General features: G+C 66.3%; 45 protein-coding genes (1 of these 45 running past the window's edge). 20 read left to right on the top strand and 25 right to left on the bottom strand.

From position 1 onward, the window contains the following. Nucleotides 1–477: 477 nt before the first annotated feature. A complete protein-coding gene (locus QW863_RS34360; RefSeq protein ID WP_315716527.1) occupies nucleotides 478–912 on the top strand; it encodes a DUF2147 domain-containing protein in 435 nt (144 codons plus the stop codon). A gap of 6 nt (nucleotides 913–918) precedes the next feature. Here the strand turns inward: QW863_RS34360 and QW863_RS34365 are convergent, their stop codons facing one another. Then, nucleotides 919–2,067 carry a DUF3095 domain-containing protein gene (locus QW863_RS34365; RefSeq protein ID WP_315769953.1) on the bottom strand — a complete coding sequence of 383 codons (1,149 nt, stop codon included), beginning with the start codon at nucleotides 2,065–2,067 and terminating at the stop codon, nucleotides 919–921. Nucleotides 2,068–2,219: 152 nt separating this feature from the next. Between QW863_RS34365 and QW863_RS34370 the strand changes: the two genes are divergently transcribed. Continuing rightward, on the top strand, nucleotides 2,220–3,020 hold the full coding sequence (locus QW863_RS34370) for an RMD1 family protein (RefSeq protein ID WP_409977997.1): 801 nt from the start codon (nucleotides 2,220–2,222) through the stop codon (nucleotides 3,018–3,020). Between the two features lie 213 nt (nucleotides 3,021–3,233). Here the strand turns inward: QW863_RS34370 and QW863_RS34375 are convergent, their stop codons facing one another. Continuing rightward, on the bottom strand, nucleotides 3,234–3,950 hold the full coding sequence (locus QW863_RS34375) for an MgtC/SapB family protein (RefSeq protein ID WP_315716525.1): 717 nt from the start codon (nucleotides 3,948–3,950) through the stop codon (nucleotides 3,234–3,236). Nucleotides 3,951–4,106: 156 nt separating this feature from the next. Between QW863_RS34375 and QW863_RS34380 the strand changes: the two genes are divergently transcribed. After that, nucleotides 4,107–4,514 (top strand): hypothetical protein, encoded by a 408-nt coding sequence (locus tag QW863_RS34380; RefSeq protein WP_315716524.1) that lies wholly within the window; start codon nucleotides 4,107–4,109, stop codon nucleotides 4,512–4,514. A 10-nt stretch (nucleotides 4,515–4,524) separates the two neighbouring features. Here QW863_RS34380 and QW863_RS34385 read toward each other — a convergent pair whose 3' ends face one another. The 5 genes from QW863_RS34385 to QW863_RS34405 form a co-directional block, all read right to left on the bottom strand. Continuing rightward, nucleotides 4,525–6,819: a heavy metal translocating P-type ATPase gene (locus QW863_RS34385; protein WP_315716523.1), complete on the bottom strand. Its 2,295-nt coding sequence runs from the start codon at nucleotides 6,817–6,819 to the stop codon at nucleotides 4,525–4,527. 99 nt (nucleotides 6,820–6,918) lie between these two features. Next, nucleotides 6,919–7,650: an SDR family NAD(P)-dependent oxidoreductase gene (locus tag QW863_RS34390; protein ID WP_315716522.1), complete on the bottom strand. Its 732-nt coding sequence runs from the start codon at nucleotides 7,648–7,650 to the stop codon at nucleotides 6,919–6,921. After that, complete coding sequence (locus QW863_RS34395; protein ID WP_315716521.1) at nucleotides 7,643–9,031, bottom strand: AMP-binding protein; 1,389 nt, start codon at nucleotides 9,029–9,031, stop codon at nucleotides 7,643–7,645. Before QW863_RS34395 ends, QW863_RS34390 begins: the two co-directional genes overlap by 8 nt. Beyond that, nucleotides 9,018–9,263, bottom strand: a complete 246-nt coding sequence (locus tag QW863_RS34400; protein ID WP_315716519.1) for an acyl carrier protein — start codon at nucleotides 9,261–9,263, stop codon at nucleotides 9,018–9,020. The genes QW863_RS34395 and QW863_RS34400 overlap by 14 nt, the downstream gene beginning before the upstream one ends. A gap of 127 nt (nucleotides 9,264–9,390) precedes the next feature. Further along, a complete protein-coding gene (locus QW863_RS34405) occupies nucleotides 9,391–11,196 on the bottom strand; it encodes a long-chain-acyl-CoA synthetase (RefSeq protein WP_315716518.1) in 1,806 nt (601 codons plus the stop codon). Between the two features lie 176 nt (nucleotides 11,197–11,372). Between QW863_RS34405 and QW863_RS34410 the strand changes: the two genes are divergently transcribed. After that, complete coding sequence (locus tag QW863_RS34410; protein ID WP_315716517.1) at nucleotides 11,373–12,359, top strand: tripartite tricarboxylate transporter substrate binding protein; 987 nt, start codon at nucleotides 11,373–11,375, stop codon at nucleotides 12,357–12,359. 26 nt (nucleotides 12,360–12,385) lie between these two features. Here the strand turns inward: QW863_RS34410 and htpG are convergent, their stop codons facing one another. Further along, nucleotides 12,386–14,257 (bottom strand): molecular chaperone HtpG, encoded by a 1,872-nt coding sequence (gene htpG, locus QW863_RS34415; protein ID WP_315716516.1) that lies wholly within the window; start codon nucleotides 14,255–14,257, stop codon nucleotides 12,386–12,388. Between the two features lie 68 nt (nucleotides 14,258–14,325). Continuing rightward, nucleotides 14,326–14,844 (bottom strand): MarR family winged helix-turn-helix transcriptional regulator, encoded by a 519-nt coding sequence (locus QW863_RS34420; protein WP_315716515.1) that lies wholly within the window; start codon nucleotides 14,842–14,844, stop codon nucleotides 14,326–14,328. A gap of 139 nt (nucleotides 14,845–14,983) precedes the next feature. Here QW863_RS34420 and QW863_RS34425 point away from each other — a divergent pair, with 139 nt between their 5' ends. The 7 genes from QW863_RS34425 to QW863_RS34455 all read left to right on the top strand — a co-directional run bounded on the left by QW863_RS34425 (nucleotide 14,984) and on the right by QW863_RS34455 (nucleotide 20,731). Further along, nucleotides 14,984–15,526 (top strand): VOC family protein, encoded by a 543-nt coding sequence (locus tag QW863_RS34425; RefSeq protein ID WP_315716514.1) that lies wholly within the window; start codon nucleotides 14,984–14,986, stop codon nucleotides 15,524–15,526. A gap of 51 nt (nucleotides 15,527–15,577) precedes the next feature. Beyond that, complete coding sequence (locus QW863_RS34430) at nucleotides 15,578–17,215, top strand: FAD-dependent oxidoreductase (protein ID WP_315716513.1); 1,638 nt, start codon at nucleotides 15,578–15,580, stop codon at nucleotides 17,213–17,215. After that, nucleotides 17,212–17,406, top strand: a complete 195-nt coding sequence (locus QW863_RS34435; protein WP_315716512.1) for a DUF2783 domain-containing protein — start codon at nucleotides 17,212–17,214, stop codon at nucleotides 17,404–17,406. Before QW863_RS34430 ends, QW863_RS34435 begins: the two co-directional genes overlap by 4 nt. Nucleotides 17,407–17,653: 247 nt before the next feature. Continuing rightward, nucleotides 17,654–18,304, top strand: a complete 651-nt coding sequence (locus QW863_RS34440) for an Mpo1-like protein (protein ID WP_315716511.1) — start codon at nucleotides 17,654–17,656, stop codon at nucleotides 18,302–18,304. A 126-nt stretch (nucleotides 18,305–18,430) separates the two neighbouring features. Further along, entirely contained in the window at nucleotides 18,431–18,841 is a 411-nt protein-coding gene (locus QW863_RS34445) for a hypothetical protein (RefSeq protein WP_315716509.1), read from the top strand. Nucleotides 18,842–19,592: 751 nt separating this feature from the next. After that, on the top strand, nucleotides 19,593–20,021 hold the full coding sequence (locus tag QW863_RS34450) for a VOC family protein (protein ID WP_315716508.1): 429 nt from the start codon (nucleotides 19,593–19,595) through the stop codon (nucleotides 20,019–20,021). A gap of 56 nt (nucleotides 20,022–20,077) precedes the next feature. Next, nucleotides 20,078–20,731: an HAD-IA family hydrolase gene (locus tag QW863_RS34455; protein ID WP_315716507.1), complete on the top strand. Its 654-nt coding sequence runs from the start codon at nucleotides 20,078–20,080 to the stop codon at nucleotides 20,729–20,731. A gap of 25 nt (nucleotides 20,732–20,756) precedes the next feature. Here QW863_RS34455 and QW863_RS34460 read toward each other — a convergent pair whose 3' ends face one another. From QW863_RS34460 to QW863_RS34475, 4 genes are all read right to left on the bottom strand, one after another. Then, nucleotides 20,757–21,239: a hypothetical protein gene (locus tag QW863_RS34460; protein ID WP_315716506.1), complete on the bottom strand. Its 483-nt coding sequence runs from the start codon at nucleotides 21,237–21,239 to the stop codon at nucleotides 20,757–20,759. Nucleotides 21,240–21,391: 152 nt separating this feature from the next. Beyond that, complete coding sequence (locus QW863_RS34465) at nucleotides 21,392–21,880, bottom strand: DUF427 domain-containing protein (RefSeq protein ID WP_315716505.1); 489 nt, start codon at nucleotides 21,878–21,880, stop codon at nucleotides 21,392–21,394. Nucleotides 21,881–22,000: 120 nt separating this feature from the next. After that, nucleotides 22,001–23,701 carry a hypothetical protein gene (locus tag QW863_RS34470; RefSeq protein WP_315716504.1) on the bottom strand — a complete coding sequence of 567 codons (1,701 nt, stop codon included), beginning with the start codon at nucleotides 23,699–23,701 and terminating at the stop codon, nucleotides 22,001–22,003. Nucleotides 23,702–23,828: 127 nt separating this feature from the next. Then, the gene (locus tag QW863_RS34475) at nucleotides 23,829–24,632 is read right to left on the bottom strand and encodes an MBL fold metallo-hydrolase (RefSeq protein WP_315716503.1); all 804 of its coding nucleotides are present in this window, start codon (nucleotides 24,630–24,632) and stop codon (nucleotides 23,829–23,831) included. A 119-nt stretch (nucleotides 24,633–24,751) separates the two neighbouring features. Between QW863_RS34475 and QW863_RS34480 the strand changes: the two genes are divergently transcribed. The 6 genes from QW863_RS34480 (at nucleotide 24,752) to QW863_RS34505 (ending at nucleotide 33,207) form a co-directional block, all read left to right on the top strand. Beyond that, entirely contained in the window at nucleotides 24,752–25,870 is a 1,119-nt protein-coding gene (locus tag QW863_RS34480; protein ID WP_315716502.1) for a ring-opening amidohydrolase, read from the top strand. Nucleotides 25,871–26,434: 564 nt separating this feature from the next. Then, nucleotides 26,435–28,966, top strand: a complete 2,532-nt coding sequence (locus QW863_RS34485) for a TonB-dependent receptor (RefSeq protein ID WP_315716501.1) — start codon at nucleotides 26,435–26,437, stop codon at nucleotides 28,964–28,966. Between the two features lie 40 nt (nucleotides 28,967–29,006). Further along, nucleotides 29,007–29,696, top strand: a complete 690-nt coding sequence (locus QW863_RS34490) for a Fe2+-dependent dioxygenase (RefSeq protein ID WP_315716500.1) — start codon at nucleotides 29,007–29,009, stop codon at nucleotides 29,694–29,696. A gap of 1,234 nt (nucleotides 29,697–30,930) precedes the next feature. Further along, on the top strand, nucleotides 30,931–31,938 hold the full coding sequence (gene exbB / locus QW863_RS34495; RefSeq protein ID WP_409977998.1) for a tonB-system energizer ExbB: 1,008 nt from the start codon (nucleotides 30,931–30,933) through the stop codon (nucleotides 31,936–31,938). Between the two features lie 4 nt (nucleotides 31,939–31,942). After that, nucleotides 31,943–32,392, top strand: a complete 450-nt coding sequence (gene exbD / locus QW863_RS34500; protein WP_315716497.1) for a TonB system transport protein ExbD — start codon at nucleotides 31,943–31,945, stop codon at nucleotides 32,390–32,392. A gap of 26 nt (nucleotides 32,393–32,418) precedes the next feature. After that, the gene (locus tag QW863_RS34505; RefSeq protein WP_315716496.1) at nucleotides 32,419–33,207 is read left to right on the top strand and encodes a TonB family protein; all 789 of its coding nucleotides are present in this window, start codon (nucleotides 32,419–32,421) and stop codon (nucleotides 33,205–33,207) included. A 351-nt stretch (nucleotides 33,208–33,558) separates the two neighbouring features. On the opposite strand, the gene QW863_RS34510 is transcribed toward QW863_RS34505, so the two are convergent. The 8 genes from QW863_RS34510 to QW863_RS34545 all read right to left on the bottom strand — a co-directional run bounded on the left by QW863_RS34510 (nucleotide 33,559) and on the right by QW863_RS34545 (nucleotide 45,915). After that, nucleotides 33,559–35,415 carry an outer membrane beta-barrel protein gene (locus QW863_RS34510; protein ID WP_315716495.1) on the bottom strand — a complete coding sequence of 619 codons (1,857 nt, stop codon included), beginning with the start codon at nucleotides 35,413–35,415 and terminating at the stop codon, nucleotides 33,559–33,561. Between the two features lie 88 nt (nucleotides 35,416–35,503). Continuing rightward, on the bottom strand, nucleotides 35,504–35,845 hold the full coding sequence (locus QW863_RS34515) for a cupredoxin domain-containing protein (RefSeq protein WP_315716494.1): 342 nt from the start codon (nucleotides 35,843–35,845) through the stop codon (nucleotides 35,504–35,506). A gap of 615 nt (nucleotides 35,846–36,460) precedes the next feature. After that, complete coding sequence (locus tag QW863_RS34520; protein WP_315716493.1) at nucleotides 36,461–37,240, bottom strand: cytochrome b/b6 domain-containing protein; 780 nt, start codon at nucleotides 37,238–37,240, stop codon at nucleotides 36,461–36,463. 10 nt (nucleotides 37,241–37,250) lie between these two features. Continuing rightward, entirely contained in the window at nucleotides 37,251–37,529 is a 279-nt protein-coding gene (locus QW863_RS34525; RefSeq protein ID WP_315716492.1) for a PepSY domain-containing protein, read from the bottom strand. Between the two features lie 439 nt (nucleotides 37,530–37,968). After that, entirely contained in the window at nucleotides 37,969–38,232 is a 264-nt protein-coding gene (locus QW863_RS34530) for a hypothetical protein (protein WP_315716491.1), read from the bottom strand. Nucleotides 38,233–38,503: 271 nt separating this feature from the next. Further along, nucleotides 38,504–39,112: a DUF4399 domain-containing protein gene (locus QW863_RS34535; RefSeq protein ID WP_315716490.1), complete on the bottom strand. Its 609-nt coding sequence runs from the start codon at nucleotides 39,110–39,112 to the stop codon at nucleotides 38,504–38,506. 9 nt (nucleotides 39,113–39,121) lie between these two features. Further along, the gene (locus QW863_RS34540) at nucleotides 39,122–40,591 is read right to left on the bottom strand and encodes a formylglycine-generating enzyme family protein (protein WP_315716489.1); all 1,470 of its coding nucleotides are present in this window, start codon (nucleotides 40,589–40,591) and stop codon (nucleotides 39,122–39,124) included. Between the two features lie 32 nt (nucleotides 40,592–40,623). Continuing rightward, nucleotides 40,624–45,915: an AAA family ATPase gene (locus tag QW863_RS34545; protein WP_315716488.1), complete on the bottom strand. Its 5,292-nt coding sequence runs from the start codon at nucleotides 45,913–45,915 to the stop codon at nucleotides 40,624–40,626. A gap of 755 nt (nucleotides 45,916–46,670) precedes the next feature. Between QW863_RS34545 and QW863_RS34550 the strand changes: the two genes are divergently transcribed. Further along, the gene (locus QW863_RS34550; protein WP_315716487.1) at nucleotides 46,671–47,678 is read left to right on the top strand and encodes an efflux RND transporter periplasmic adaptor subunit; all 1,008 of its coding nucleotides are present in this window, start codon (nucleotides 46,671–46,673) and stop codon (nucleotides 47,676–47,678) included. Further along, a complete protein-coding gene (locus QW863_RS34555) occupies nucleotides 47,671–50,823 on the top strand; it encodes an efflux RND transporter permease subunit (protein WP_315716486.1) in 3,153 nt (1,050 codons plus the stop codon). Before QW863_RS34550 ends, QW863_RS34555 begins: the two co-directional genes overlap by 8 nt. Before the next feature lie 332 nt (nucleotides 50,824–51,155). On the opposite strand, the gene QW863_RS34560 is transcribed toward QW863_RS34555, so the two are convergent. Both QW863_RS34560 and QW863_RS34565 read right to left on the bottom strand, forming a co-directional pair. Next, on the bottom strand, nucleotides 51,156–52,214 hold the full coding sequence (locus QW863_RS34560) for a PIN domain-containing protein (protein WP_315716485.1): 1,059 nt from the start codon (nucleotides 52,212–52,214) through the stop codon (nucleotides 51,156–51,158). A gap of 19 nt (nucleotides 52,215–52,233) precedes the next feature. Continuing rightward, nucleotides 52,234–52,485: a hypothetical protein gene (locus QW863_RS34565; RefSeq protein WP_315716483.1), complete on the bottom strand. Its 252-nt coding sequence runs from the start codon at nucleotides 52,483–52,485 to the stop codon at nucleotides 52,234–52,236. A gap of 123 nt (nucleotides 52,486–52,608) precedes the next feature. Here QW863_RS34565 and QW863_RS34570 point away from each other — a divergent pair, with 123 nt between their 5' ends. Beyond that, nucleotides 52,609–53,451 carry a hypothetical protein gene (locus tag QW863_RS34570; protein ID WP_315716481.1) on the top strand — a complete coding sequence of 281 codons (843 nt, stop codon included), beginning with the start codon at nucleotides 52,609–52,611 and terminating at the stop codon, nucleotides 53,449–53,451. An 840-nt stretch (nucleotides 53,452–54,291) separates the two neighbouring features. On the opposite strand, the gene QW863_RS34575 is transcribed toward QW863_RS34570, so the two are convergent. After that, the gene (locus QW863_RS34575) at nucleotides 54,292–55,539 is read right to left on the bottom strand and encodes an amidohydrolase family protein (protein ID WP_315716480.1); all 1,248 of its coding nucleotides are present in this window, start codon (nucleotides 55,537–55,539) and stop codon (nucleotides 54,292–54,294) included. 120 nt (nucleotides 55,540–55,659) lie between these two features. Beyond that, nucleotides 55,660–57,671, bottom strand: the 3' portion of a protein-coding gene (gene putA / locus QW863_RS34580; RefSeq protein WP_315716479.1) for a trifunctional transcriptional regulator/proline dehydrogenase/L-glutamate gamma-semialdehyde dehydrogenase. Its footprint extends 1,642 nt past the window's final position; the window shows 2,012 of its 3,654 coding nt (coding positions 1,643–3,654); the start codon falls outside the window, past its right edge; the stop codon is at nucleotides 55,660–55,662.

Genomic DNA, 57,671 nt, shown 5'->3' on the forward strand with positions numbered 1-57,671 from the left:
ATCGCCAGCTGACAGGCCCGGCTCCAGCCGGCGAACGCGGTGGGCCGCCAGCTACACCACGCTTGGGGACACGATCCGCCGCGAGACTGCAAAGCCATGTCCATCGCTGTTTGAACCGTGAAACCGCCTCACCCGCCGTCGTCGTCCCGGACAAGCCGTGACGCGCGCCAGCGCGGCATGGCGCCGATCCAGGACCCATACGCGGCGGCGACGCGAGATGCGAAAAGCCAATCGCCGGCGCGTTTCGAACCGCTCCCTGGGGGTATGGATCCCGGTTCAAGGGCCGGGACGACAGCCGAGTTTGTTGCCGCAATCAAAACCATTTCCCGGCACATGCATGAGACAACCGAACAAGGAATTGAGACGGCTCGGCAGCCATGCACCTGATCGTGATGATCCCGCTTTGGACAACCGCTCCTCTGCGATTGCAACTGCGCCGTTTGCTGTTATGGAAACGCGGCTTCAACGGGGGGTAAGATGATTTGGAAATTGCGTTTGGCTGGTCTTGCGCTGGCGACCGTCGTGATGGCGCAGCCCGCTTTGGCCGCCGATGATCCGACCGGCACCTGGCTGACCCAGGCGGGCGACGCCAGGATCAAGGTCGCCAAATGCGGCGCCAATCTCTGCGGCACCGTCGTGTGGCTGAAGGAGCCGATGGACACCGACACCGGCAAGCCGGCCGTCGACAACAAGAATCCCAATCGCGCGCTGGCCAACCGCCCGATCATCGGCCTGCAATTGTTCGAAGGCGTTCACTCGGAGGGGCCGAACAAATGGTCCGGCAAGATCTACAACGCCGATGACGGCCAGAGCTACACCAGCCACATCTCCGTCTCCGGCCCGGATACGCTGAAGGTGGAAGGCTGCGTCGGATCGCTGTGCGGCGGCGAGACCTGGACCCGCGCGCGCTGATCACTCTCAGGCGACCGCGGCCTTCAGCGCGGTCGCAGCCGATGCATAGCCGCCTCGCGCGCCGTCGATGAAGTGGACGTGATCCGGCCGGATCGCGGACGGCGTGAAGCAGGTCATCATCGCGGCATCTTGCCGATGCAGCCCGTAGCGGACGATGGCACGCGAAGCCGCCGCGCCGAGCCGGCGCTCCAGCTCCTGCGCGAGCTCGTCGGTGCAGTCGAGGATCATGCGCAACGCATCGTCATATTTGCGGAAGTCGGAATTCTCGACCACCTGCTGCTTGTAGAGATCCGGCACGAAGCCGCCGATGCTGATGTTGAACCGCATCACGGCATAGACGAACAGCGTACGTCCGAGCACGCGGGCCCAGCGCGACAACAGCGGTCCGCGCGCGGCGCGGACCTCGTAGCCAAATCCCTGCGGCGGCCATCGCAACGCCGGCGCGCCGGCCGGCACCGGCCGCCCGGCATCGGGGCTGCGCTCGGTGAGGGTGATGATCTCCTCGATCACCTTGCGATAGGCCTGCGCATCCGCGCCGGGAGCCGGCAGCACCAGCACCGACAGGATGACCCCGCGCGCCGCCGGAATCTCCTCGAAGCGGCACGAGAGTCCGGACAGATCGGGCTGCGCACCGGACGGCGCCGGGGGAATCGCGAACTCGCCCCGCTTCATCGCGGCCTCGGCCCAGCCCACTCCGCCGCCCGCGAACATCGCATAGGACAGATTGGCCGACGGACCGTAGCGCGCCACGCGGACATCGAGCCCCTGCGCGCGGATCGCCGTCACGGGCACCAGCGCGACGCGCATCGCGAGAGCGAGATCCTCCCTGACCCAGGTCGCGGTGGCGGCAAGGGCTTCGCGCGCGGCCGCTTCGTCATCCGGGCTGACGGCGAAGCTGGCGCCGTCACCGCCGAACACGAACGGGAATTCGCGCCCCTCCAAGGCATTGGTGACCGCGGCGATGACCGCCGCCCCGGCCATGTTGACCGCCTTGTAGCGCCTGTCGGCGATCGCCTTGGTCGACTCGACGATGTCGGCCGTGCCGATCAGCCAGTCGTCCGGCACCGGCTGGTAGAGCTGCGGCTCCATCAGGCGCGCGAAGCCGCGAAACACCGGGATCGAGGCATAGTAGTCCGCAGCACTGGTCTTCGACATCGAGAGGCATCCATCCGGGGTGCGCGTCCAATGAGGAGCTACGTTCCTTCCTGTCAAGCGGGTTCAGGCAGCGATATTCGGCAACGGACGTGTCGCCAGGCTTGCGCCGCGTTATCGTTCTGTCGGGCTCGACGTGCTAGCCTTTCACCATCATGGCCGACTCCTCCCCCGTTCCACAACTCGCCGCCCGCGCGCTCCAGATCGCGGACCGCATCAATACCGCCGGCTTCGAAGGCCAGGTGCTGTCGGCGACGCCGCTTGCGGTCCGCATCGGCGAGACGGGAGTCGCCGTGGTCTTCCGCTACGGCGTCGTCGTCTTCATCGGCCTGTCGGTGGCCGAGGAGATCAACTTCCTCGACCGGCTGAGCGCGCGGCTGTTCGGCCCGATCGCGCCCCACGAGGAAGAGACGGCCAAGGTCCAGGTCGCGCGCGAATCCGACGAGCCGATCCCGGTCGGCGGCCCGGTCCTGGTCAAGGAATTGTCGCTGGAGCGACTGCTCATCGTCGCCGATGCGCTGGCGAAGAGCGTCGTGCTCGGCCGCAGCGAGCGCGAGATCGCCAACGTGTTCGACACCATCGAGCCGTTCGCGCGCGAGCTGGCGATGCTGGGACGAACATCGAAGAGCCGGGTGGCGATGCTCAAGCTGCTCGGCGAGGCGCTGCTGGTGCAGCACCGCGTCTCCGGCCGCGTGGCCGTCGGCGAAAAGCCGGACGTGTTGTGGGACCGGCCAGATCTGGAGCGGCTCTATGCGCGGCTCGAGGACGAGTATGAGCTGAAAGAGCGCGAGGACACCCTCAACCGCAAGCTCGCGGTGATCGCCGAGACGGCGACCACGCTCGCCGACATCATCGACACCAAGCGCTCGCTGCGGCTCGAGGTCATCGTCGTCATCCTGATCGCCTGCGAGATCGTGCTCGGCTTCTATGAGATCTTCGCCCGCGGCGGGCACTGACGATGGAGCTGCCGCACGCCTGACGACTGACGGCGCTGCATTCAGCGATGGTTCAGGCGCGACATGGAACTTTCGCATGGGCGCGATGAGCGATGCAGGGGATATCGAACCATGACGTGGGTGGGGAGCTTGCCACGGCCGCCGGCGGCCGGCAGCCACGAGGTGTGGCGAGCGCCCCGCCGCCGGTGCGGCGATGCTGGTCCGGCAATGCCGTCACACCAGCGCCCTGACGTTCCAGGTCGCATGACGGACCCCGGCGAGCTTCGCCAGCTCGGACACGACGCGGTCGAGATCGACCGTATCGACCGCGAGCGGCACCAGCGTCGCGACGATCTCGACGATGTCCTCGGAGCGATAGACGACCTCGGTCTCCCGCACCGGGTATTTGGCCGCCTCCAGCCGCTCGTCGAGCGCCTCGCGCAGCTCGGCGGCGCGCAGCCCGTCGGTGGTCAGGACGATCTCGTAGTGCGCCTCCGACGTCTGCGCATTGAGCGGGATGCGATCGATCGCGTTGACCAGCGGCCGCAGCAGCGTGTTGCCGGCCAGCACGAACACGGTCAGCGCCACCGATTGCGCGATCAGGTCGGCGCCGGCGCAGGCGCCGACCGCGGCGGACGCCCACAGCGTCGCCGCGGTGTTGAGCCCGCGGACGTTCATGCCCTCCTTCATGATCGTGCCGGCGCCGAGGAAGCCGATGCCCGACACCACATAGGCGATGATCCGCACCGCGCCGTCGGCGCCGGTCAGGCGGTTGCCGAGATCGACGAAGGCGGCCGCGCCGACGGCGACCAGCACGTTGGTGCGCAGGCCGGCGCTGCGCTGCCGGTATTGCCGCTCGGCGCCGATCAGCGTGGCCAGCACGAAAGCTGCGAACAGGCTGACGAGCGTATCGAGGAAATCATAGACTTGGAAAGTGTGGAGGAATCGCATGGGCTTGCTGACTGTCTGCAGTATTAAGCTCCGTGGCCTGCCTGGCAGCAGCGACACGCATGGCATCCGGCGGCGGAACCGCCGCGAGAGGCTGCTTTCTTAGGACGTCCTTGATCGAAATCAAATCCCAGTCCCTCCCGCATACTTTAGGCTGATATGATCAACAGGCAGATGACGTCCGGCAAACACATGACGCCATTCTCCGACGTCCGCAGGGATCACAGCCCGGCCGTCCGGCTGGGACATGATGCGGTGAGTGCGGTGAAGCTGTCCCAGGAGCTCACCGCCGAGATCGACGCCTGGGCGGAGGCTCACCAGATGACACGCTCCGACGCCATCGGCCAGTTGCTCACGATCGGCCTGCATGCATCGCGGCCGGCAGCAGCCGGGCAGCCCACGTCGCGGGATCCCGTCGCCATCGAGCAGAATGCGATCCGGCTGATCGATCGGATGCTCGATCCGAGTCTGTCGGCCGAGGAGCGCCAGCGGCGGATTCGCCGCCTGATCGAAGGTCCTGCGGAATTCGCCAATGAACGGATCGACCTGCCGCGGCATCCGGGCTGACGCGAACGGTTCAGGCGGCCGAGCGCGCCACCACGGCCTCATAGATGTCGTCCTCCTGCGCCGTGTGCATGCGCACTAGCGTCTCGATCGCCTCGATCACCCGTTGCGCATCGCGGATCAGATAGCGGTCCACATGCTCGGACGGCAGATCCTCGACCAGCCGGCCGAGCAGCCGCGCCAGATGCAGGATCTCGCGATGCGCCCGGCTCATCGCCGACAGGCCATGGCTCTCCTGCAGGAGCCGCGCGAGCTTCGGATAGACCGATCCTTCGTCGTCGCGCTCATGCGCCACGACCTTGTCCTGCACCAAGCCGTTTGCCTCCATGATCAGCGCCACGGCGCCGTCCGGCGAGGCTTCGTCGAGCGCATCGACGATCGAGCGCAGGCGGTCGAGGCCGCGCAGCAGCGCCTGGTGATCATGCCTGAGCCCTCGGCCGTCTTCGGCCGTGATCCGGCCGGCCTTGCTGCGTCCAGCCGGGAACAGAGCGCGGAGCGCGTTCAGGATGACGGCAACGTCGATGGCCTCCTGGACCAGGGCCGCAGGTACCGGCTGCAGCAGCCCGAAGGCGGCGGCCCCCATCGCGACGAACGACAGGCCCATGCCGGCGAAGATGCTCTCCAGGGCGACGCGTCGGGCGCGCTGCGCGATCACGATCGCCTCGCCGACCCGATCGAGCCGATCGGCCAGAATGACCACGTCGGCGGCTTCCGACGAGGCGCTGGCGCCGCGGGCGCCGAGCGCGATGCCGACATCGGCGCAGGCCAGCGCCGGGGCGTCGTTGATGCCGTCGCCGACCATGATGGTGGGATGCAGCCGCTGCTCGCTCCTGACCGCCTCCACCTTGTCGGAGGGGACACGGTCCGCCAGCACGGCGTCGAGATCGAGCGCCGCGCCGATCGCCTGCGCGGCCGCGGCGCGGTCCCCGGTCACCATGACCATGCGCGCGATGCCGGCCTCGCGCAGCCAGCGGATCGCCCGCGGCGTGTCCGCGCGCAGCTCGTCCGCCAGCAGCAGCGCCCCGATCGGGCGCCCCTCGATCGCAACGAAAACGATCAGGGCCGAACGCCATGACGCCCGGCGGATCGCGCGCGAAGCCCAAGCCGGCGGCGTGCGGCTGCCGAGCACAAGGTCGCGCGAGCCGGCCATCACAGGGCGGCCATCGATCAGCCCTTCGAGGCCCGAGCCCATCGTCTCCCTGACCTGTTCGGGCACCTTCAGCTTCAGCCCGCGGGCCTGGCCGGCCTGAACGATCGCGTGCGCCACCACGTGGTGCGAGGCCTGCTCGAGCGATGCGCAGAGCAGCAGCACCGCATCGGCGTCCTCGCCCGGTGCCGCGTCGACCGAGAGCAGCCGCGCGCCGCCGACGGTCAGCGTGCCCGTCTTGTCGAACAGCACGGTATGGGCACGCGCGAGCGCCTCGAGCTTGCCGCCGCCTTTGACCAGAATGCCGCTTCGGGCCGCCTGCGCCACGCCCGCAATGAAAGCGACGGGTGCGGCGAGAATCAGCGGGCACGGCGTTGCCGCCACCAGCACGGCAAGACTCCGGATCAGATCGCCCGAGGCCAAATAGGCGGCCCCCGCAATAGCGAGGCTTACGGGCAGGAAGATCAGCGCGTAGCGGTCGGCAAGCCGCACGAACGGCGCTTTCGCGGTCTGGGCCGTCGTCACCAGCTTGACGATGCCGGCATAGGTGCTTTCGCCCGCGGTCGCCGTGACCGCCATTTCGAACGTGTCGCCGGCGTTCACCGATCCCGACAGGATCGCCATCCCGCGCGTCTTCATCACCGGGATGGGCTCGCCCGTGAGCGCCGACTCGTCGACGACGGCGATGGTTGTTTCGACCATGCCGTCGACCGGGACGATCTCGCCGGCGCGGACCATCAGGCGATCACCGACCGCGACGCTGGCGATCGGAACGTTGTCGATCTCATCGCCACGACGGCGATGCGCCTCGCGCGGCGCGCGATCGACCAACGCGCGCAGATCGTGCTCGGCGCGGGCGACGGCAATGTCCTCCAGCACGTTGCCGCCGGAATACATCAGCGCCACGACAGCGCCGGCCAGCGGCTCGCCGAGGATGATCGCCGCGCTCATCGACACCAGCGCGATCGCGTCGACGCCGATGCGGCCGGCCAGGAAATCGCGGACGATCGAGACGATCAGCCCCAGGATGACAGGAACGGTCGAGGCCGTGAACGCGATCCCGGCAAGATCGGGGCGACCGAGCACATGCGCGAGGCCGCCCGCGGCGAGGCCCGCGATTGCGATCACGACGAGGGTCCACCGCAGAATGCGCTCGAACATGGATACCGGTTCCGGATTGCGCCGGCACTATCGCTGCTGCCGCCCGTCGGACGCTTGAGCGAAATCAACGGCGAGAGCGACCGATCGCCGCAAATGGCCTCAGGCGGTATTGCCTGCGTCGACCGTCAGCACGGTGCCGGTAACATTGCGCCCGCCGTCGCCGAGCAGGAATTCAACCATCGCGGCCACGTCATGCGTCTCCGGCAGCCGCCGCAACGCGCTGCGGCCGGCGATGCGCCGCTGCTGCTCCTCGTCCATGCTCTGCGTCAGCTCGGTGGCGATGAAGCCCGGCGCGATCGCGTTCACGGTGATGCCGACCTTGCCGACCTCGCGCGCCAGCGAGCGCGTGAAGCCGTTGGCGGCCGCCTTGGTCGCGCCATAGACGGACAGGCCGTTATAGCCGGTAGAGGCGATGATCGAGGAGATGTTGATCACCCGGCCCTCGCCCGCGGCCATCATGTGACGAACGACGTATTTCGTCAGGATCATCGGCGCCAGCACGTTCAGCCGCACCAGTGCCTCGATCTCCGAATTGTGCATGGTCGCGAGCAGGCCCTCGGTGCCGAGACCGGCATTGTTGACGAGACCATAGAGCGGACCGAACTCGTCGCGCACCGACTTCACGAAGGCCGGTAGTTCATCAACGATGCTGAGGTCACAGGCGCGGAAATGAATGCCGGCGCTGCTGGCGCTGAACTCGGCCATCGCGGCGCGCAGTTCGTCGCTCTCCCGGCGGGCCACCGCGATGACGTCATAGCCCGCTCCCGCGAGCCTGCGCGCAATGGCGAGCCCGATGCCACGGCTGCCGCCGGTGACGAGAACATTATGCATCGGCGCGCGCCAGCTTGCCGGCCGGTGTGACGTCGAGCGCTGACACGACGCGGATCATCGCCGGCACCTTGTGGGCCGCGAGACGCGCGCGACACGCGGCGAGGATCTCATTGCGGACCGTCTCACTCCGCGCCGGATCGGCATCCGCCGTCAGCACGACCTCGGCGACGACGATGCCGCCGGTGATCGGGCTGCGTCGCGACTTGGCGCGCGACATCCGCACCTCCGGATGGCCATTGATTACGGCTTCGATTTCTTCCGGATGGACCTTGAGCCCGCCGACATTGATGATGCCGTTGCGGCGTCCGACGAAGTAGTAACGATCGCCGCGCAGCTCGACCATGTCGCCGGTGTCGACATAGCCGTCCGTATCGGTCAAGGCAGCCGCAGCGCGTCCGACATAGGCGTGCGCCGCGCGCCTGGAGCGGATGCGCAGCGAGCCGTCGACGACCTTCATGTCGACGGCCCCGCGGCCCTCGCCGAGCAGCGTCGCAGGAAAACCCTCCAGCCCATCATTGACCGCGAAGCCGACGCCGGCCTCCGTCGAGGCGTAGGCATGACCGATCGAAGCGCCGGGAAATGCCTGCTTCAATCCGTCGAGCACAGCCTGGTCGGCGATCTCGCCGGAGAGACGCACGTAGCGCGGCGCAAAGCCTTCCACCGACCCACTCATCAGCAGCTTGCGCCAATGCGACGGCGTTCCGGACATGTGAGTGACGCCGCGTGCGTCGAGGCGCGCGATGTGGTCCGTGAGCCCCTCGCCCGGATCCGACAGCACCATCGAGCCGCCGCCGACGATGGCGCGCAGGAAGATCTGCAGGCCGCCATAGCGGCGAATGTCGTAGAAGGTCGCCCACACCGGCATCGCTTCGCCAGGTACGGGGCGGTCGCCGATGATGGCGCCGCACAGGCCCTCGAGCGTATGCCCGACAATCTTCGGCACGCCCGACGTGCCTGATGTCAGCATCAGCCATTCGGTGGCGCGCACCGTCTGCACGACCACGGCAGAAGGCCGCGGCAGGGCGACCTCGATCACGAGATCGACGCCGCAAGCGCCGAAACGCTGGACCTCATCGGTCACGATGACGTCGATGTCAGCATCGGCGATGATGCTGGCGAGATGCTCGCCCTTGAGATCCGGCGGACACAACAGGATGCGTCGTGCGACGCCGTCGATCTCGATCAGCGCGAGGCCGGCGAGGAGCTGGCCGGAGGTCGCCAGCAGCACCGAACGTCCGTTGAGCTCTGCGGCGCGGCCGCCGAGGCAGCTTCCGCGCGACAGCTCGGCGAGCGATAGGACGTGACGCGGATCGGAGATCGTCCGCTCGGTCAGCGCCGCCCCGAGATGGTCGCGAAGGGCGAAGATCTCACGCGGGGACATTCTCATAGGCCCCGATGAAGTCGCCTATCGTGTTGGGGAACGTCACATCCTCGGACAGGGTGAACGGATCGACGCCGAGATCGTCCTCGAGACGGGCGACCAGGATGGCGAAAGCGAGCGAGTCGAAGCCGGTCTCGTGCAACGTCAGCTCGTCGGTCAGCGGCGGCAGCTTGACCTTCTGCTCGTCCGCAATCTGCTTGATCGCTGCAATAATTCTTAACCGTACCGACATGGGCCAATCCGCTCACTGTTCAAACGATGAAACCGACCATAGGACGAGAAGGTGAAGGAAGCCGGACTTGCCAGTCATCTTTCGGGACCGTTGGTAAATACCCATCATGGCCTATGATTAAAATCATCTACAAACGAACCTCGCCGGCGAGGATCCGCGCATGGAGATCCCGATCGAGCAGGCAATAGGCACCCGTCCCGGCGTCGCGCACGTAGAGCGGCTCATGCACGATCGACGGATCGAAGCCGTCGCGCATCAGCGCCTGCTTCTTCTGCTTGAATGTTTCGGTCGACTGCAGCGACGACGTGATGCGGAGCGCCACCGGCCGCGCATAGGGCGGCAATCGGCGGGCAAGTTCTAGAGAGAGGCGATCGAGATCGAAGCTGTCGCCGACGACGAGCGCAGCCATGCCGGCGCGTCCGTCCCTGCCGGGCACGACGACACCATAGGTCGATGCTTCCAACACGCCGGGACATTGCAGGATCGCCTCGTTCACCTCGCTGGTCGCGACGTTCTCGCCCTTCCAGCGGAAGGTGTCGCCGAGACGATCGACGAAATAGAAGAAGCCCTGGTCGTCCTGGCGCATCAGGTCACCGGTGCGGAACCAGGCATCGCCCTTGGCGAAGACGTCGCGCAGGATCTTCTTCTCGGTCTCGCCTGTATCGGTATAGCCTTCGAAGCGGCCGCCTCCCTGGTCCGCCGTACCGATGCGGCCAATGGCCTCGCCGATCTCGCCGCGCGCGCAGACCAGGCACCGCCCGTCAGCTCCGCGCAAGGGTGCGCGCTGGTCGGCATCCAGCTTGATGATTTCGGCGGGAAAGCGATGCGCAAGCAGCGACGGCACGCGCCCGATCGATCCCACCCTGCCCTCGACATTGTAGAGTGAGAAGTTGCCTTCGGTCGCGGCATAGAATTCCAGCACCTGGGGGATGGCGAAGCGCGCCTGGAACGCCTCCCAGACGTCGCCGCGCATTCCGTTGCCGCAGGCGAGCCGCAGCCGATGGGCGCGGTCGAAATCGGATGGCGCGGCGGCCAGCAGATAGCGGCAGAGCTCGCCGATATATTGCACCAGCGTGCAATCGTGACGGACGATGTCGCGCCAGAAATTGCTCGCCGAGAATTTCTCCGCGAGCACCGCCGCACCGCCGGCGCGCAGCATGCTACAGGGCGCGACGATGCCGCCGACGGAATGATAGACCGGCAGACAGTCATAGAGGCGATCGTCGGGACCTGCGCCGGTGAGGCCGGCAAACCAGCCACCCCAGTTCATGATGCGGCGATGGCTGATACTGGCGGCCTTGGGCAGGCCCGTCGTGCCGGAGGTGTAGATCAGCAGCGCGCGGTCGTTGATCGTCACGGCGCGGCGCTCGGTTGCGTCGAGCGCGTGCGTATCCATCGCGGCGACCGCGACGTCGAGATCGCCGCCGTCGGCAACCCAGACACGCGGCCCGCCCGTGATCACCGGCGCAACCTCCGTATAGGCTTCGTGCAAGTCCTTGGAGACGATCACATGGACTGGCCGAGCCACATTGATGCAATGCGCGAGCGACGGTCCGACGAGATTGGCGTTGATGAGCGCAACCACGCCGCCGACGCGGCTGATCCCAAGCCAGGCGGCCAGGTAGTCGGGCCGGCTCGGCATCATCAAAGCGATCGTGTGGCCAGGCCCGATGCCGTTGGCCAGCGCCCAGCGGGCGTATCGGTTGATGCGCGCAGACAGGGCGGAATAGCTCAGCGTCTCGCGATCGGAGATCAGCGCCGGCCGTTCGGGCTGCTTCGCGGCCCAGTCGTCCACCACGTCGGCGAACAGCCGCGCCGGCTCTGCCTCGATGCGCGAGGTCAGCTCGATCGCCTTCAGCCAGATCTTCGCCGCCGACGGCTTCCGAGGGGCCGTGCTGAGTTCCACAGATCGATCCGACTGCCCGGAGTTCATGAACGCCCTCACCCCAATTCGGCGTGCTTATAGGCCGGGTGGCCTGACCGGCCGTTAATCGGGAGGGTTAACCGGCCGAGAGTGCGTCGTTGTTGATGCGAATGCGATCCTTTACGAAGTTCTCGGAAATGCCGGTTAGCGTACCGCTCCCAGAACATGCCAACGCGAAGGCCGGCATGCCCAAGGACACGATGACACGACGCGCCTTGCTGCGCTGCGCCGCCTGGAGCAGCGTTGCAGCCATGACTTCGACCACGGCGTTCGCCGGAGTTGATGCGCCCTATCCGGCTCGGCCCGTCACCTGGGTCATTCCGTTTGCTCCGGGCGGGGCCACCGGCCGGCTGTCGCTCTTGATCTGCGACCGGCTGACCCGCCGACTGGGCCAGCCCTTCGTGCTCGATCACCGGCCGGGTGCGGGCGGCGCGACCGCCACCAAGAGCGTCGCGAGCGCCGCGCCGGACGGCTACACGATCCTTGCGACCTCGACCGCCAACGTCATTACGGCCTCGACCGACGGCTCGCCCGGCGCCGAGGGCGATCTCATCCCCGTCGCCGGCATGGCGCGCATGCCGCTGCTGCTGCTGGTCAGCCGGCAGCTGCCGGTCGAGACGCTGCCGGAATTCCTGGCCTATGCGAAGGCCAACCCGGGCAAGCTCAGCGTCGGCTCCGCCGGTCCTGGCACCGTCCAGCTGCTGTCGGCCGAGCTGTTCCGGACCCTCGGCGGCATCACCTGGTCCGTCGTGCACTATCGTGGCTCGGGGCCTGCCCTGACCGACCTCGCCTCCGGCCATATCCACGCGATGTTCGACAACGCCGCTTCCGCCGTCGACCTCCTGCGCAGCGGCAAGGTCCGGGCGCTGGCCGTCACGACGCGCGAGCACGCCGCCGCCTTCCCCGATCTGCCGCCGGTCGCCGACGTGCTGCCGACGTTCGAAACCTCCGGCTTCTATGGCGTCGCGGTGCCGCACGGCACGCCGAAAGCCATCGTCGAGCTGCTCAACCGCGAGATCAACGCCGCGCTGGCCGATCCCGACATCAGCAGGCAGTTCGCGGAGGTCGGCGCCACGCCGCTCACCGGCGACGTCGGCGTCTATGCCGCGACCTACCGCGCCGAGATCATGCACTGGCGCAAGCTGGTCCCGCAGGTGAGCGCGAAGAACTGACCTCCGCGCCCGGCGACCCGCCTGCCTCAGGCCCCCGCGACGCCCAGCAGCACCAGCCGGTTGAGACGGGCCGCGAAGGCGGCCGGATCCTCCGGCAGTTCGCCGTCGAGGATCTGCGCCTGTTCGAGCAGCAGGAACGACAGATCGTCGACCTTGGCCTTGTCGGCGGCGGCCTTGGCGACCGCCACGACCAGCGGATGGCGCAGATTGATCTCGAGGATCGGCTTGGTGCGCGCCCCGCGCGCCTGCTGCGACAGGATGCGCTCCAGCTCGCGATCCGGACCATGGCTGCCGGCCACCAGGCACGACGCGCTGGTGGTGAGCCGGGTCGAGACCTTCACGTCGGTGACGTGGTCGCCGAGGCTCGCCTTGATCAACGCGATCGTGTTGGCTTCGTCGGCCGCCGGCTGCGCCTCGTCCGCTTGCGTCGGCTCGGTTACCGGGATCGGGTCGAAATTGATGTCGCCCTGGCTCAGCGACTTCAGCGGCTTGCCGTCGAACTCCAGCCGTGCCGAGGTCCAGAACGCATCGACCGGATCGGTGAGGAGCAGCACCTCGACGCCGCGCGCCTTGGCGGCCTCGAGCCGCGGATTGGACTTCAGCCGCTCGATGCTGTCACCAACCAGGAAATAGATCTCGGTCTGGTTCTCCTTGAGACCCTCGACATACTGCTTCAGCGAGCGCCGCTCGCCCGATGTCGTGGTGAAGCGCGACAGCGCCAGCAGCTTGTCGCGGCGCTCGAAATCCTCGTACAGGCCTTCCTTGATCACGGCGCCGAACGAATCCCAGATCTTGTCGAAGTTTTCGGCATCCTTGTCGGCGAGCTGCTCCAGCTCGCCGATCACGCGCGTGGTCACGGCCTTGCGGATCTGCGCCAGCTGCGGATTGTTCTGCAGCATCTCGCGCGACAAATTGAGCGGCAGGTCCTCGCTGTCGATCACTCCGCGGATGAAGCGCAGATAGGCCGGCATCAGGTCGGCGTCATCGGTGATGAAGACGCGGCGGACATAGAGCTTGACCTTGCCCTTGCGCGCCGGCTCGAACAGGTCGAACGGCTTGGTCGACGGCGCGAACAGCAGCACCGCGTAGGAATAGCGGCCCTCGGCGCGGTAGTGCAGCGTCATCGCCGGCTCGTCGAACGCGTGCGCAATCGACTTGTAGGCCTTGCTGTAGTCCTCGGACGTCAGCTCGGACTTCGAGCGCTGCCACAGCGCGCTGGCGGAGTTGATCTGGCGCGGCTCGCCCTCCTCCGGCACCAGCATGATCGGAAACTGGATGTTGTCGGAATAGGCGGTGACGATGCGCTCGATCTCATAGGTTTCGAGATATTTCTTGGCGTCGTCCTTGAGGTGCAGCACGATCTCGGTGCCGCGCGTCACCCGCTTGGCATCCTCCTCGGACGCGGGCGCGACCTCGAAGCCCGCGCCGCCCGACGAGGTCCAGGTCCAGACCTCGCTGCCGCCGGCACGGCGGCTGATCACGACGATGCGGTCGGCGACCATGAAGGCCGAGTAGAAGCCGACGCCGAACTGGCCGATCAGGCCGGTGCCGTCCTTGGCCTCGGCCAGCTTCTGCACGAACGCCTTGGTGCCGGAGCGGGCGATGGTGCCGAGATGGTCGATCAGTTCCTGGCGCTCCATGCCGATGCCGCTGTCGGCGATGGTCAGCGTATCAGCGGCCTTGTTCGGGATGATGCGGATCTGCGGCGCCTCGCCGTCGCCGATCAGATCGGGTCTGGCGATCGCCTCGTAACGCAGCTTGTCACAGGCGTCCGAGGCGTTCGAAATCAGCTCGCGCAGGAAAATGTCGGTCTCGGAATAGACCGAATGCACCATCAGATGGAGCAGCTCGGAGACTTCGGCCTGGAAGGAATGGCTAACGGTGGCGGTGTCGGTCATCGTCGTACGTTGGCCCATGCTATCAGGGGTGGAGAGAGACCGTCGATATAGCGCGGCGGCGGCACCGATCAAGCCTTTCGGCCGGGGGGATCATCGAGCGATCGTTCGGCGGCCGCGAGCAGCTTGTCGATGACCGTGTCGAGGGTCGCGATCTCGGCGGCCGAAAGCACGCTCAGCAGCTCCGCCTCGCGCGCCAGCGCATGGGACACGATTCTGCGGTACAGCGCCCGCCCGGCGGCCGTCAGCGCTACGATCCGCTCGCGGCCGTCCTCGGGATCGCGGCTGCGGCTGACGATGCCGCGCGCCTCCAGGCTCTGCATGGCGCGGCTGACGTTCATCTTGTCGAGCGTCGTCAGCCGGCCGATCTGCTTGGTCGGCAGCCGCGGCTGCTCGCCGAGCGCCGCGAGGATCCGCCATTCCTGGCGCGACAGCGCGAACCTGTCGCCGTAGACCTCCGCCACCGCCAGCGACACCTGCTCGGCGAGCCGGGCCAGCCGGTAGGGAAAATAGCGCTGCAATCGGAGCTCGCGCTCCGTGGCCGCCTCGCCCTGCTTGCGGTCCCGCATGTCGCTGGCCAGCTTCGTCATCGCGTCCTCTGCCCTCGTCCGTTCCGGGCGCTCGCCCCTGGCGACCTCAATCCGATCCCATCGGGTTGATCTGGATCAAGGCGACCAGATCGTATCATCCGTTACCATCTTGCCAACCACGAACATGGGAGGAGAAGACATGCAGATCGAGAAGATCCATCACGTCGCCTATCGCTGCGTCGACGCCAAGGCCACGGTCGAGTTCTACAAGAAGGTCCTCAACATGGACCTGCTCGGCGCCATCGCCGAGGACAAGGTGCCCTCGACCAAGGCGCCCGATCCATACATGCACATCTTCCTGGATGCGGGAAACGGCAACATCCTCGCCTTCTTCGAGCTGCCGAACTCGCCGCCGATGGGCCGCGATCCGAACACCCCGGAATGGACCCAGCACATCGCCTTCCAGGTCAAGGACATGGAGGAGCTGGAAGAAGCCAAGGCGCGCGCCGAGGCCGCCGGCCTCGACGTCGTCGGGATCACCGACCACACCATCTTCAAGTCGATCTATTTCCATGATCCGAGCGGCCATCGGCTGGAGATCGCGGCCTGGACTGCAACGCCCGAGCAGATCGCGCGGATGAAGTCGGTCGCCCACGCCATGGTCGACGAATGGGCGACCACCAAGAAGCCGCCGCGGCACACCGCCTGGATGCACGAGAAGGAATTCGCAGGCAGCGACTGAGCGATTGCTCGTCCCGACAGTCCCGACCGCAACGCGCCAGGCGAGGCAGCCATGAGCAACTATGTCTATCCGCGATTTCCCTATGTCTGCTCGGTAGAGCAGCGCAGCGGCGAGACCCGCCGCCATCCGATCGTCGTGATCGGCGCCGGGCCGATCGGCCTGACGGCGGCGCTCGATCTCGCCGCCCGCGGCCAGCCGGTGGTCGTGCTCGACGACAACGACACCGTCAGCATCGGCTCTCGCGCCGTGTGCTACGCCAAGCGCCCGCTCGAGATCTGGGATCGGCTCGGCTGCGCCGCGCCGATGGTGGAAAAGGGCGTGAGCTGGAACATCGGCAAGGTGTTCTTCCGCGACCAGCTCTCTTATCAATTCGATTTGCTGCCCGAGCCCGACCATCGCTGGCCGGCAATGATCAACCTGCAACAATACTATCTCGAGGAGATTCTGGTCGATGCCTGCAACAGGACTCCGCTGATCGATCTGCGCTGGAAGCATCGGCTCGTCAGCCTCAAGCAGACCGACGACTTCGCGCAGCTCGCGGTGGAGACGCCGGACGGCATCTTCACCATGGAGGCGCAGTGGGTGATCGCCTGCGACGGCGCCAATTCCGATACGCGGCGCATGGTCGGCGCCGAGTTCACGGGCCAGTTCTTTCAGGACCGCTTCCTGATCGCCGACGTCAGGATGAAGGCGGAGTTTCCGACCGAGCGCTGGTTCTGGTTCGATCCGCCGTTCCATCCGGGGCAGTCGGTGCTGCTGCATCGCCAGTCCGACAACATCTGGCGCATCGACTTCCAGCTCGGCTGGGACGCCAATCCGGACGAGGAGAAGAAGCCCGAGCGCGTGATCCCACGCATCCGGGCCATGCTCGGCGAGAGCACCGAATTTGAGCTCGAATGGGTGTCGATCTATCAGTTCGCCTGCCGCCGGATCGACAATTTCCGTCACGGCCGCGTCCTCTTCGCGGGCGACGCGGCGCACCAGGTGTCGCCGTTCGGCGCCCGCGGCGCCAACACCGGCGTGCAGGACATCGACAACCTCGCCTGGAAGCTGGCAATGGTGCTGCGCGGCGAGGCGCCGGAGAGCCTGATCGACAGCTATCACGAGGAGCGCGCCTTTGCCGCCGACGACAACATCCTGAACTCGACGCGCGCGACCGATTTCATCACGCCGAAGACGCAAGCGAGTCGCCTTTACCGCGACGCCGTGCTCGACCTCGCACAGAACCACAGCTTTGCGCGGCCGCTGGTCAACAGCGGCCGGCTGTCGACGCCGACGCCCTATGTCGCGTCGTCGTTGAATACGCCTGACGGCGGCAACGTCCCCGGCGCGATGACGCCTGGCACCAATGCCGCCGATGCACCGGTGACGATCGCGGGCGAGCCCGGCTGGTTGCTGAACTGTCTCGGCTCCAGCTTCACCGTGGTCACGTTCGACCCCGCCGTGACGGCCGAGCAGCTCACCATCGACGGCATCACGGCGCAGGTGATCGTCGTCGGTCGCGACATCGCCGATGCCACGGGCCTGCTCGCGGCACGATACGGCGCCTCGCCCGGCACGACCTATCTGTTCCGTCCCGATCAATATGTCACCGCCCGCTGGCCGCAGTTCGACGGGGACGCGATCACGGACGCGGTTCGGCGCGCCTGCGGCAGGCGCGGCGCGGTCCAGCAGGAGCTTGCAGCATGAGCCTGACCCTCACCCCGAACATCAGCGATCCCGACGACTTCTATGCCGAGCTGATCGGCGGCCAGCGCGACCTCGGCGAGGACGAGGCGCTGCGCATGAACGCCAGGCTGGTGCTGCTGCTCGCCAACCATATCGGTGACCGGGCGATCCTGAGCGAGGCGATCCGGCTGGCAAGGTCGCCCGCCGGCTGACGCAGGCCGCAACACGTCACATCGGCAGCCGGCTTTGATCCGGATCAAAGCCGTTTCTCCGCATTTTGCGGCAGACAGAGAGACCAGCCGGCGAGTCGTGCGCCGGCGCAGAGTCCGCTCGCTTGCGCACGTTGCGGCTCCCGATCCGATCCCGGTCGGTTTCATTGTGACAACATCATAATGTCACGCCACCTTCACCGAGGCCCTCTACGTCTTCGCCTCGTTCCACAACGGCACGGGGATTCGCATGTCGCGCTACTACAAGACGCTGCAGACGCAGCGCTTCGACGACTATCGCTACTATCATCAGAGCCGGATCAATCAGACGCTGCACCTGGTCAGCGCCGTGATCTTCCTCGTGTGCTATGCGCTGCTGTTCAAGGATCCGGCGATGGCCGGCCTGGTCGGCTGGCTCGCGATGCTGACGCGGCAGACCGGGCACTTCTTCTTCGAACCGAACGGCTATGACCACGTCAACGGCGTCAGCAACGACTACAAGGAGGCGGTCAAGGTCGGCTACAATCAGACCCGCAAGATCGTGCTGCTGACGGTGTGGGGCCTGGTGCCGGTGGCGCTGTTCGCGTTTCCGACGCTGTTCGGCCTGTTCGCCGAGCCGACCGGCCGGATGGACTTCGTCCGCCACGTCGGCCTGCTCTGGCTCGCGGTCGGCATCGGCGGCGGCCTGTTTCGCATCATCCAGCTGTTTGCAATGCAGGATGTCTCGACGGGCTTGATCTGGGCCTTCAAGGTGCTGACCGACCCGTTCCACAATATCGCGCTGTATTGGAAGTCGCCGCTGGCGCTGCTGCGCGGCGAGCTGATCGATCCGACCATCAAGGACGCCTCGCATTGGGGCGCCGCCGAGGACGAGGCCGAAGAAGCTGCGCATCTCACCTGATCGCGAGTTCCCGCCGCCGGCCGATCCTGCGGCGGGAGTCCTCGAACAGACGGGCTGCAACAACATGGAACAACTCTCCTACTGCGCCGTTGCGGGCTTAGTGCTGGTGGCCTTCAGGAGCTTTCCATGTGTGACTACAGCCTCCATACTGTTGCTTCCCGTGACGCCAAGACTGCCGACGTGCTGGTCTCCTGTCGATTTCCCGGCACGGAGACCCGCGGCTTCTGCACCAAGGACGACCCGTTGACCGCCGTCTGCCTGCGGCCGGGCACGGAGCTCGCCTTCGAAGACGATGTCCGCATCAAGGGCTTCTTCTTCCGGCGCAAGGTCGGCGCCCATCTCGCCCGCTTCCGGCAGGTCGACACCAACAAGCCGACCGAACATCACGATGCGCTCGAATTCTCCAATGGCCGAATCGTCAAGGTCACCGACCTCGCCACCGGCCAGCGGGCTCGCGTGCTGCAGATGCCGGCCGATCCGGCTGCCCGGCGCACGACCGTACCGCTCACGATCGAGCTGCGGGCGACGCAGCTCTGAAAACGTCGACATGGCCGGCGTCAGCGCCGCGGCGGCGCTGGCGTCGGGCATGGCCAGCTGAAGACAATGCGCGTCGTCGGAGGCTGCGGACCCGCCCCCTGATGACATCCTGAACATGTAATCTTGCATGCGTGTTCGCGATCCCGCGGCACGATCGGTGCCCGAGTGATGCGGCAGTCGTCCCTCTGAAAATGAGAGGGCGCGGGGGAGGCCGGTTGTCAGGCCCGACCTGTGGTGACTGCCGCCTGCTTTTCTTGTTGCAGGCGGGCCATGGGCCGCGGTCAGCACCCGGCCTTCCCCGCGCGATCGGTTTTAACGGTGTCCTTCGCGCTCTCCCTGGGGATCGGCGTTCTTGCCCCCATCGCCCGCCCCGAGCCGTCACAGCATCGAAAGCGAACTTGACCTCAGCGTCGAGAGGCCAGGACCACACGACTTCGCCGTCCGCGCCGGACCGCGCTCGTCTGGCGCAGCCGTCACGTCCATCGCAGCCCACCTCCACGTTCGTGACGACGCGTACGTCCCTCTGCACGAGGCGGGATGGGGAGAGAAAAACATGATTTCGGAAAAATAGCAACAAAAATCTTTTTCTCGGTGGCCTCGACGGGGCGATCGCGCTGAAGCAGCGATCAAGACCTGCGTTTTGGCCCGCGCTTCGCTGTGCAGCAGCGAGCGCAGCAAGCAACTGACCGCATCCATTGGACGGATCAAACGTCGTGGCTCTCGCGCGCGTTGCCGGCTATGATGGAGTGGTATGACCGCTTCATCCGACAGATTGCCCGCCGGTGGCTTCGCTTCTCTCGTCCCCGAGCTCGACGTCAGTGACCTCGATGCGAGCAAGAGCTTCTGGTGCGATCTGCTGGGCTTTCGGATCGCCTATCAGCGTCCCGAAGACCGCTTCACGTATATTGAGTTGCAGGGCGCACAGGTGATGCTGATGCAGCACAACGGCAACTGGGAGACCGCCCCCCTCGAACGACCGTTCGGACGGGGGATCAATTTCCAGATCGATGACATCAGGCCGTTGCTGGCCGCGCTTGAACAAGGGAACTGGCCGCTATTCGAAGAATGTCGCGAAGCCTGGTACCGGATGGGCGAGCGGGCACACGGCCAACGCCAGTTTCTGGTGCAGGATCCCGACGGCTACCTGCTGCGCTTCGCGCAGGAGCTGGAATTGAAATAGGCGGCCCGCACGCGGTCTAGTCTCTCGCCATGAACGCCCACCCGAAAGCCCACTCCGTGCAGCTCATCATCTTCGATTTCGACGGCACGCTGGTCGACAGCCGGGCCCTGATCCTCGAATGCCATCGCATCGTGTTCACGGACTTCGGGCTGCCGGTGCCTAGCGCGCAGGACAGCTTGGCGCTGATCGGCCGCTCCCTGGAGCTCGTGCTCGCCGAGCTCGCCGGCGACGGCGCTCCAATCATGAGCATGGTGCAGGCCTATGGCCGGGTGCTGCCGCAGCTACGCGGCGATGCCGCCTTTGCCGAGCGGCCGTTCGATGGAATCGGCGAGCTGCTGGGCGCCCTGAGCTGCAGGCCCGGCACCGTGCTTGCGATAGCGACCGGACACACCTCAAAGGCCGTCGTGCCGGCGCTCGAAGTGCTCGGCTGGCGCGATCGGTTCAGCACCATTCAGGCGGCAGACAAGGCACCGTCGAAGCCGCATCCCGGCATGTTGCTGCAGGCGCTGGCTGAGACCGGCGTCGCGGCTGATGATGCCGTCTTCATCGGCGACACCAGCTTCGACATGCTGATGGCAAAGGCTGCAGGCGTCCCCGGCATCGGCGTCACCTGGGGCTATCACACCGCGGAGCAACTCGCCGCGGCCGGTGCAAGCCGTATCGTGACCACGGTGGCCGAACTACGGCGCTGCCTCGACGACGCACTGTAGCACCAGCCTCCAGCGCCCAGTCTCCTCAATCAGGCAGGTTGGTAAACCTCGGCCGCCAGACGCCCAGGATGACGTTCACGGTGGCGACGCCGAGCATGACCCAGATGGCGCCCTGCTCGGTGCCGAAGTTGGGCGCAAGCGTCGCCGGATCGATCTGGCCGGCGACGGCGCGCGCGGCCTCCTCGGCGGCCTCCTGCATCGGCCCCTGCACGGCGGCAAAGCCCCATTCGAAGACGAGGATGCCGGAAGCGAGCTTGGCGAGCGCCCAGCCGGCACTGTGCAGTGCGCGGTTGACGGCGATGGCAAGCAGGCCGGCGACCAGGGTCAGGCCGAGCGAGGGGAAGAACACGTAGCGCACGATGGCGCCCATCGCCGCGCGCATCTCGGCATAGTGCGCCAGCGACACCGACGGCTGCGGGATGAGGCCGAGCAGCACGACGAGGCAGGCCATCGCGCCCATCATGCCGATCGCGCCCATCGTGTGCAGGAACTTCATCAACCGTCGCATGGCATTCCCCCGGCGTCGTGAAGATGAGATCTGATGCGGCGGGGATTGCGGCCCCAGCCAAGTCAGGCCGCGCTGCATGCGCAGGCTGCCGTCACCATTCATCCATACGATCAGGATCGGCGACCGGATCATGCATCGGGACGGGAGCCTGTCTACCAGTGCCGCGTACCCGGCCCGCCCTTGAACGGTCCGACGACAGGAGAGGTGATCCAGCCGCCGTAGAAATCGCCCTGTTGCGCGGCAACGCGCTCATCGCCGACGAAGCAGGCCTCGACCCGCGAGGCATAGAACGCCAGATGGCCCGCGATCGGCGCGAATGGCGCCGTGGGCTGCTCGTAGCTCCAGGCGGCCTGCTCGGACACGCGGCCGCCGACCTCCAGCGTCCAGTAGCCGGCGACGCCCTTGAACTCGCAGAACGACCGGCCGGGCGCGCGCCGCAACCACTGCATCGCGACATGCTGCGGCGGGATGTAGTAGACTGGAGGATGGCTGGTCTCGAGCACGCGATGGCCATCCTGCGTGTCGGCGATGGTGACGCCGGCAAATGCGACGCGCAGCCGCGCCATGCAGCGCTCCAGCCGCGGCGGCCTCGGATAGTCCCATACCGATTCCTGGCCCGGCCCCGGCACGATGCGTTGCATGTCGCTTCTCCGTTGTGGCGCCACCGACCGCGCCTAGCGACCGGCCAGCGCAAGGCAACGGCCGAACGGAGACAAAGGATCACCGGAGACGGATGGGGAGCGGCGGCCGTCGTTCCGGTTTCACGAAGGTGAGGCCGCCGGCGGAGCGGGCCGAGGCTCCTGCACAGCGGTGGTGCCGGTGCCCTGTCCGATGCGGAACAGTTGGATGTAGCTGCCGAGATAGAGCGGCGCGAGTCCGGCGACCGGCTGCTCAGGGACTGGCGGGTCGAGCAACAGGACAGCATCGAAATTCGACCGCCAGCCGGCCAGATAGCGCGCGAGCGGCAACACGTCGGCGGGCGGCGTGTCAGGTTGCAGCCAGCGCCACGCGGCGGGCTCGGCCAGCGGCTGCGCAAGACGAGCGAAAGAGGGACGGACCGTGATGGGCTGCTGGTTCGGATGGGCGAACATCAGCGGCCAGAACGCCCGCCGCTCGATCACGAGCAGCGCCGCCATGTGGGAATCGACGTAGCGGAATCCGGGCAGGATCCGCTCGCGCCGGCTGGAGACGGGCTGCTCGTGGCCATGCGCGGCGATGACGCGCGCGCCAGGCTGCACATGCGCGATCGCCGCGCGCAGTTCGGCGAGGTCGACCCTGTGATCGATCCATGCCGATGCGATATCCGCGGTCCGAATCAACATCAGCCCCGAGAGGACGATGCCGACGAGAACCGCCTTCCTGCCGGACACGACCGGCTGCAGGCCGGCGAACAGCAGCAGGCCGCACATCGCGGCAAAGCGCATGTCGATCAACGTTCCTCCCAGCGCCGTCCAGGGCGCCGCGACGAAGGCGACGAACAGCGCCGCCAGCGCCAGCGGAACGCCCGGCGCGACGACGAGCTGGCGCCGGACGAGGACCAACACAGACATCACCACGACGGTCGTGATGATCGTCAGCTCGGCGCTGGTGGTCAGAAACGGCGTCATGATGCGCCACAGCTTCGGCGGTCCGTCCCAGTCGCCGAGTTGCAATCCACCCTCGCCCAGCGGACAGAGCCCATAGAGCAGCACGGCCGGGCTGAGCGTGACTCCGAGCGCACAGGCAGCGACAGCGAACTCCCGCGCCAGGACCGGCGACCGGCGCAGCCGCCACAGCCGATCGGCCTCTCCGGCGCCGATCAGGACCGCGAAGAACAGCAGGCCGAAGATGTGGCAGAGGAAGGCGGCCGCCGCGGCGATGGCGCCCCAGGCGATCGCGGGCAGCCAGCCGCCCCGACGGCGCAGCGCCACCCAGCCCGCGGCGCCGCCGAGGGCCAGGCCGAGCGAGAGCTGGAAATTCATGAAGCCGAGCAGGAAGACGCCGTCATAGGCGACGATGCCGGCCGCCAGCGGCCACAACGACAGCCGGCCGAACACCGCGCGGTGATAGGTGATGACGCCGACGAGCGGCGCGAACAGGCTGAGCGCGAGCAGGATGCGGCCGCCGACATGAACGTCGGTGACGCGCAGCAGCGCGACGCCGATCACGTCCATGCCGAGATTGGGCAGGATGCGCCAATTCGGCGCGTATATCTGCGACAGCACGGGATCGTCGGGATGCGCCAAGACGAACAGCCGCGCGAGGTGGTTGGGATAGTCGAGCACCGGCGGGACATCGACCAGCAGGAACGGCACCGCGAGCACGATGGCGAGCACCAGCGCCAACAGAATCCAGCGCCAGGACAGGTCGCCGGCGCTGGAGGCGGACACCGGATGATGGGGAGCTGATCGGAGGTCTGAATGCACGAGGAGCCCGGCCGGCACGATGGCGCCGGTCGCCGACGAGCACGATGGCAAATGCATTGAGGTACCCCATTCCGCCCGGGATACTTCGATACCATCCGACCAAAGACTGCAATATGCCCTGAAACAACCTTCTGGTTGTGCCTAATGCCCCGTTACTTTACGGGGATTCCGCAAAGCCGGCGGCTCAAGCGATCGCCTGAAGATAACGCCGCACCGAGCGATCGAACGCCGCCTTCGCATCGTCGGCGATGTTCTTCTGCCACCAGGCGCCGTAGATGCGATCGAAGGCCAGCGGCGCGACCGCATCGGCGATGCGGCGCACGGCGGCCGCGCCGAGCGGGATGTAGTTCGGATAGGAGTACATGAAGCTGACGTGGCGGCGATCCATCGCCACCATCGCGATGTCACCGGTCAACAGCGCGCCCTTGCCACCGGCACCTTTGCGCCAATGCAGGATGGTGGCGCCGGCAAAATGCCCGCCGGTCCGCAGCAGCACGACGTCATCCGAGATGGCGAGGCGATCGCCCGTCCATGGCACGATCGCCGGATGCGGCCGGGTGACGAAGGCGCGGTCGTCGCCATGGAGATAGACCGGCGCGTTGCCGAACGCGGCGCTCCAATCAGCGACCGCGCCATAATAGTGCGGATGCGATACCGCGATGGCCTTCAGGCCGCCGAGCGAGCGCACGTGGGCAATGGCTGCCTCTGTCGCCAGGGGAATGCAGTCCCACATCACGCAGCCATCCGGCCCGGGAACGAGCAGCGCGCGCTGGCCGATCGCAAAGCTGGGATCCAGAGCGAGCCCGCTCAGGCCGTCATCGTCGCGCCAAACGACCTGATGCCGTTCGGCGAGGTCGTCGCGGCTGAGGAAGCTTTGTCCCTTCCAGTTCACATATTGCCGCTCGTCCTCGCAGACGGCGCAATGGCCGGGCGGCGCTGCCGTATCGGGAAACTGCGCGCCGCATTGAAAGCAGGTCCAGAGAGGCATGGATCACCGGTCGTCGAGATGGGATTGCGAAGGATAGCACGCGGACCATCCCGGAACACCGTCGCGCGCGGCTTTGCGATTGCCTAGTGTCGCCGGACCGCACGACAGGAGTTCTCGACATGCCGACCACGCTGCGCCGCGCCTACGTTCACCGCCTGCCGATGCGGAGCCCGGACGATGTCGGCGCGCTCGAGACCGGAATCGCGCAAGGCGCGATCGATCCCGCCGGCATCGTCGCCATTCTCGGCAAGACCGAAGGCAATGGCTGCGTCAACGACTTCACCCGCGCCTTCGCCGTGCGCTCGCTGGAGGCGCTGCTCGGCCGCTATCTCGCAGCCGACGCCGTGCGGCAGATCGCGATGGTGATGTCGGGCGGCACCGAGGGCGCGCTGTCGCCGCACATGATCGTGTTCGAGGCACGCGACGGGGGTGACGCCGCGGCGCCGCGCGCTTTCCCGGCATCGCTGGCGCTGGGGCGCGCGCGCACGCCGGCGCTGCCGGGCGAGCATCTCGGCCGCATGCCGCAGGTCGAGCTCGTGGCCGCCGGCGTGCGCGCGGCAATGACCGACGCCGGCATCAGCGATCCCGCCGACGTCCATTATGTGCAGGTGAAATGTCCGCTGCTGACGATGGAGCGCATCGAGGTGGTCGAGGCCCGGGGACAGCGCACCGCCGTGCGCGATACGCTGAAATCGATGGGCTTCTCGCGCGGCGCCTCGGCGCTGGGTGTCGCGATCGCGCTCGGCGAGCTCGCCGCCGCCGATCTCTCCGACGCGACGATCTGCGCCGACGTCTCGCGCTACAGCGGGCGCGCGGCCACCTCGGGCGGCGTCGAGCTGCTCGACCACGAGATCATGGTGGCCGGCATGTCGGCCACCTGGAGCGGGCCGCTCGCGATCGATCATGCCGTCATGGGCGATGCCATCGACATCGAGCCGGCCCGGCAGGCGCTCGCCCGGCTCGGCCTCAACGTGCCGGGCCAGGTCGCGGCGGCCGATCGCAGCCGCATCGCCGCGGTGCTCGCCAAGGCGGAGGCGGCGCAGAGCGGCCGGCTGCGCGGCCAGCGGCATACCATGCTGGATGACAGCGACGTCTCCTCCACCCGCCATGCCCGCGCCTTCGTCGGCGGCGCGCTGGCCGGGCTGTTCGGCTTCACCGACCTGTTCGTCTCGGGCGGCGCCGAGCATCAGGGTCCCGACGGCGGCGGGCCGGTCGCGATCATCGCCGAGCGCCGCTGATCTCACGGTCGAGACCGCTGCAGATGCCGGCCCCCGGCATGAAGGTCTACGCTCGGAACCTCACCAACCGCTCCATTCCGACACCTGCCACCGCGGCAACGTCCCGTTCACCCAGATCGCTCCGGGCGCCGCGTTCTACCTGATCACCACGGCGAAGTTCCGAGCCGCACACGCGCCCCGATCAGGCAACAGATTTGCCAGATTCCCGCCGCATCTCGCGACGCGGCGGGGAGCAGCTCGAACCGAAGATCGACCGAAGTGATCGTCAAGCGAACGATCCACCTCGCGAGACGACGTGAAAGACCACCAATTCTCTCATCAGCAATTGAATGACGGAGATCGGTTCAACCAGGAGGTTTCAACTGTTGCTACGGGGCAACTGTCTGCGAACAACTCTCATTCTCAGAAATGGATGGAAACTTTTCGCATTCCGGCCACCGGCGGAACCAGCTTTGGGCCGCTTTCCCCCGCTTCTTGACTTGCATTCGCAACAAGCACGCGCCGGTTGCGGGCGTTCAAGCGAACCCAAGTCAAAGTTTTGCGTAACGAATGGGGTGGTCGAGTATGGGTAAGGCAATCTTTCCAAGGAGCTTGCGAGGGGCAAGCGGACACGAGTGGGATCCATCTCCCGAGATTTCCGGTGTGAAAGTCTCGGCAGTCGCGAGCCTGATCGCGGTTGCCTCGTTCTCCGGTGCCGAAGCCCAACAGGCGCCGCTGCCGTCCGTCACCGTCGAAGCCCCGGTGGCGCGCCCCAAGCCGGCCGCCTCGCGCCCGACCGCGGACCAGGTCCGCGCCCGCGACGCGATGCGCCGCGCCGCCCGCCAGCAACAACAGCAGCAGGCCGCGGCGCCGAAGAGCAATCTGCCGCCCGACCGCAACCCCTATTCCAGCCCCGCCTCCGACTACAAGGGCGAGCGGCTGCAGGCCTCCGGCAAGTTTCCGGAGAAGCTGCTCAACACGCCGAAGACCGTCACCGTCCTGAGCAAGGAGATCCTGGCGGACAAGAACTCCACCAGCCTCAAATCCGCGGTGCTCTCCACCGCCGGCGTGACGCTCGGCACCGGCGAAGGCGGCAACGCTTTCGGCGACCGCTTCTTCATCCGCGGCTTCGACGCCCGCAACGACGTCTTCATCGACGGCGTGCGTGACGCCGGCGTCTCCGTGCGCGAGAACTTCTTCACCGAGCAGGTCGAGATCCTGCGCGGCCCGGCGTCGTCCTTCGCCGGCCGCGGCACCACCGGCGGCGCGATCAACATCGTGACCAAGCAGGCCACGACCGAGAACAGCTTCTACAACATGGACACCACGCTCGGCACCGACAGGACCAAGCGCGTGGTGATCGACGTCAACCAGAAGATCACGCCGACCTTCGCTGCCCGCGTCGGCGGCCTGTTCCAGGATGCCGGCGTGGCCGGCCGCGACTACGTCACCGACAACCGCAACGGCGGCTTCATCGCCACCAAGTGGACGCCGCTGGACACCGTGACCCTGTCCGCCAACTACATCCACAACGAGGTGACCGGCCGTCCGGACTTCGGCGTTCCCTACTATCGGCCGAGCACGCTCACCGCCGGCGCGCCATTCCCCGAGGTCGGCTCGCCGCGCAACGCCTGGTACGGCTTCGTCAACCGCGACTTCTCGCGTGTCGGACAGGACATCGGTACGTTCAATGCCGAGGTGAAGGTCACTCCAGACCTGACTATCTCCGACAAGATCCGGGTGTCGCGCTCGACCCTGAACTACATCGGCACGCTGCCGGAAGGCCCGACGCTCACCAACCCGCTGTCGAATTCGACGATCCGGGCCAATCCGCAGAGCCGCTTCCAGCAGACCGACGTGCTCGCCAACCAGCTCGAGGCGACCTACAAGTTCGATACCGGCAACTTCAGGCACACCGTGCTCGCGGGGCTCGAAGTCTCGCAGGAAAAGGCGCGCATCAACAGCTACACCGGGTTGACATCCGAGCAGCAGGGCCTGGCGTTCGCGGGCAGCGGCTCGCTCTCGGGCGTGAGCGTGTTCAACCCGCAGTTCACCAACCTACCGTTCGGCATTCCGTCGCTGGGACAATTCCCGACGAACGTGAAGATCGACTCGGCGAGCGTCTACGCGCTCGACAGCGTCAACTACCGCGATCTCGTCATCCTCAACGGCGGCGTGCGCTACGACAAATACGACGTCCGGGTCGACGGCTTCGGCACCGTCAACGGCGTCGCCAACACGCCGGGTTCGACGGCGGCCTCCAGCGGCATGCCGAACTTCAACGTCGGCATGACCTTGAAGCCGGTGCCCTACGCCAGCTTCTATGCGGCCTACGCCACCTCGTCGAATCCGGTCGGCGCGGAGTTCGACGGCCTCAGCCCGCAATATGGCGGCCTGTCGGCGGTCACCAATGGCGGCGCCAACCAGATCTTCGGGCCCGAGAAGAACACCTCGATCGAGATCGGCACCAAGTGGGAGCTGCTCGACGGTCGCCTGCTGGTCACCGGAGCGCTGTTCCAGACCGAGAAGGAGAACGCCCGCGAGTCACGCAACATCACCAGCGCCGCGCAGGCCACGGCGGACTGCCCGTATCCGGCAGGCACCATCGGCTCCGTGCCGTGTCTCTCGGCCGGTGCCGCCTACCGCATCCGCGGCATCGACCTGCAGGCGGGCGGCAAGCTGACCGACAAATGGAGCATCTTCGGCGGCATCGTGCTGATGCAGTCCGAGGTGACGAAGTCGAACATCCCGCCAGCCAACACCGCGCTGTTCACCAGCAATGTCGGCCTGCAGCTCGCCAACACCGCGCACCAGTCGTTCAGCCTGCTGACGAAGTACCAGATCAACGACACCTGGGAGATCGGCGGCCAGGCGGTGTACCGCTCGAAGATCTTCGGCGGCACCTGGCTGGCGGCGAACCAGGGCACGGAGCTGCCGAGCTACTGGCGCTTCGATGCGTTCGCGGAAGCCAAGCTCGACAAGAACTGGACGGCGAAGCTGTTTGTTGCCAACATCTTCGACAAGCTCTACTACGACGCTCTCTATCAGAGTGCCACCCCGTTCGTGCTCGTCGGTCCGGGACGAAGCGCGTCGATCGTCCTGTCCGGGCGGTTCTGATCGCACACCCAAACCTGGGCATACATCAAGTGATGAGTTCATGCTGATCTGTGTCCCCGGAGTTCTGAGCAAAGACGATGTGGCGGACTTCCGCCACATCATGGACGACAGCGACTGGGAGGACGGTCGCTCGACGGCCGGCGCCCAGTCGGCCATGGTCAAGCGCAACGAGCAGTTGCCGCCCGACAGCGAGGTGGCGCGCAAGCTCGGCCACCGCATCATTTCGGCGATGACCGCCAATCCGCGCTTTCTCGCCGCAGCCATCCCGCAGCAGATCTTCCCGCCGCTGTTCAACCGCTACAGCGCGGAGTCGGGCCACCATTTCGGCATCCACGTCGACAACGCGGTCCGCGGCGACAAGCTCACCGGCCTGCGCATTCGCACCGACCTTTCGGTCACGCTGTTTCTGTCCGAGCCGGAGGATTACGACGGCGGCGAGCTGGTGATCGAGGATCTGTACGGCTCGCACGAGGTCAAGCTGCCGGCCGGCGACCTCGTGCTGTATCCCGCCTCGAGCCTGCATATGGTCACCCCGGTGACGCGCGGCGTCCGCGTCGCCTCGTTCTTCTGGCTGCAGAGCATGATCCGCGATCCCCTCGCGCGCAGCATGATCTTCGATCTCGACACGACGATCCAGGGATTGTCGCAGCGGATGGGACGCGACGATCCGGAGATGGTGCGGCTGACCGGCCTCTATCACAACCTGATCCGCTACTGGGCCGAGAACTAGACGACCGTTTTCAACGTTCCAGCCCTATTGATGCAGATATGTAGACCCTCACTGTCATCGTCCGCGAACGCGGACGATCTGGTACGCCGTGACATCTCGGTTCATCATCTTCGCGGATTGCTGGATGCACTGCCATCGCGGAGTATGACAGCGGTCGAGATGGCAAGCGGTCGACCCGGCATCGACCGCTGTTTCCAAGGAAACGCTCGTTTCAATATCCGCCTTCGGTCGCCACACTCACGTTGAGTTCGATCGTCTACGAGCCGGGTTGCACGCATGCAGCCCGGCTCATTCGTTCGGACGATGACCGCATCGCTGCGGAGCCGTTCTCAGCCTTCGCGATGGACCACCGTCCAATCTCACAAGCGGCCGCCTGTCTCTTCCTTGAGCTGTCACACGTCCTTGACTGCCGGCAGACCGCCGCTCGCGAGCGGCACGATCTTTCGACGCCGGCAAGCGGGTGCGCTTTGCGAACTTCAGCCACCGCTCGCAGCTTGATCAGATCGCGCGCGGCCCGCTTCTCAAACAAACCTGATTCCACCGCACCCTGATTCGGATCTCGACGCTTTCGAGCCCTTTCCGGCGGCATCACGTCTCGAAGAACGCGCGTGATGCCCTCGCGTCCGCCAAACGGGACCATCACGCCGGCGCCGACTAATTAGAATTGATGGAAGACCGAACGGCGGCATTTGCGTGACAGGCAGCCGCGTTGGCGGAACCGTGCACGGCTCGTCGCGCCCCAGGTCAGGACTTTCAGGGAGTTATGACGCGATGGGCAGCATCCCGAGCTCTTACGCAGATCACACGATTCGATTTTTCATCTGGCATCGCACTCACCGGAGTGACTGCCGACATCGATGTTCCCGCTTTGAGTCAACGCGCCGTCTCAAAACAGCCGGGTTACGACTAGAAGCATTACAGAGAAGATAACTACCAAGGGGTACGCAGCAACATGTTCAGGATCGTTCTTCATGTAGGAGCGGTGATCGCAGCCGTTTCGGCCGGCGCCATGGCGCATGCCGAGCAGCCGGCCACGTCGCCGAGACCTGGCCAGGCTGCCACCGCCCCGCAGACCACAGCACCGAGTCCCACGACTCCGACCGGCGCGAAATCCGTTCAGGCTCCGACGACGGCGGCCGCCACGCAGGCGCCTGCAGCTGCGCTCGCCAACGCCGCCAGTGCGCCGGCTCCCGTCGCGCACGCAGCTCAAGCTCAGGGCGCGGCTCCGAAGCCGATGACCGTCGGACAGGCGCAGACAGCCCCCGCCGTTGCCCAGCCCGCGCCCACGGCGCAGGCGGCCGCGCCTTCGCCGGCTCCGGCCGCGACCACGCCGCAAGCTGGTGCAACGAACCCGGCACCGGCCGCCGCAACGAACGACACCCAACCGTCGACCGCGACCGAAGCCGTCACGGACACGGCAGCGGGCGACAAGGCGAAGGACCAGGCAGAGAAGCCGGCCCAGGGCGCGGCACAAGGCGGTGCGCAAGCGGCATCACACGTGCCGCATGATCTGTCGCCATGGTCGATGTTCCTGGCCGCCGACATTCTCGTGAAGTCTGTCATGATGGGGCTCGCGCTCGCCTCGCTTGCGACCTGGACCGTCTTCATCGCCAAGACCATCGAGTTCTCCATCCTGCGCCGGAAGCTGAGCGGCGCGCTGCGCAAGGTCGACGACGTACGCTGGCTGTCGGAAGCCAAGCTCGCGCTGGGATCACGCCAGAACGTGCTGACGGCTCTGATCGACGCCGCCATGCACGAGATCAGAATGTCGTCCGAACTGCCGTCTCACGGCGTCAACGAGCGCGCCGCGTCGAGCTTCTCCGAGATCGTACGTGCCGAGGGCCGGCGTTGCCGGACCGGCATGGGCCTGCTCGCCACGATCGGCTCGATCTCGCCCTTCGTCGGCCTGTTCGGCACGGTCTGGGGCATCATGAACAGCTTCATCGGCATCTCGAAGTCGCAGACCACGAACCTCGCCGTCGTCGCGCCCGGCATCGCCGAAGCGCTTCTCGCAACCGCCATCGGCCTCGTCGCCGCGATCCCGGCCGTGATCATCTACAATCACTTCACACGGGTGACGAAGGGCTACATGGAGCTCGTGAACCGGTCCTCCGGCGCCACCGCCCGGATGTTGTCGCGCGATCTGGATCGCGGCCAGAGCCACCACAGCAGCCATCACGGCGAGCGCTTCGAGCCGATCCACGTCCACTCTGCGCCTCCGATGGCGCTGGCGGCGGAGTAGCTCCATGGCCGTCTCTCTCTCGGAAGGCGATGGCGACGATGATCTCGGCGAGACGAGCGACATCAACGTCACGCCCTTCATCGACGTGATCCTGGTGCTGCTGATCATCTTCATGGTGGCGGCACCGCTGTCGACGGTCGACGTCCCGGTCGATCTCCCGACATCGACGGCCACGCCGCAGAAGAAGCCGGACAAGCCGATCTATGTCAGCATCAAGCCGGATCTGACGCTGTTCGTCGGCGAGGAGCCGGTGAAACGGGCGAGCCTGGTGAGCACGCTCGAGCACATCCCCGAGGCGGCGAAGGACAAGTTCATCTTCCTGCGCGCCGACCGGGGCGTGGCGTATGGAGAGCTGATGGACGTGATGGAGCTGCTGCGGACCGGCGGCTATCCGAAGATCAAGCTCGTGACTGTCGAAGGCGTCTCACAGGCCGCCGCCCAGGCTGCACATTGAAACCAGTGAAACGACGGAACTGAAGAATGGTCGAACACAAGTATCAGGGAGCGTCGCGCCGCTTGTGGATCTCAGCCGCGATCGGCGCCCTCATGCTGCACGGTGGCGGCGCCGCGCTCGCGGTCGTCCATCTCAGCGGCAATGACGCGGACGGCGGTCTCGGCGCGGCCGGCGCCGAATTCGCGCTCGAGATCGCCTCGCCCCAGGTCGAGGACAACGATCTTCCGCCGGGTCCCGACAGCGACGCGGCCGAAGCTGCGCCGGAGCAGATGCAGCAGACCGCCGAAGTCAAGGAGTCCGACGCCGTCAAGGACAAGCCGACCGAGACAGAGGAGGAGGCCGATCGGGTCGTCACGCAGAACGATCCCAAGAAGCCGGAGAAGGAGGAACAGCAGCAGGCAACCCAGCAGGCCGAGGCGTCGGTCGCATCTGCTGCGCAGGAAGAATCGGCCCGCAAGGCGCTGGACGAGGCCGCGCCGCCGGCCGAGACAGCCAAGGCCCCCAATCCGGGAATGGGCAAGGACAAGCAGAAGCTGACCAACGATTGGGGCCGAAAGATCAGCGCCTATTTCGAGCTGCACAAGCGCTATCCGGAAGGCAAGAAGCACAATCGCACGGTCAAGGTGGCGCTGGTGCTGAGCCGGGCCGGCAAGGTGGTTTCTGCGTCCGTCATGCAGTCGTCCGGCGACTCGATGTTCGACGATGCCGCGCTGGCGATGATCCGCCGCTCCGACCCTGTGCCTGCGCCGCCGTCCGGACTGACGGACGATCAGTTCAGCTTCAGCCTCGACGTGAACTTCAACCAGAAGAAGTAGACCGTGCGTCGTTCGACGCGTGTATCTTGAAGACTTGGCAGCGTTCGCAATGGCGCGAGCGCTGCTTTTTGCGTCTGCTGGGCCTAGGTCGCGCGGACGAAGGAACGCGAGACCTTTCCGTATCCGGCCGGAATTCCCGCGAGACGACCTTTTCCAAAGTCTCCTCTCATATTCGGAGATGGGTATCCTCGCTGTCATCGTCCGAGGCGGACGATCCAGTACGCCGTGACGTTTCGGTTCGGCATCTGCCGCCACGGAAGTACTGGATGCCCCGCTTTCGCGAGGCACGACAGCGTTGGAGACTGTGGGGACTCAACCCACCACGCATGCCGATTGGATGGAAACGTTCGTCTAGTACTGTACCCGCGCGCCGACCTGCACCACGGTCGCCGACAGATTGTTTTCGCGGAAGTTGGAGCGCGTCTCCTCGCGCCGGACGCTGGCCCTGAGCTGCAGCAGGCGTGAGAACTTGTAGAGCATGCCGAGCTCGACCAGATAGCGGTTGTCGACCCGCGTCGTGCCGGTGAACGCGTCCTCGCCATAGCCGGCGAGGAACGTGCCGACGAGCCAGGGCTCGAACTGATGCTCGATGCCGACGGTGACGTCGCGCTTGAGCACGCCGGAAATGCCGGGCTCGGTGATCTCCACCACCTGCGACTTGGCCCCCAGCGCGATCGCCGTCTCCTTGGCGAACTGCCATGTCAGATTGGCGTCGGCAATGAAGCCGTTGACCGGCTTGAGCATCGGATCCTGATAGCGACGCGTCAGATAGCCGACGGCGACGTCGCCTGTCAGCTTGTCGGCGTAGTTGAAGGTCACGCCGGCCTCGACCGCCGTCCCGGTGGAGTCGCGGCGGAAGCCTTCGGCATCGACCGCGATGTCGTGAACGCGGCGATCGACGGCGACGTCGACGAAGGGACGGATCTCCGGCGTCAGATTGTAGGTGATGCGGCTCTGCGAGCCGTATTGGACGAAGTTGCGATCGGCATTGCTGACGATCTGGCCGTCGACGAGCGGCGCGTTCTGGAACGCGACGCGGTCGATGGCGGCCTTGGTCGAGACCTCGACCTCCTCGAACCGCTTGGTGACGCCCGCCGAGCCGCCGACGGTGGAGGCGAGCGGAATCCTGGCGAACCGGCCGGCGAAGCGCGGCGTGCCGGGATCATCGGCATCGACGGCAACGTGGCCCTCGCCGTTGAGCGCAAACGTATCGGTGATGTCGTAGCGCCCATTCACCTTGGCGTCGACGGTAGGCCTGCTGAGCTGCCGGAGCTTCGCATAGTCGATGTAGCCGACGCGCACATCGGCGTTGAGCAGATGCCGCTCGAACTGAGAGCGCACGAGCAGGACCGGCGCAACGCTGACGAAGGCCGAGCCCTTGCCTTGCGGCACACGGCCGGGATTGCTGTCGAAGCCTGAGGACATTTCGAACGCAGGCTTCAGGATGAAGTTTCCCACCGTGATGCCCTTGGGCTCATAGGGGTCTTCCGCCATCATCGGCGGCTGCGGCTGCTCCTGCGGCTTCTGCCCCTTGTTCACCGGCGGCAGCCGCATCTTGGGCTTGTCCGCCAGAACGGGCGGAATCGGCTGCGCATCCTGTCGCGGAATCGGCGGCAGGTTACGCGGCAGCACGCCACGCGTCGCCGGCGGCGGACTGACGGCGAACGCCAGCGCGTCCAGGCAGCGATTGGGCACGTTCGTGACCGACAGCCGGCCTGGCGTCGACAGGCAGCCGCCGACCAGGAGGCCGGCGGACGGTGCACCGAAAAAGCCGTTTCGAACCGGAGCCAGACGCGGCGCCGGCTCGCGGCGCGCGGCCTGCGGGAGCGCGCCCGCGCCCGCATCGATCGGAGACCGCGGCCGCGGCGGCGGGGCCTCGTCCACCTGCGTGGCCGCCTTCGGCTCCGGCTCGACCCCGCCCGGCGAAACGATCACCTGCGGAATGACCAGCGGTCCATTGCTGTTCGCCGGCCTCACCGGCTGGCGGCGGCGATTGGGTACGACCACCACCGGTCCGGCGTCGGTGGTCGCCGGATCTGCATAGGCCCTGACCTGGCTCCCCGGCGTGACGGTCTGACCGTAGGACGGCGCGACTCCGAACAGCGTCACGAGCAGCACGGTGATCGCAACCGTCTCCTCCTGGCACCGTGAGACGTCGCGACCGATGCCACGTCTGGAAGCGACCGTCTCTCGTGCTGCCCGTTCCAAAGAGCCTCGTCTCCGTCGAGTTCGGCAACCCGCGAAGCGCGGCGCCCGCGGCGTGACGCATCCCGGCATCACGGCGTCGAAGGTCGGATCACTCGATGATCAGCGCGCCCTTGTTGCCCTGATGGAAGTCGTCGAAGAATTCGTAGCGTCCCGGCTTCTGCGCCTTGACCTTCACGACGCCTTCCATGTTGGGCTTGATCACCGTCTCGAACTCCAGGGGCTCGCTCTCGAACTCGACCGGCGCGCCATCCAGATTCTTGACCTTGAACACGATCGGCGTGTTGGCCGGCGCCTTCATCTCCGCCGGCTGAAACTTGTTGTCCTTGACCGATATCTCGATGGTCGTCTCAGCCGCCCCTGCCGGCAGCGCGAACGCCGCGATCAACAGCACGGCGGCTCCTGCTGCCTGTACCTTCCCAAAGAGATTCATGCTGTATGTCCCTGTCCCGAATTCACCCGAATGTGCCGAACGTCTTCCCGCGCTCGCCTGTTTCGACGAGTCTTCGACACTTCATAGAACGACTATAAAGTCCCGAATGCGGCAATTTGCCGTGTCGAAATTTGACAACATCTGTGTGTGCGACAAAGCGCGCGAATTTATTAGTTGTACGGCGTCAAGTCGCCGCGCAGACGCGTGGGCTCGAGCATCGCCGATGCGCGTCGCCGAATGACAACGACGAAAATCAGCGGTCACTGCGGTCGGTAGCAGCACAATCGCCTTAGTTCGCATCTGTGCTGATATGAGACACGACAGGTCATGCAGCGCCGTCGCGCGCCGCGAACCACACGAGACTCACGATCGACCGCCTACGCTGCGCACAGCACATGCATGATCCTCATGCGCCCGCTCATCGAGACGAGTGCGAGCGAGATGCACGAAGGGACACGCTCGTGCTGGTCTCACGCGGCATGGACCGCAATATGCGTGTGCGTCCATCCAGCTCGAGCCGTGCGCGGACAAGCCTTGCGCGCACTAGAAATGAAATCAGGCGCGGGCCTGCACGCACATATCGCCGGCGAGCGCACACGACCGATGCCCGCCGTCTCACCTGCCGACCCCCAGCCGCCTGTCGTGAATGCTGAGGGATCGCGGCATACGCGCAGGCTTCGCGGCGCCGGGGGCCGGATTCACGCGCAGGGGCGGCAGATCGGGTACAACGGATACGTGCTCCTCGTCCGCCATCGGCTCGGGCTCCGGGCTCTGGCGTGCGACGCTGCGCGCCACCGCAGGCGCGGCGCGCATGATGCCAGGCACGCGCTTGCGTCCCGTCACCATCGCGCGCATCAAATTCTCCCGCTGCAGCACGCTCATCCACACCGTGCCGAGCACATGCACGGCGATCAGGGCGATGATGGCATTGGACGACAGCGCATGCGCCTGCTCGATCCAGCCGACGCCGAAGAACCGGATCGAGACCTGCATGACGCCGCTGATGGTCGAGACGATCAGAAGCGCAAGCATCACGACCAGCATCGCGGCCCCTGCCGGGTTCAGGCCCAGATAGCGTCCCGTCTCTCCGCGCAACATGCCCACGATGTACTGAGGCGCCGCCCGCAGCTTGAGGCTGATCCGCGCAAACAGCGAATGACGGCTGCCGATCAGTCCCCAGATCAGCCTGAAGGCGAGAAGACCGATGACGGCATAGCCCGCCAGGCGATGCAGGCGATCGAACGTGTTGGGCGTGACGCAGGCGACGAGCACGAAGGCCGCGAGCGACCAGTGCCAGACGCGCAGCGGAAAATCCCAGACCGCTACGGTCCCCGAACCCGAGTTCGCCGGCGTCTCGGAGAAGACGCTCCGCTGTGCCTGGCCTGCGTCACGCATGACCATCAGATCACTTCGCCTTGGTGTGCTTCAGCGCGAGGTCTTCGGGGCTGTAGAACAGCTCATAGAGCTTACCGCCCTTGACGCCGTAGACCTCGTAGCAGGTGCCCTCGATCTTGGTCTGTCGAACCTCGTAGCCCGCGGCCTTCGCCTTTGCCTCGGCCTCGGCGGTGGTCTTCCACGACGCCTTGTCGAGCTTGGTGCAATCCTTGTAGCCGTCGGCGAGCGCTGCGGAGCCCGACGCCAGACCCGCCGCCAAGACCACGCCCATCAGCTTGATGACCTTCATAATCAAATCCCTCCTCGAAGACTGCGCCATCGGCGCCAACAGCGCTCGATGCGCAGGCTACAAAGGGGAGGAGATTTCAACGAAACTTGGACATCATCATCCGCGGCGGATGGCCTCGATCACGCAGGCGCGGCTCGAAACGTTCCGCATCCGGCCGCAATGTCGCTGAGATGCGAACTCACATGCGGTCCCGTCAGGATTGAACCGTGTCGGCAGGCCGCTGATCTTTTCAGGACTCGACAACGCGCGCGGTTCCCCGCGCATTGCAACTGATATTGATTCGCAAGGATGTAGCAGCATCATCGCGAGGCGCATGCGCTTTGCTCCCGCACAAGGCGTGGACGGCGCTGTGTGCGGGACCACACTCCTGCCCGATTGCCGCTGTGACCATGGTGAGGCGAGAAAGGAACCGACAGCTACAAGGCTGCGACCTTAAGCCTCAGAAATTTTTTTTTGAGCGTCGCCATCGTTCGCACGACCGGATCGAGATCGATGGTGGATGATGACGATGCGGCTGCTTGCGCACGCATCGTCCGGCCGTCAAACGCACATCCGTGCGGACAGCGGCGCAGCCATCCTGATCCTGGGCGCGGGCGATGCCCTTGCCGACACTGACTGCCGACCAGGATGGCGAGTCGTTGCAGGAAAACGACGTGTCGGATGCCTCGGCAACGACGTCCCCGCTTGCGTCGGGATCTGCCATGGACGCGCGCCAGGACGAGCGGCCATTGCCGGGTGAGCTGCGCTTGCGCCGCCCAGTGCGGCGCATGCCTCGCGAGCCCTGGCGCGGATTTCGACATGCATCATTCCATCGCTGCGGCAGGGGCAGGACGATGGTGGATCGTCCTTGCCGCCATCGAGCGACAAGCGCCGCCCTCAGCGATGGATCCTCGAGGAGCGAGCCAGCTTGCGTCCCACGGTCGCGCGCAGGCCGACGCGCATCAGGCGCCCGGCCGTCGGGAATGGAAGGCTCGTCACTTCGTTCCGGAGAAGACGCGGCTGATGAAGTCGGAGCTCTCGGGCGACTTCGTCATCTCCGGCGACGGCTCGGGCTGGGCCGGCGGCTCGGTTGGTACGGATCGGATCTGCGGTCGGCTTCGGACGGTGACGCTGCGCGTCGCGCGCGCCTCCTGCTCGCCTCCGTTCGGCTTGCTCACCGTGATCATGATCTTCTCGGAGATCACGGGCGGATCGAAGTTGAGATGCCTGGTGTCGCCCAGCACGAGCTGCAGCGTGTGCTTGCCGGGCGACAATTCGATCCGCGCCTCCGTCTCCCCCGCTGCGTAATGAACGTGTTTCTTGTCGCGCGGAATCTCCTCGCCGGCCTGCATCGTCTCGTCGACGTCGACCAGAAGATGATGATGGCCACTGCCGGCGAAATCGTCGCCCGCATGGGTAACGCCCATGTTGCGCAGTCCGAAACGAGCGATGAAGGGCCCGGTCACCGTCTCCCCGTCCGCAGGAGAGATGAAATAGACGCGGGCATCCTTCGCAGCCTTCGTTCCCTTGGCCGGCGCCAATGACGGCGCGAGCACGAGCGATGCGGTCAGGATGAGGCAGAGTCGCGCAGACCTCGGCAGCATGCAAATCCCCTATGGTGAGAGCGCGATGCGGAAACCCAGGGTCGGATGCCGGATGCGGCCGTCATAGCGGTCGCGGCTGCCGGCCCGCGCATCGGCGGCGCCGTTCTTCCACGATCCCGAGCGGATGACACGGGCATAGCTACCTTCCTCGAGCCAGGCCGATCCATCCGCCGGCGCGCCCTTGTAGTTCTTGTGCCAGCTGTCGGCGACCCACTGGCCGACGCCGCCGCCCATGTCGAACAGGCCGTAAGGATTGGCCTGGACGCTGCCGATCTTCGGCGGCTGGTCGGTCTCGGCGTCGCCCGTGCCGTTGCAGCCCTTGCAACTGGCCATGCCGGGGCGCATGCGATCGCCCCACCAATAGCGGGTGCGCTGGCCGCCGCGCGCGGCATATTCCCACTCGGCCTCGGACGGCAGCCGGAACGACTTGCCGGTCGCCTTCGACAGCCAGGCGAGATAGGCCTGCGTGTCGTCGTAGCTCAGGTTGGTGACCGGACGATCATCCGCGCCGGCCGCGATGTCGGCGCAGCTTGCCGCGGCGACACACTGCTTCCACTCGCCGATCGTCACGGGATGCTTGCCGAGCGAGAACGGTCGCACGCTGACCTGATGCGCCGGCTGCTCGGACTCGTCGTCGCCGCCCATCGCAAAACTGCCACCGGCGATCGCAACCAGCTCAGGCACGCGCAGCTTCGGCCCGGCTTCCGGCGCCGGCGCGGGCCGCGGAATGGCTGCCGTGTCGGATGATCGCGCCAGCGTCGCCTCGAGTGCCGGAGCATCCTGGCGCGGCGCGATGAAGGCGCTGGACGGCGATCGCGCGGCGTCCTGGCGCGCGCCGGCGGCTTCCAGCAGGATCCGGCGCGGCGGAGGCAGCGGCGCGGCGGACTGCGCCTCCTGCTGCGAGCTCGACGATCCGGCCGACCCAGGCGGCGCCTGAATCAGCAGCCTGATCTCGCGTAGCGGCAACAGCACGCCGCCGAGGAAGACGATGCCGAGGACCACGACGCCGAGCGCTCCGCGGATCAGCTTCTTGCGCGCACCTGCCGCCGGCGCGAACACGGCCTTCAGCCGGCCGCCCTTACCCCTCTCCTCCTGATCACCGTCGCTACCGTCGTCCCATCTGTCCGGAAGGGGCGCCGCCGGCCCGGGCGACGGGCGCACCGGAGAGACTGGTGCAGGTTCTCGTCGAGCCGCACTCTCAGGCTCTGCGATCTCCCATTCGGCATCGAGCGACTGCTCGAGCGCGCCGCACATCATCAGCAACAGCCCGCCTTCGCTCTTGCCGGTCCAGCGCTCCTGCACCTCGGGACACTCGACCTGATCCTCGACGCGCAGGAAGCTTGGCGGACGCATCGGGCTGAGCGAGACCTGCACCGTGCGGCCGCAGCGCCGGCAGGCCACCGCACGGGAATCCTCCGGCAGCGCATCCTCGGCGAGCTTGGGAGCCCGCAGCCATTGCAACGCTGAACTCTCGCTCATGCTGTCCTCGCTCGTGATGCCCGCCAACCCCGTCACTGACCCCAGCTGGCGAACACGTCCTTGAACACGCGGTCGCCGTCGGATCCCTTCTCGATCGACAGCAGCGCCCGGTTGCCGCCCTCGTAGACGATCGGAATGTCGAACCACTGCTTGCCCTTGAGAAGCATCAGATTGCGCTTGGTATCGACCTCGTTGGCCGACAGCGCGACCATGAAGTATTTCGGTGTCACCCGGGCGGTCTGGGTCACCAGCGCCGTCCCGCGCTCGGCCTCCTCGCCCTTCAGGCCGATGCCCCTCAGGCTGGTCAGGCCGCTGACCGACTGATCTGGCCAGTCGAACTTGAGCTCCATGATGTGACTCGCCGGCATCTCCATGTCGGCGTTCCGCCGCAGCGAGATCGTGGCCTTGGTGCCGTTCTCGATCTCGATCTCACCCTTGATCGCCGGCGCCGTATCGAGTCGCGGCCCCTTGGTCTGCTCGATCGACCAGGTGACCTTGCCAGGATAACGCTTGCCCTTCGGATCCTGCGGATCCTCATGATAGAGGAACGCCTGCGCCGGCGTGCTGACCGGCACGCTCATGCCGACCGTGGCATGCTCCCCGGCCGCGGCGACAACCACCGGCTTGGCCTCAACCACCGGCTTGGCCTCGGGCGTGATCCGCTCTGCACTGACCTTGTGGGCGCCCGGTTCGCTCGGCAGAGCCGACGCTGCCGTCGCACCGCTCAGGGACAGCTGGATCCATTCCGACGCGCGCTCCCAGGACACCGCCGCACCGACGACTACCAGCAATCCGGCCGCGGCAAATGCCATCACCCGCCGGCTCGGCCGACGGCGGCGTGGTGCCGCGGCGTTCTCCGTCGCCTTGAAGGCCATCGCGAGGAGGGAGGGGTGAATCTTGATCTCGGTCGCCGGGGCTGCAGCCGCGGCGGCGGGCTCAGTGGTGGCAGAAGCCGCTGCCGCAGCGGGTGTCGCAACGACGGCAGGCTTCACGGGCTCTGCCGGCGCGGCGCCCGTGGACTCCGCCTCGATCTCCGCCGTGACCACCTTTTTTTCGGCAGGGCGCTGCGGCACCGCAGCCCGGTCGGCGACGATGACCGGCGCTTCAGTGACGGCGGCCGCGCTCGGCTGGGTCGGCTCGACCGTGGCTGGCTGCGCGACGGTCGGCAGCTCAGGCGGAGCCGGAGTCACAACCGGCGTCACGATGTCCGCGGCCGGCTCGCGCGGCGGACGCCGGCGCAGCACGCGAATCTCCGGCGCGGGCTTGGGCGCAGCCGCGCGGCTCTCGGCACGCTGCGCTATCGCGGGCGCGCTCGGCTTGCCGGCGGCAGCCGTGACGATGTCCGTCCCCGAGCGGCGAGCCATCGAGAGATATTTCGCGACGGTGGCGATCTCCTCTTCGAGCGAGTGCGTCGTGAAGACTTGCCGTGGCTGCGGCCGCTGCTTCGGCGCGGGCGCTGCCGCGCGGGCCGGCCGCGGCAGCTCGGCGGCTGGTGCATCGGCCGGTCTGGACGTATCGGCGGGCAGCAGCGAAGCTGTGACCGAGGCTGTCTCGACGCCGGCAGGGCGCGCGCGCAGCTCGATCATGCGATCGGGAAACAGGATCGCGGCGAGATCGCGCAGCGAGGCACCCGGCATCAGCAGCCGCCGCAGCGCTGGTGGAACGCGGCGCAGCGTGTTCGTCTCGGTGCGTTTGACAACAGGATCGTTGCGGCCGGCTTCGACCAAGGCTCCGTCGTCGTGACGCTCGTCGCTGATCAGAACCTTGCGGGCCCGCAGCATCGCCGTCAGTTCGCGCAGATCGGAGCGCGAGGCGTGTTCGACGACCAGAAGATCGAAGGTGCCGATCCGAGCCGGCAGCAACTCGGCGACACGCCAGGCCGGCATCACGTGACAGGGAATCTCCTCGAGCCAGCCGTCGAGAGACCTGCGCGCAGCAAGCCGAAGTCGGCGTGCGGTCGGACCGGAGCAGGCCGACGCCATCTTCTGCATCGAGTCCCTGAACCGCTTCACCGCTTGCCTGACGGCGACGCCCGCATTCTGCGCGATGCCCAGCGACATGCGGGCGCCGATCACCGCTTCGAACAAGGCCAGCGACCGCGTCTCCAGCCGCGCGCGCTGAGCCGCGAGGTCATGCAGCAGCTGCCGCTCCTCCGGACTTTCGATCCGCATCAGCACGGCCCAATTCCAGGCCGCCACCCATTCCGCGAGCGTCGCCGCATCCTTCGCCTCGCCCGCGCCCGGCGCGGACCGCAGCCGCTGCGCCAGACTCGGCGCGCCCGCCGCAGTCACCATCCGGCAGGCGGTCCTGACGAGTTCGTAGTCCGGCCTGGCCTCGCGGATCTTCTCCATGGTCGCGAGAATGCCTGTCCACCGCGTTTCGAGCTCCTGCGGCTCCGTCTCGGCGTCACCGACCCGCGACAGCACGTTCTCCTGAACGGAGACGGCGAGTTCTCCCGCCCGGGCGAACAATTCGCCGAGGCGAGCGAGTTCGATCAGCGGTCCCGATACGCGCGTCATGACGGTCCGAATCGCCGCGCCGAACGCGGCCAGCCGCTGTGCATCGGCCAGCATCGCCCTGACGTCGCCGTCCGGCACCGACAGCTTGGAGCAGGCATCGGCCACGCTGCGGACGGCGAGCGCGGCCGTCACGATGGCGGCCTCGACGCTCTTGACGATGTGCTCGAGGTCATCGAACGCCCGCGCCGATTCCAATTGAAGCGCGGGTGCACCGATCTGCGTTGCGATCGACGTCCAGCGCGCGCGCAACGCATGCAGGTCGTGGCGCCACAGCAGGAAGCGCCCGACATATTGCCAGTCCGCCGGCTTCGACGGCGAGGCACCGTCCACCGTGATCGCTTCGACGGCGGCCTTCAGCGCGCGGCGCGAGGGCGAGAACCGCGCGAACGGCTTCTCGCCGGCCGCAAGCCGCTCGACCACGCGGATCGCGTCCCTCCTGGTGAACGCCTCGACCGGCGCCTGCACCTGGCGCCTCGCGAATTCGGCGCTCCGCGACAGCTGGAACGACGCATCACGCGCCCACCCCACGACCTTGTCGAGACCTGCGGGAGCGTCAGCCTTGGCGGCGCCGAGCGGCGACAGCCGCGCGAGCCAGGTTTCCTCGGCGATGGCGCGATGGCCGGCTACCAGCGCATCGAGATCGGCCGCCAGGCGGTTGGTTGCGTCGAGCCCGAAGGTCGCGATGGCGTCGAGCGCGAGATCCTCGTCGCGGCCAGCGTCCGACGTCAGCCCTGCCTGGTGCTGCAGCTCCGCGTGCAGACGCAGGATAGCGGCGGTGTCGGGAAGCGCCGCGAGCTCCGGCAACTCGACATCGATGTGCTTGAGATCAGCGGCAAGCCGCAGCCGCGCCTCGCGTGCCTTGTCGATCGCCGTAACGAGCGGGTCGGTGGCTGCGAGCAGGTGCTTCGGCCGGTCGGTGAACCAGGCATGCGCGTCCTGCTCGCCGACCAGCGCCTTGAACAAATCGAACGGCAGCTCCGGCAAGCCGCCGGCGAGCCGCAGGTTACGCCGGACGATCTCGGCGATCTCGTCGTCGAGCGATGCGATCTGCGTGCGCTTCGAGATAATGTCGCGTTCGAGCCGGCCGATCTGACCGACCTGATCGCGCAGATTTGGCGTATCCAGGATCGATTGCAGCCGGCCCGCCAGGGCTTCGGCCTTCCTGAGCACGTCCTTGTCGGAGCCGGTCGAGCTGACGGTCAGCTCGCGAATGGCCGGCGGCAGCTTCTGATGCAGCAGCGAAAGTGCAGCCTCGTCCCTGGACACGACGAGGACGCGCGAGCCGAGCGCGAGGTGATGGCAGACGACGTTGACGAGCGCCGTGATCCGATCGTCGCGTTCGACAGACTGGACCATCAGGCCATCCGACCGCGACAGTTCGCGTACGACCTCGACATCCTCCGCGACAGCCGGCAGCGGGAAGAACAGATCGCCCTGCTCGACCGCAGCAGGCTTGGGCGCAGGCGCAAGGTCGATCGGGCCGCCGACGATGCCGGACAGGTGCCGGCGCGCATTGGCGTGGCCACGTCCATCCGGCTGCGAGAGCAGCGCGCTCACGGCTCCCGACAGGCAGCACTCACTCTGCGGCGCATGCTCGATCGCGTTCTTGAGACGGTCGATGTCGCGCATGGCGAGGCTCTCCGGCCGCCGCCGCGCGGATATGACCCAGCGTCCCGACGTGAGCGCGGCCTCCGAGGCCTCCATGGCCGGCGCATCGTCCGAAGATGCGAGACTGCGCGACGTCTTGTAACCGGATTGCGCGCCTGCGGCGCTCAGGATCTGATCGATGCCGACCGGCGTGAACGGCGACAGCTCTGCGCGCTGCTCGAGCGCCTCGACCAGGCGATCCGGCTTGTCGCGCACGGCAAGCGCCACGTCCGGCGCCACGGCATCGAGCGCCCTCAAATTGACGGTTGCGCCGACGAAGCGCGGCCGGACCCTGACCTCGGCATCCGGACGCGCAATGATCTCGATCTCGACCGCGCGCTCGAACAGCGGCAACTCGAATTCGCGCCCGCCCTGCCGCCACGATGACAGCGCGATGCCCCACATGACCTCGATCGCCTGATCGGCGCCGGCCGTGGCCGCCATGTCGCGCAGCCGCTGATGGATCGCCATGGTCCGGCGGCGCATGCGCTCGGTGTCGGCCCAGGCGGTCCATGGCCCGCTGATATAGCGCTCGATCCGCTGCACGAGGTCAGGACGCTGCTCCAGACGCAGCCGTCCGGTCCAGGCGCCCAGCGCCGGGGCGGGCGAAAAATCCTCGGGCCGTGCGTGGCGGGCGAAGGTGAGGCGGTTCTTCTCCATCTCATCGACCGTGACCACGATGCTCTCGTGCGGCGATGGACGACGGTCGGGCTCGGACGACGGCTCGACCCAGATCTTGAGATCGTAGTCGATGGCGGGGGGCTGTGTCGCAGCAAGCGCCTCGACGGCGAGCCACACCGGACCGTCAACATCGAAGGTATTGAGCACCACGCCCGGCAGACCCGCCAGCTCCTCCTGGTCGAGCGCGAAGCCATGATCGTCGGCGAATGGATGATCCGGCTGCCGCTCCGCCGGGGAGCCCTCGGCCCGAATGATCTCGGTCAGACTGCCGAGCACGTCCTGCAACGGCTCGACGACCGATCCCGTGCCGAGCGCTTCGCTCGTCGAGAACGCCCAGGCGTCGGTCGGCGACTGCGGCTCCAGGGCCGCCGCGCCGATAGCACCAAGCAGCCGCATGCCGTGATCGGCTGCACTGCTCTGCGCCTTGCGATCGCCCGCGCCGGCCTCGTTGGGCCGCACATTCACCAGCTGGCTCATCGCACAGATCCTTCTCTGAAGTCGGCCGCGACGTCGGCGGGAGCTCGGCGAGAGGCTGACCGACAAGGATGGCCCTGCGCGTGATCGCGGTGCGCCGGGCGATCGAAGGGTGGGTTCAGAGTGGACAAGCTTGCCTCGCTGCAACGTCGACGGAACTCCCGACTCGTTGCGGAGGGGTATGGCGAAGTGAGGTCACATCAATGACCCGACAGGTAGATGAATGTGACGATTCTCGCCCCTGTCGGGGAATCGGGAAAAAATCCCGGGTCATTCGATGAGGAAAATCGTGCCTAACAAGTTTGTTAGTCTCGGCTTTTTGTGTAGCGCGGCGCGCGTGGCCGGCAACAAGCTTGGGTTGCGGACGAATACGCTGGAATGTGTCTAAGAATACTTCTAACACTCAAGAAGAAATATCCCGACGCATGCCGAACGCCCGATCTCCACGCCGCAGCGCGGCTGCGGTCCATGTTCGGCCACGAACCCGCCGCGCATGCGGCTCGCTTGCAAGGCAGGCGCCACAAGCATTGGCGCCTGCGTGCATCGCGCTGCGCGCTCCCCTCCGCAAGTACCGGGATCGCATCCGACGGAAACGGCGCTGGCAAGCGATAGCCGGACAGAGCCCGGGGAGTTGCCGGATCCGACGCGACCGTCCTGCAGCGAGCGCTGCTTGAAACACCCGCGAAGCTGAAGTAGCTGTTGTTGCAGCGACATCAACGTCATCCAGACGTTTCCCCGATCGATGGGGCTGGGACTGCATGGTGAGGCAACGGACAAGAGCTGCGGCCGCATGCGGTGCCGTGCTGTTCACGGTGGTTTCCCTGTCGTCGCGCGCGCAGGCGCAGTCTGACGGCGCGGCAGGCCGGGAGCCGGCAACGGTCAAGCTTTCCGCAACGCAACAGAAGCAGATCGGACTCCAGACCGCCGTCCTGGCGGCGGAATCCCATCCCGAACAGTTTCGCGCCTACGGCACGGTGCTGGACGTCGCCAGGCTGACCGACCTGACCAACAACTACGCCAACGCCCAAGCCCAGCTGCAGACGGCGCAAGCGAAGCTCGACGTCGCAAGACTGGCGTTCGAGCGCGCCCGCGACCTCGTGCAGTCGGCGGCCATGCCGCGGAAGGACGCCGAGGCGGCGGAGGGCACGTTCCGGACCGATCAAGCCAGCCTGGCTGCCGCCGAATCGCAAGTGAAGACCCTGATGGCGACGGCGCGGCAGGAATGGGGCGCGGTCATTGGAAAGGGCATCATCGAGCGCTCGCCGCAGGTCGTGCAATTGATCGAACGCGAGCAGTTGCTGGTGCAGGTCACGCTGCCGCCCGGCGTGACTCTGGCCGCGCCGCCGCGCGCCGCGCTGGCGCAGGCGCCGACCCGCAGCGTCAACATCGATCTGCGCTATCTGTCGGCTGCGCCGCGAACGGATCCGCGCATCCAGGGCGTGAGCTATTACTTCGTCGCCGCCGGCGACAGCGGGCTGCTGCCGGGGATGAACACCACCGCCTACGTGCCCTCGGGCAAGTCGTTCGAGGGCGTCTTCATCGAGGACACCGCGATCGTGCAATGGCAGGGCCGCTCGTGGGTCTATTTGCGCGCCGGTCCCGAGATCTTCAAGCGCCACCCGATCCGCACCGACCAGCCAGTGTCCGACGACGACTATGTCGTGCAGGACATTCCGTCGGGCTCCGAGATCGTTCTGCGCGGCGCGCAGGTGCTGTTGTCGGAGGAGGCCAAGAGCGAGTTGCGCGGCGGCGGCGACGATGATTGACGGCGTTCGCGGCGCCGCGACCGGCCCCCAGGCGGCGCTGATCTCGTTTGCCATCCGCTTCCGCGGGATCGTGCTGGGGGTGGCCTGCACCATTCTCGGCTACGGCATCTTCTCGCTAGGCAGCGCCAATTACGCGGTGTTTCCCGAATTCGCGCCGCCGCAGGTCTCGATCCAGACCGAGGCCCCCGGGCTCAGTCCGGAACAGGTCGAGGTGCTGGTCACGCAGCCGATCGAAATCGCGATCAACGGTCTCGCCGGCGTCGAGAGCATGAGGTCGTCGTCGATCCAGGGCCTGTCCGTCATTTCGGTTATCTTCCAGCCCGGCACCGAGGTGTTCCGGGCGCGGCAATTGGTGACCGAGCGACTCGCGGTCGTCGCCGGCAGCCTGCCACAGGGCGTGCGGGCGCCATCGATGACGCCGCTGGTGCCGGCGGCCGGCACCGTGCTGGCGATCGGGCTGACCTCCGAGCAGCGCTCGCTGATGGATGTGCGCACGATCGCCGATTGGACCGTGAGCCGGCGGCTGCTGGCCGTCGCGGGCGTGGCGCAGGTCACGACCTATGGCCGGGACATCCGGTCGCTGCAGGTGCAGGTGCGATCCGACGACCTTGTCCGCTTCGGCGTCGGTATGAACGACGTCGTCGCCGCCGCGCGCAAGGCCACCGGCGTGCGCGGTGCCGGCTTCGTCGACACCGCCAATCAACGGGTCATCCTGCAGACGCAGGGCCAGTCGCTGACACCCGAGCAGCTGGCGCGCACGGTCCTGCTGCACCAGGGCGGCGCCAGCGTGGTGCTCGGCGACGTCGCGACGGTCGTGAACGCGCCGGAGCCGCCGATCGGGGGGGCGCTGATCAACGGCCGGCCCGGCATCATGATGATGATCAGCCAGCAATTCGGCGCCAACACACGCACCGTCGCGGCGCGCGTCGAGGCCGCGCTGCGGGAGCTGCGCCCGGCGCTCGACAGCGAGAAGGTCAGGCTGCACGCCGATCTGTTCCGTCCGGCGACCTTCATCGATGCGGCAACCGAGAACGTGCTGTTCGCCCTGCTGATCGGCGGCGCCCTGGTCATCATCGTGCTGTTCCTGTTCCTCTATGACTGGCGCACTTCCGTCATCAGCTGCACCGCGATCCCGCTGTCGCTGTTATCGGCCGTGCTGGCGCTGCAATGGATGGGACAGAGCCTGGACACGATGACCCTTGGCGGCCTCGCCATCGCGATCGGCGAGGTGGTCGATGATGCCGTGATCGGCGTCGAGAACGTGGTGCGCCGGCTGCGCGAGAACCGCGGCCTGCCGTCGCCGCGCAGCGAAGCGCGCGTCGTCTACGATGCCATGCTCGAGGTGCGCGGCGCGGTCGCCTATGCGACCTTCGCCGTGCTCCTGGTGTTCGTGCCGATCCTTGCGCTGCCGGGCCTCGCTGGCCGGCTGTTCGGTCCGCTCGGCATCGCCTACATCCTCGCCGTGGTGGCCTCGCTCGTCGTCGCGCTGACGGTCACACCGGCGCTGTCGATGCTGCTGCTGGCCGGCCGGAAGCCGCGCGAGGAACGCGAGCCGCCACTGGTGCGCTGGTCGCGCCGCCACTACGAGACGCTGTTGCGGCGGCTCGGCCGCTTTCCCAAGTCGGTCATGCTGACGGCCGTGCTGGTGACCGCTGGCGGCGCAAGCCTGGTGCCGTTCTTCGGCGGCACCTTCCTGCCCGACCTGAAGGAAGGCCACCTGATCCTCCACGTCTCGACGCTGCCGGGGACCTCACTCGACGAATCGCTGCGGCTGGGCACGCTGATCGCCGAGGCCCTGCAGGGCGTGCCGGAGATCCGCAGCGTGGCACAGCATGCCGGCCGCGCCGAAGCCGGCGTCGATACCGCCGGCACGCATTCGAGCGAGATCGAGGTCGACCTGAAGCCGGGCCTGTCCGGCGAACAGCAGGAGCTGGCGCAGCAGCGCATCCGCGCCGCGCTCGCCAACTTCGCCGGCATCAACCTGTCGATCAAGACCTACCTGACCGAGCGCATCGAGGAGACGCTGTCCGGCTTCAACGCCGCCGTGGTCATCAACGTGTTCGGCCCCGATCTCGACGATCTCGAGCGTGCGGCGCGCGACATCGCGCGCGAGCTCGGCGAGGTCTGGGGCGCGATCGACATCCAGCAGCAGTCGCCGCCGGGCATGCCGCAGGTCAACGTGACCCTGCGCCCGACCGATCTGCAATCCTGGGGCCTGGACGCGGTCGAGGTGCTGGAATTGATCCGCACCGCCTATCAGGGCGACGTGGTCGGCCAGGCCTATGAAGGCAACGTCGTCTTCAACGTCATCGTCAAGCTCGATCCCGATGCGAGCGCACGCCCGACCGAGATCGGCAACATGCCGATCCGGACGCCGAGCGGCGCCTACATCCTCCTGAAGCAGGTCGCGGACATCTACGGCACCGCGGGGCGCTACGTCGTGTTTCATCGCAATGGGCAGCGCGTCCAGACCGTGACCGCCAACGTGGCCGAGCGCGATCTCGAATCCTTCGTCGCCGCGGCCAAGCGGAAGATCGCCAAGGAGGTCAAGCTGCCGCCGGGCGCGCATGTCGAGTTCACCGGCGCGGCCGAGGCGCAGGCCAAGTCGCGCCGCGACCTCTTGGTGAACTCGCTGCTGGCGACGATCGGCATCGTGCTGCTGCTGTCCTTCGTCACCGGGCACTGGCGCAACCTGGTGCTGGTGCTGATCAACCTGCCGTTCGCCTTCGTCGGCGGCGTCATCGCCGTCGCGTTGACCGGCGGCGTGCTGTCGCTGGGCTCGATGGTGGGCTTCGTGACGCTGTTCGGGATCGCGCTGCGCAACTCGATCCTGATGATCTCGCATTACGAGCATCTGGTCGTCGTCGAAGGCCGCGCCTGGACCCTGGAGACCGCGATCGCCGGCGCCGCCGACCGCCTGGTGCCGATCCTGATGACCTCGCTGGTGACCGGCCTCGGCCTGCTGCCGCTCGCGCTCGGCGCCGGCGAGCCGGGCCGCGAGATCGAGGGACCAATGGCCGTGGTTATCCTGGGCGGACTCCTGACCTCGATGGCCCTCAACCTGCTGGTGCTGCCGACGCTGGCGCTGCGCTTCGGCCGGTTCGCGCGCGGCGTGCAGGCCCGCGCAGATGTCGCGGCGAGCTGATCGCGGGCGTTAGCCGTCCGCGACGTTCGCCGCACGTGGCTGCTCGACGCGTCACCATGCGGGCCGGATGAAGACGATTGACTTCCGACCCGTGTTGACGAGCTTGCCACTGGTCAACTGCAGACCTTCGCGACCGAGTCTGCGGCGTCCGCATTCAGCCCAAAACTGACATGCCGGCACAGTCACTATGTGCGTTGTCGAGGAGACTACGCGCTACCATCTTGTGCCCCGGTCGAAGCTCGCGGGGCGCGTCATGATCCGCCGCTATGAATCGTCAAGATGGTGAGTTTGCCTTCGGCTCCAACCAGCCTACGGGCTACGAGCTTGCCTTTTCAAATATACCGCGTCTCCATCAGCTGACGCTCATACTCAGCCCCAATAGCGGAGTGTGTTGACCAGTTAAAACCTGTTCCTTTGAGGGTGTGGTGCCATGTGCTGACTAGCAAGTCAGAGGTTTCACGCAAAGTGGGATTATACGAACACGAACCTTCCAGTCTCAAAGTGGTATCAATCTGTTGTTCCTCGCCTTCATCGCTGCGGAATAGTAATAGATCGAACAAAACCTCAAACGTTACGGCGACGATGGATTTTTTTGGCGTCGCGTATCCCTTGATAATTACGTTCTGTGCGTCGCTGAGCTCAAAGCGCTTAATCGCCCCAATATGGGCAGGAACTCGCGACACCGCTCTTTCCGAAGCAATTTCTTGAGCTTTTGGCGTGACAATTTCGACAACAGCATCACAGATCGTATCTTTCTCAAGGATCGTGATTTCATTTTGCGACACAGCAGCAAGGAACGTCTGAATTGTTCGATGCAGTCGCACATCTCTTCCGAGAGTCTCTAATTCGTTCTTCAGTGGCTTTACTATATTCAGTCGATCGCGGTTTTCATAGAAGGCGGAATCATTTGTCACGAAATGCACAATGCGCGAGGCAGAAAACTCCAACACCGTTTCCCAGATGCAGCAATCGCGGAATTGTTCGTTATTTTCGCCGCAGGGAGGAGCGTGATTAAGTATACGTTGCAGTGACGCTCTGGCCTGCTCAAAGGTGAAGGGGGCGCGAACAATGACGCCGTCAAGCTCCTTCCACCTTCGCGCCATACCCTCGTGAATCGCCTTCTCAGTCGGTACTGGCTGCAAGATGCGTTCATGCCCCGATAATTGTCGCAGGAGATCGACGCTTTTTCGAAGTGCGGCACTAGCCTTGCCTGCCTCATTCTTCAAAACACGATCAACTTCCAATTCAACGATTTCCGGGAGCACAATCGTGGCGCTATTTGCTGCGACCGCAAATAGCACTGCGCTGCCTACTGAACTATGGAGCATTCGCTCTGAGACCCATACGTTGGCATCAAGCAAAAGGCAGTAGTTCGCATTGTGGTGTGACATTCGGGCCGACCCCATGCTTTTAGCCCTTAAGGAAGGGCGTCCCCTGGCTATCGGCTAGGCTAAAGCCGGTTACCATTTCGCGGCTCCAAGATAGGAGCTCAAGTGCGTTGAGATCGTCGGTGTCGTTCCTGATCTTGGCATAAGCTGAGTCGAGCTTCGCGACGAAGCGATCTTTGAACGATGGGTCGGCGTCTGCCAGCGTCTCGACCAAGCAGGTGACCAAAATCGCGGTCGCCTTTTTGACGTTGGGTAGCGGTGCGTCTTCCGGCATTTGTCACTCCTTCTGATTGTTTGGATCATTGTAGCCACGCCTGAAAATGCGGCACAAAAAGTGAACATTCGCCCCGACGGCGGGTGTTTTTGAGGTATGGTGCACGCAGGGGGAGATTCTTGCATGCAGAACATCGAGAAAATACTGGAAAGTCCATACACTGCACTTTCCGCCGCTGTTATCCTTGGCGCCCTCGCGCTCAGCGGGAAATTTAGCGTGACAGCGACACAATGCCTTTTGGCGGTTGCGTGGGCGGTTGTCCTCTTTGGACTAAGAGGCCAACCGCTTCCAGTTCAAGCGGGGTGCGCGCTTGTGACTGGGGGCGTTCTCATTCTTCTTGCCTTCTTTTTTCGGCCTGATGCCGTCCCAAGCTATGCCGGGGTCTTGGTACCGAAATCTGAATTGCTTTTTTCCGCTACTAACGGGGGAAAGACCCCACTAATCCAGATTGGAACGTCGGGTGTCGTACTAGCCCCAAAGGGCTTTGGTCAGGGCACATACGACGAAATGGAAAAAGACCCTAATGGGGCATTCTTGTTGCCTGCATTAAAGGCGTCTCAATTTACCGTCGAATCTGTTGGCGGGAAAATAAAGGTCTCCACTCAGATTGGAGATGCTGATGGTAACGTCATTGCAGAAATCGTTCGTAATGAATGGAAGGTGTCGCCCGGTCGAGCGTGGGATAGGAATTACTCGGACGATGCCCTTGAAGTGAAGGATTCGCGGGGCCTTGTGGTCTTGCAGGTACGGGCGCTTCCTGATCGCATCCAAATTCAGGGCGCATGGTGGGTCGATATGGGCTTCAATGGTTGGGCGCAGCTGTTTATTTTTAGCGATCCACCACCTGAACGAGGCGCAAAACTTGTTTTCGCATTGAAGAATGGGAAGGGAGAACCACCATCAATTCCGCCGATTTTTGAATATCCCAGCGATCTACATTTGGGCGAAATGAAAGCCAAACGTTGAGCTTTCTATTCTGGCGAACGACACGAGCCCTGTGGAGTCCGGTAGTCGCCCTTCTCGGACCTTCCGGCCGCCGCCAAAGACGTCAGCCTGCTGGGCTTGAGCGGATATGCTTCTCGAGACTCGTGCGGGCCCGGAGCCAGGCGCGCACGACCGACAAGTCAACCTCTGATGCGATGCGCCCAAAATCTGATTTTACTCACCGCCTCAAGCACATCACCCTTGTCCAGTCCTCCCACGGAAAATATTCTACTTTCGTTTTTCAGAAAAACATGATTGACTGTGCGCATCCCGTCCCGCAATGAGGGGCGCTTCGCGATCGTCACGAGACGTGGGTGCGGGATGCGGTGGGTGCATTGGATCGCAGCGCGAGCAATCGTGCGGACGAACGAGCCCGATGCGCCGGCGAAATCGTAGGGTCCTGGCCTCCCGGTGCTGAGGCCAAGCGGACGGTGACGATGATCCGTCCGTGACGGGGGCAAGACAGCCGGTCCCCGGGGAGAGGACGTATAAGCCGCCCAACCATCGCGCGGGGAATGCCGGGATGTCTCGGCTGAACCTGTGGTTCCTGCCGCCTGCATTTTTTTCGCAGGCGGGCCATGGGGGCGGCCAGCTCCCGGCATTCCCTGCGCCCTCTTCGTCGATGAGGGCGAAACGACCCGCACAACTCGGACGCACGGAGCGCCGCGAGGCCGAATGACTGCGTTCCAAGAAGCACTCATCGCAGATGTCAGCGCCTGCAGCGTCGAAGCGGTGGAGAGACGATGGACGTCTCGCATGACAGCGCGCACCAACGCCACGACTGTCGACCATTGGCCCGGTGGACGTCGGCGTCGAGTTGCCTCAGGCGTTCAGCCGGTCGATGTGCACCTTGCCGGCCTTCATCACCAGCGGAATGTGATCGCCCTGGCCGAGCAGACACGAGACGTCGCGCAGCGGATTTCCCTCGACCACGAGCAGGTCGGCGAAGGCACCGGGCACGATGCGGCCGAGCTTACCCTCCATGCCGAGCACCTCGGCGCCGATCACGGTCGCGCTGGCAATGACCTCGCGGGGACCAAGGATCTCGGCGCGGATCCGGAATTCATCGCTCTGCAGGCGCTGGGACGGTCCCAGGAGATCGCTGCCGAAACCCATCTTGACGCCGGCGTCGCGGTAGATGCCGAGCGAACGCAGGCCGGCATCGCGCACATCGGCGATCTTGGCGACGCTCTCCGGCGGCAGCCCATACTGCGCGCCTTCATTGGCGAGCGCCTCGTAGGTGACGAGCGTCGGGACGACATAGACGCCCTTCTCCGCCATCAGCCGCGCGGTCGGAAGGTCGACCAGATTGCCATGCTCGATGGTCCGCACGCCGCAATGGACGGCGCGGGCGATGGCTTCCGCCGTGTAGGCATGCGCCAGGACGTAGGTCTGCCGCGCGCGGGCCTCGGCGACGATGGCGCGGATCTCGTCCTCCGAGTAGCCGAACGCACCGACCGGATCGGTCGGCGAGGCCACGCCGCCGGACGCCATGATCTTGATCTGGTCGGCGCCCATCTGCAGCTCCTCGCGCACCGCCTTGCGCACCGCATCGACGCCGTCCGCCACCCGGGCCAGCGCGCCGACGCGCACGCAGCAGGGACAGGGTGCGTTGTCGGAAAGGAAATCCGTCCGCGCCCGCATGTCGCCATGGCCGCCGGTCTGGCTGAGCGCCCGGCCGGAGACGAACAGCCGCGGGCCCTCGGTGAGGCCGGTGTCGACGGCCTGCTTCAGCGGATAGCCGGCGCCGCCGGCGTCACGCACCGTCGTAAAGCCCCGCCGCAGCATGCCCTTGAGCAGCAGCGCCGAGCGCAGGGTCACCAGCACATTCGGCATCTGCACTTGCTGTGCGAGATTGAGCTCGACCGCGATCGCATGGACGTGCAGGTCGATCAGGCCGGGCATCAGCGTTTTGCCTTGGAGATCGATGGCCTGGTCGACGCTGGTCTGCAGCGGCTTGTCAGACACCTCCTTGATCAGATGGTCCTCGACCAGCACGTGATGGCCTTCGCGCAGCTCCGGCTGCAGCGGGTCGAGCAGAGCGGCATTCTTGAACAGGATGGTCGACATCAAGGTGTCCTCGATCGGAGCGAAGCGTGCGTCAGCGGGCGGAGCGGGCCGACGATGACGGTGTTCTCCCCTATCCTGTCCTGCGGCCTCGAGCCAGCCCGGGACGGAATACCTGTCTTCTCAGCCGATCGACATCAGGCTGGCATTGCCGCCGGCGGCCGCGGTGTTGGTGGAGAGACTGACCTCAGTGACCAGCCGGTCGAGATCGTAGCAGCCGTCGCTGGCGCGCGGCGTGACGAGCGGGACGATCGGTCCGGGGCGCGTGGCGAGGTCGCGGCCGAGCGCGATCAATTCATCCGCCTCGCCGTCGGCAAGCACGGCCTGCAGATCGCGGAGAGCCCGCCAGCTGTCGACGATCCGCAGGCGGCCGCGCAGCCGGCTGGTGAGCGGTCCCAACACGGCACAAGCAGGGCTGGCGCGTTCGACGAACGCGTCGTTTCCGGTCATCAGAATGACGCCGATCTGGACCAGCAACGCCTGCTCGCTTCTCGCCAGTGCAGCGACGACGCCGCGCGCGGTGATGCGATAGATGTTCTGTTCGCCGACGGGTCCTGGCAACTCGATCTCGAGCCCGGCCAGCACCTGGGGCCCATGCGCCTCGCACGCCAGCGCCGCCTCGGCATGTCCGCTTGCGCGCAACCCGTCGAGGTAAGAGCGCAAGACCGCGTCAGACTGCGACGCCATGAGCCGCTGGCGCGGCGGCATCGCGAACAGCCGGCGCAGATACAGCGGACCGCCGGCCTTCGGCCCGGTCCCCGACAGGCCGGAGCCGCCGAATGGCTGCACGCCGACGACCGCGCCGATGACGTTGCGGTTGACATAGATGTTGCCGGCGGCGCTGCGGCCCGACGCCCGCGCAATTGTCTCCGTGATCCGCGAGTGGATGCCGAAGGTCAGGCCATAGCCGGTGAGATTGATCGCGTCGATGAGGTCAGCGAGCTGTTCGCGGCGGTAGCGCAGGACGTGGAGGACGGGGCCGAACACCTCGCGCTCGACATCGAAGATGTTGCCGATTTCGATGATGGTCGGCGCGACGAACGTGCCATGCGCCGCCTGCGGTGGCAGCGGCAGCCGCTCCACGGCATGGCCGCGCGCCTGCATCGTGGCGACATGCGCATCGAGCGTGTCGCGGGCCTCGCCGCTGATTACCGGGCCGACATCGACCGACAACGACGCGGGATTGCCGAGTTCAAGCTCGCGCAGCGCGCCGCGCAGCATCGACAGGATGCGGTCGGCGACGTCCGCCTGCAGGCAGAGGATGCGCAGCGCCGAACAGCGCTGGCCAGCGGAGTCGAAGGCGGAAGCGATGATATCGCCGACAACCTGCTCGGCGAGCGCCGAGGAATCCACGATCAGCGCGTTTTGGCCGCCGGTCTCGGCGATCAGCGGCACGGGCTGTCCATGGACGGTGAGGCGCTCGGCAAGCTGTTTCTGGATCAGCCGCGCGACGTCGGTCGATCCCGTGAACATCACGCCCTGCACGCTGTGATCGCCGACCAGCGCGGCGCCGACGCGGCCGTCGCCCGGCAGCAATTGCAGGACATCCGCCGGCACGCCGGCCTCGTTGATGATGCGAACCGCTTGGGCGGCGATCAGCGGCGTCTCCTCGGCAGGTTTCGCCAGCACCGGATTGCCGGCCGCGAGTGCGGCCGCGACCTGGCCGGTGAAGATCGCGAGCGGAAAATTCCACGGGCTGATGCACACCACGGGGCCGAGCGAGTCGGGACTATCGCCCACGGAGAGACGTTCGATCTCGCTTGCATAATAGCGCAGGAAATCGACGGCTTCGCGCACCTCGCCGACGGCGTTCGCAAAGGTCTTGCCGGCCTCGCGGACGATCAAGCCGATGAGGACGAGGCGACGCGCCTCCATCGTCTCGGCCGCGGCGCGCAGGCATGCGGCGCGCGCGCTCGGGCTGGTCGCGGCCCAGGCCGGCGCGGCGTTCGCCGCACGCGACAGGGCCGCCTCGATCTCGGCAGGCGCGGCATCCCTGACCGCGCCGACGACGTCACGGCGATCGGCGGGATTGCGAATGAGGCGCGCGCCTTCGCTGCCCGTCGCTCCCGACGGCGCGGCCTTCCAATCGAGGCTCGCGCTCGTGACCAGGCCTTCGCCGAGACGTGCCAGCGCGC

This window comes from Bradyrhizobium sp. SZCCHNR1017, from assembly GCF_032381375.1.
Taxonomy (GTDB): Bacteria; Pseudomonadota; Alphaproteobacteria; order Rhizobiales; family Xanthobacteraceae; genus Bradyrhizobium.

Bases quoted from the DNA above. Each gene is read 5' to 3' on its own strand.
- QW863_RS34360 (WP_315716527.1), top strand. From the start codon at position 478: ATGATTTGGAAATTGCGTTTGGCTGGTCTTGCGCTGGCGACCGTCGTG.
- QW863_RS34365 (WP_315769953.1), bottom strand. From the start codon at position 2,067: ATGTCGAAGACCAGTGCTGCGGACTACTATGCCTCGATCCCGGTGTTT.
- QW863_RS34370 (WP_409977997.1), top strand. From the start codon at position 2,220: ATGGCCGACTCCTCCCCCGTTCCACAACTCGCCGCCCGCGCGCTCCAG.
- QW863_RS34375 (WP_315716525.1), bottom strand. From the start codon at position 3,950: ATGCGATTCCTCCACACTTTCCAAGTCTATGATTTCCTCGATACGCTC.
- QW863_RS34380 (WP_315716524.1), top strand. From the start codon at position 4,107: ATGATCAACAGGCAGATGACGTCCGGCAAACACATGACGCCATTCTCC.
- QW863_RS34385 (WP_315716523.1), bottom strand. From the start codon at position 6,819: ATGTTCGAGCGCATTCTGCGGTGGACCCTCGTCGTGATCGCAATCGCG.
- QW863_RS34390 (WP_315716522.1), bottom strand. From the start codon at position 7,650: ATGCATAATGTTCTCGTCACCGGCGGCAGCCGTGGCATCGGGCTCGCC.
- QW863_RS34395 (WP_315716521.1), bottom strand. From the start codon at position 9,031: ATGTCCCCGCGTGAGATCTTCGCCCTTCGCGACCATCTCGGGGCGGCG.
- QW863_RS34400 (WP_315716519.1), bottom strand. From the start codon at position 9,263: ATGTCGGTACGGTTAAGAATTATTGCAGCGATCAAGCAGATTGCGGAC.
- QW863_RS34405 (WP_315716518.1), bottom strand. From the start codon at position 11,196: ATGAACTCCGGGCAGTCGGATCGATCTGTGGAACTCAGCACGGCCCCT.
- QW863_RS34410 (WP_315716517.1), top strand. From the start codon at position 11,373: ATGCCCAAGGACACGATGACACGACGCGCCTTGCTGCGCTGCGCCGCC.
- htpG (WP_315716516.1), bottom strand. From the start codon at position 14,257: ATGACCGACACCGCCACCGTTAGCCATTCCTTCCAGGCCGAAGTCTCC.
- QW863_RS34420 (WP_315716515.1), bottom strand. From the start codon at position 14,844: ATGACGAAGCTGGCCAGCGACATGCGGGACCGCAAGCAGGGCGAGGCG.
- QW863_RS34425 (WP_315716514.1), top strand. From the start codon at position 14,984: ATGCAGATCGAGAAGATCCATCACGTCGCCTATCGCTGCGTCGACGCC.
- QW863_RS34430 (WP_315716513.1), top strand. From the start codon at position 15,578: ATGAGCAACTATGTCTATCCGCGATTTCCCTATGTCTGCTCGGTAGAG.
- QW863_RS34435 (WP_315716512.1), top strand. From the start codon at position 17,212: ATGAGCCTGACCCTCACCCCGAACATCAGCGATCCCGACGACTTCTAT.
- QW863_RS34440 (WP_315716511.1), top strand. From the start codon at position 17,654: ATGTCGCGCTACTACAAGACGCTGCAGACGCAGCGCTTCGACGACTAT.
- QW863_RS34445 (WP_315716509.1), top strand. From the start codon at position 18,431: ATGTGTGACTACAGCCTCCATACTGTTGCTTCCCGTGACGCCAAGACT.
- QW863_RS34450 (WP_315716508.1), top strand. From the start codon at position 19,593: ATGACCGCTTCATCCGACAGATTGCCCGCCGGTGGCTTCGCTTCTCTC.
- QW863_RS34460 (WP_315716506.1), bottom strand. From the start codon at position 21,239: ATGCGACGGTTGATGAAGTTCCTGCACACGATGGGCGCGATCGGCATG.
- QW863_RS34465 (WP_315716505.1), bottom strand. From the start codon at position 21,880: ATGCAACGCATCGTGCCGGGGCCGGGCCAGGAATCGGTATGGGACTAT.
- QW863_RS34470 (WP_315716504.1), bottom strand. From the start codon at position 23,701: ATGCATTTGCCATCGTGCTCGTCGGCGACCGGCGCCATCGTGCCGGCC.
- QW863_RS34475 (WP_315716503.1), bottom strand. From the start codon at position 24,632: ATGCCTCTCTGGACCTGCTTTCAATGCGGCGCGCAGTTTCCCGATACG.
- QW863_RS34480 (WP_315716502.1), top strand. From the start codon at position 24,752: ATGCCGACCACGCTGCGCCGCGCCTACGTTCACCGCCTGCCGATGCGG.
- QW863_RS34485 (WP_315716501.1), top strand. From the start codon at position 26,435: ATGGGTAAGGCAATCTTTCCAAGGAGCTTGCGAGGGGCAAGCGGACAC.
- QW863_RS34490 (WP_315716500.1), top strand. From the start codon at position 29,007: ATGCTGATCTGTGTCCCCGGAGTTCTGAGCAAAGACGATGTGGCGGAC.
- exbB (WP_409977998.1), top strand. From the start codon at position 30,931: ATGACCGTCGGACAGGCGCAGACAGCCCCCGCCGTTGCCCAGCCCGCG.
- exbD (WP_315716497.1), top strand. From the start codon at position 31,943: ATGGCCGTCTCTCTCTCGGAAGGCGATGGCGACGATGATCTCGGCGAG.
- QW863_RS34505 (WP_315716496.1), top strand. From the start codon at position 32,419: ATGGTCGAACACAAGTATCAGGGAGCGTCGCGCCGCTTGTGGATCTCA.
- QW863_RS34515 (WP_315716494.1), bottom strand. From the start codon at position 35,845: ATGAATCTCTTTGGGAAGGTACAGGCAGCAGGAGCCGCCGTGCTGTTG.
- QW863_RS34520 (WP_315716493.1), bottom strand. From the start codon at position 37,240: ATGCGTGACGCAGGCCAGGCACAGCGGAGCGTCTTCTCCGAGACGCCG.
- QW863_RS34525 (WP_315716492.1), bottom strand. From the start codon at position 37,529: ATGAAGGTCATCAAGCTGATGGGCGTGGTCTTGGCGGCGGGTCTGGCG.
- QW863_RS34530 (WP_315716491.1), bottom strand. From the start codon at position 38,232: ATGGCAGATCCCGACGCAAGCGGGGACGTCGTTGCCGAGGCATCCGAC.
- QW863_RS34535 (WP_315716490.1), bottom strand. From the start codon at position 39,112: ATGCTGCCGAGGTCTGCGCGACTCTGCCTCATCCTGACCGCATCGCTC.
- QW863_RS34540 (WP_315716489.1), bottom strand. From the start codon at position 40,591: ATGAGCGAGAGTTCAGCGTTGCAATGGCTGCGGGCTCCCAAGCTCGCC.
- QW863_RS34545 (WP_315716488.1), bottom strand. From the start codon at position 45,915: ATGAGCCAGCTGGTGAATGTGCGGCCCAACGAGGCCGGCGCGGGCGAT.
- QW863_RS34550 (WP_315716487.1), top strand. From the start codon at position 46,671: ATGGTGAGGCAACGGACAAGAGCTGCGGCCGCATGCGGTGCCGTGCTG.
- QW863_RS34555 (WP_315716486.1), top strand. From the start codon at position 47,671: ATGATTGACGGCGTTCGCGGCGCCGCGACCGGCCCCCAGGCGGCGCTG.
- QW863_RS34560 (WP_315716485.1), bottom strand. From the start codon at position 52,214: ATGTCACACCACAATGCGAACTACTGCCTTTTGCTTGATGCCAACGTA.
- QW863_RS34565 (WP_315716483.1), bottom strand. From the start codon at position 52,485: ATGCCGGAAGACGCACCGCTACCCAACGTCAAAAAGGCGACCGCGATT.
- QW863_RS34570 (WP_315716481.1), top strand. From the start codon at position 52,609: ATGCAGAACATCGAGAAAATACTGGAAAGTCCATACACTGCACTTTCC.
- QW863_RS34575 (WP_315716480.1), bottom strand. From the start codon at position 55,539: ATGTCGACCATCCTGTTCAAGAATGCCGCTCTGCTCGACCCGCTGCAG.